We start from the raw sequence: 57,671 nt of genomic DNA, 5'->3' as shown, positions 1-57,671 counted from the left end.
GCCAGCGAGGACCAGCGTCTGGTGATGATCTATTCGCAGAGGCCGCGCGACCAGGGCGAGATCTCCGGACGGGTGCTTTATGTCGGCGTCCAGGGTAAGGACAAGAACCTCGACTGCTTCGTCTTCCAGCAAAGCGATGGCCAGTATGCCTGCGTGACCGGCGATGATCAGGTTCGTTCGCTGACCGTCACTAACGGCATGGTTACGCCGGTGAGCGGCGTGATGACGTCGACCTTCGGCCCACGCAAGCATCCGATCCTCGGCACGGTTCGGATCCACAAAGGTGTCGACTGGGCGGCTCCGGTCGGGACGCCTGTCATGGCCGCTTTCGACGGCGAGATTTCCTTCCAGGGCGATGGCGGCAGCTATGGCAATCTGGTGAAGATCACGCATGCCAACGGCCGCGAGACGCGCTACGCGCATATGCAAAAATTCGCCATCGCCAGCGGCGTCGGCACCAAGGTGAAGGCTGGCGACGTCATCGGCTATATCGGCACTACGGGACTTTCGACCGGCCCGCATCTGCATTTCGAGCTCTACGAGAACGGCGAGGCGATCGACCCGCTGGGGACAGTCACCGCAGTCGCCACCGCCGTTTCCGTCAGTTCGGGCGGGCCCGGCGATTCCGCGGTCGAGACGCTGACCGACCGGATCGTCCACGTCGAAAGCGGCGGCAGCGCCCGCGCCAAGAACCCCAACTCGTCGGCAACGGGCGCCGGCCAGTTCATCACCAAGACCTGGATCCGGATGATGAACACCTATCGTCCCGACCTTGCCCGATCGCTTTCGACCGCCGACCTGCTCGCGCTTCGCTATGACGCGACGCTGTCGCGCGAAATGGTGCGCGACCTGGCGCGCGAAGGGGAGGCCTATCTGCGCGCCCGCGGCCACCAGATCACCGCCGGGCGCCTGTATCTTTGCCATTTCCTCGGCATGGAAGGGGCGCACCAGGTGCTGGCGGCGCCGGGTTCGTCGCAATTGAGCGCCGTTCTGGGTTCAGCGGTGATCGAGGCCAATCCTTTCCTCATCGGCAAGACCGCTGGCTATGTCATTGACTGGGCCGAGCGGAAGATGGGACAGAAAGTGCCGCGCGTGGTGACTGATGCGAGCCAGCCGACGACAACCACGACCGAACTCCGGCAGACATCGCCGGAGTTCGAAAAATACAAGCAGGCAATAGCGGGGCTGCTCAATTCAATCCAAGGTACGCTTGAGCCAGGCTAGTAACTGTCTTGGCTCTAACTGCGCACAGATCGCCCGGTCGATCGGTTTTGACGCCTGCGGCTGGCATATTGGCAAATATTTTCAGAGGCTCAGGGCGCACCCTGTGAACCTAAACCGTGGTCGGGGTCACATAAGCCTGAGAGCCATTTTTGGCAAAAGCGACTTTGTCGCTGACGAACTGGGCATGCACAGGCATCAATAGCGCCCCATGGGGCGGAGGGCTGATCCATGAAACTGTTTGCCATCCTTTTGAGCGGACTTGTCCTTTCCATCCTTGCCGCCTTCGGCGTCCAGGCCGCAACAGCCGAGAGCAAGCGTGTCGCGCTGGTCATCGGCAACAGCAAATATGTCAACGCCGTTGCCTTGCCTAACCCGGCGAACGATGCCCACCTGATTGCGTCGACGCTGCGCAACGCCGGCTTCGAAGTGATCGAAGGCGTCGACCAGGACAATGCCGGCATGCATGGCCTGATCAGCAAATTCACCGAAGAATCCTACAACGCGGACCTCGCGGTCATCTTCTACGCCGGCCACGGCATGCAGGTCGACGGCAAGAACTATCTCATACCGGTCGATGCCGACCTTACCTCACCCGCCTATCTCAAGACCCGCACAGTTCAGATCGACGAGTTGATGGCGGCGCTGCCTGCCGATCCCGCCGCCGGCATCATCATCCTCGATGCCTGCCGCGACAATCCGCTGGCTCGCACGCTGGCCACGGCGCTGCCCAAGAGCCGCTCGCTCGGTGCCGGCCTCGCGCCGGTGGACGCAAAGGCAGACGGCGTCGGCACCGGCGGTGTCTTGATTGCTTATGCGACCGATCCCGGTGCTGTCGCTTTCGACGGCAACGGCGTCGACAGCCCCTACTCGCTGGCCTTGGCCAAGCACCTGACCGAACCCGGGGTCGAGATCCAGAGCGCGCTGACGCGCGTGCGCGGCGACGTGACTGAAGCCACGCAAGGTCGGCAGCGCCCATGGCACAACGCATCACTGGGGCGCGAGGTTTTCCTTGGCAAGCCAGCGGCACAAGCCGCGGCGGCGCCAATCGGCGATGCAGCCAAGACGCCGGCCTCGCCCGCCCCTGAGCCGGTGGCCAGCGATCCGCCGTCCTGGGAGGTCGAGCAACGCCTTTGGGATGAGGCCTCGAAAAACAACGCCATTCCCTATTACGAGGCGTATCTCGACCAGTTCCCGAGCGGCCTCTTCGCCAGGGTGGCAAGGCTCGACATCGACCAGTTGAAGGCGGGCAAGCAGACTGCGGCGCCGCCGAAGAAACAGGTCGTGCAGAAGACCCGCACCCTGAAGCCGGTGCCACACAAGCAACAGAAGGTTGTCCAGCGCAGGCTCAGCAGCGAGACCATTGCGCGCGACGAGCCGCCACCGAGAGAGAATAATGACTTCCTGGCCAAGGCGCTCATTTTCGGCAGCGGTGTTGTGATCGGCAGCGCGCTCAAACATTGATCAGAAGGCATCAAGGTGGACCCGGCGTTTGGACAAGATCCCTTGCCAGTGTCGCTGTTAAGGATCGGCCTGGCGGCGACCGCCTACTCGGTCCTGATGCGCATTTCCACGCGTCGGTTGACCGGATCGTAGGGATTGGCGACACGCGGGTGCGACTTGCCGAGGCCGATCGCTTCGAGCCGCGCCGATTCAACGCCGTTCGCTTCGAGGAACGCGGCCACCGACTTGGCCCGCCGCTGCGACAGGTCTTGGTTGTAGCGATCCGGGCCGGTTGCATCGGTATGACCTTCAACGACAAAGCTGAATGTGCTCAGCCGATTGTCCTTCAGTGCCTTGGCGAACTCATCGAGTTCGGTGCGCGCGATCTGGTCGAGTTGCGCGGAATCAAGGGCGAAATTGATCATCATGTCGAGACCAGCCTTTTGTTGGGCTGAGCCAGTCTTCTCGGCCTTGCTCTTGCACTCTTCCTCCGTGCCAACGCAGATGCCGCGCGCGGCACCCAGATTGCCGGGCTGGCCGGCGAAGAACTTGACGATGTCTTCCGACTTCTGAAGCGGATCGGCGCAGACGTGCGTCCCAAGAAGCATGGCCGCCAATGCCAAGGCTGAACTGCCCCATCGCATGACCGTCACTCCTGTGTAAGTGGATTTCGCTGGCGGCATCATATCAAATCGGGAAGCGATTGTCTGTGAACAAACGCATTCTGCTCGCGTCCACCACCTGCTGAAGACTGACGCTTGACCGGCGCTCGGCCACAGGCTTGAGTGCTGTTCTGGTGGCTCTCGGGGTATGGCAGCCATGGCCAATGAACTCGGATACAGAACGGCACGGGATCTGTTTCTTGCTTGTCCCGCCATCGCCAGGGACATGAAATCGCTGGCCACCGGCCAGCCGCCGCTTGATTTTTGCCGAGCCCTGCTTGCCGGGCGCGTGCCGGAAGAAGCAATCACGTTCTGTGCCTACCTCCTGCCCGAGCGAGCCGCCGTCTGGTGGGGACATGAATGCCTGAGCACTCTCGCCGAGCTCCTCGCGGACCGGGATCTCGAATTGCTGGCGCTTGTCCACGACCGCGTCGGCGAACCTGACAATCCCGACCATCAAGCGGTCTTGAGCAATTCCCTGGACCTGCCGCCAGCGACGCCGGCCGCCTGGATCGCTCTGGCAGCGGTGTGGCGCGACCCGACCCTCAACATGGTGTCGACCGGATTTCCTGCCGCCCATGCCGTCAATGCCGGAATTCTGGCCGCGCTGGCCCGGGCCTCGCTGGCGGACCGGTTTGCCGTGCTTTCGGCCTTTGTCGAAATGGGCATTCAGATGGCGGAGATGGAGGCGTAACGGCATTCGCCGATCCCTACGCGCCGCCCGTCATCGCCGACATCAGTCCGGCATTATTGGCAGCCGCCTTGCGCCCACCTGGCCAGCGCGACCTTGAAGCGGGTACCGAGCGGATGCTGCAGGCGCAGGACCGAGACGTCGTTGGCGGCGAAATTCTTCGCCTGCTCGCAAAGCCGGGCCTCATTCCACTGATGGCAGGTCTCGCAGTGCTTGCCTTCCCAGACCGATTTGTCGAGGCCTTCCACCGGACTGAAAAGCGGTTCGCTCTTGATCAGTTGGGCGATGCTCTTGCCGTCGATCGCCGGGTCGCCGAACTTGATGGGACGATCGAAAAGGATAGGGCCGTCGGTAGCCAGCTTCGGGATTTTCGCGCGCAGGGTATCAAGCGCAAGCTGATCGGCATTCTGGCTTGGCGAAGCGCCGGTGTTGCGTGCGTCAGAGCCGGCTTCAGCTTGCCGGGTGCTCGCCTCGCCGACGATCAGCGGCGCGTTGAGATCGACCTTGTGCAGGACAACCTCGGTGGTCAAAGAGACGTTGATCCAGGGGCGTTGCTTGCCGGCGGTCGCGTTGAAGACGTCACTGGTCACCCTGTTCATCGCTTCGGTGATGGAGACATTGGATTCCCCAATGTGCTGGAGCAATGCCGTCGTGAAGGGCGAGTGGTCGCCAGACCCGTCATAGGCGAGCTGGTTGGGACTGGCGGCAAAGGCGACGAGCGTTCCAGCGCCGCCATTCTCGATCGGAATTTCCGCAAGGCCACTGCTTGCACCCTTGATGCCGGCGGTCTTTGCCAGCACATCGGCCAGAGGATTGTCCCGGCACGCGTCCAGAAACACCAGCCGTATGCTTGTCTCGCGAGACATCTGGCGCAAAATGAAATCGACCGACACGGCCTCAAAGTCGAGCGAGGTCTCGTCCTCGAGTGCGGCATCCACCGGAAGCAAATAGTTCTTGCCTGAAACCTGCAGGCCATGGCCGGCATAGAAGAAAAGCGCCACATCGGCGCCGCGCACCTGCTTGGCGAACCGGGCGACCGTGGTCTGGGTCTGCTGCTTGGTGAGATCGAAGCCAGAGACCACCTCGAAACCAAGGTTCTTCAGGCGCTCGGCCATCGCCTGGGCATCGCGCGCGGGATTGGCCAGCGGCGCGGCGTGCTGATATTGCGAGTTGCCGAGCACCAGCGCGACGCGGCGCTCGGCACTGGCGGCCGTCAAAGTCAAAAGCAGGACAAGCGCGACAAGGCCGGAGCCGCGAAGCAAGACGGTGCAAAATGCGATTGCACGGGAGCCCACCCCGACCTCAGTTCGCGAGCTTCGTGGCGGAGAATTCGATGCGCCGGTTGAGCGCCTTGTTCTTTGGCGTGTCGTTGGCGGCAACCGGGCTCTCCTCGCCATGGCCGGCGGCACTGATCTGCTGACGCGGCACGCCACCGGCGACCAACGCATCGGCAACCGCCTGCGCTCGCCGTTCGGAGAGCGCCTTGTTTGCTTCGGGCGAGCCGTCCGAGTCGGTGTAGCCGGACACCTCCACCTTCAGGGTCGGGCATTTGCCGACGACCCCTTCAACTTCGGTGAGCAGCGGACGGCTCTTGGCATCGAGCCGGGCGCTGGCCGAGCGAAAGTAGATGGCGCCGGTGCGCGACAGCACGGCAAACCGGTTGAGGCACTCCTCGTCGCTGAAATTGGCCTTAGCGGCGTCGGTAGCCACGGGACCGACATCGGTGGTGCCGGCGGCGACTGTCTGCACCGCGGCCGGCTTGCTGCCGTCGGCGACAAAGACGAAGTCGAAGGACACCGAGGCGGTGGGCACGATGTTCGTCACATTGGCGGCCTGCTGTAGCTTGTCTACGTTCGGCAGCAGGCCGAAATCCTCGACATGCACCGCGACGGGAGCCTCCGACGCGACGGAAACCTGAGTGTCGCTGATCATGGTTACCACGACGCTCGCCTCCAGATCCTTGTCGACGCCGTGCAGGCTCAGCCGGAACGGTAATGTTGCCTTGATCCGGCGTTTGGCCGGCAAGTCGGCAAAGGCGGCCGGGTCCACCTTCGCCGTCAGCTCGGCCGTCGGATATTTGAATGTTTCGAAGAACAGGAACCGCATGCGCACATTGCGCAGGTCGACGCCCGTGTCGACGGAATTGAGATCGAAGCTGATCCTGGCGTTACCGGCGGAACTCAGCGTGCCGGTGATATTCCTGATCTTGTTGGTCTCGACGATCGTGTTCTTCTTGACCGACTGATAGGTGAGCACCGAGGCGTCAGGATCGAGCGTCCAGTTCGGCGCGGCACTCGCCATTGGCGGTCCAAGGACCATCAATCCCAATATTGCTGCAATGATCAGGCCAATAGGCCGCGTCACGGCTTTCGCTTGCGAGAATGCAACGACTTCGAACATGGAACGCCCCCGCCAGGACAACCCGATCTCGATACGGCACGTGGCGGGAGCATAGAGCACTTGCCTTCGATTGGCGAGCGGTTCTAGCAAGTTGCGGAGAAGCGAGACGAGTCATCTCGCTTCGGAAGAACGTGTGTCGAGGTTGCGCCGCTATCACCACCCGCCGCCGCCACCGCCGCCGGCCCCGCCGCCGCCGCCCAATGGCTGTATAATAACAGGCTTGGGCCCATCGTTGACCGGTTTGACCAGTTTCTTGGCAGTCACCTTCTTCTGTTTGACCACATTCGGCGCCGTCGTCACGCGAACCTGTTTGGTGCGGTGTTTCGTTGCCGGCGCCGGCTCGATCCTAGGCGTCACGGTCGTGCACCCAACGACCGCAAGAGATAAGATTGCCGCGATGACCGCCTGCTTCAATGCCCTGCCCACCATTGCCTCCTTGTTGATCAGAACAGATCGCGACGCGGATTGGCTTGCTCCCAGACGGCTCTCGCCGTCTTGACCAATTGATCGTCAACCGAGCCGCCCGCGGGGACTTTCGATTTGAGTTCCGAGCGTAGCTGCTTGAGGGCAGCCGTCTTCGGTTTAGCGCCAAACTGCGCCAGCGTGGTCCGGGCGCTCGGCAACTCGTTGCGAAGATCGAGCCCTGCAGCGAAAGCCAGATAACGGACGGCGACGACCTGATCGGATTTGCCTCCTTTCTGCATCTCGATAGCCGCGCGATCATAGGCGGCCGAATAGTCGCCGCGATCGGTCGCCAGTTCGAACAGCTTCTGCGCTTCAGCAAGATTCTGCTCCACGCCGTCACCGTCCCGGTACATGCGCGCGAGACTGCCGGGCGCATAGGGCTGGCCGAGATCCATCGCCTTCTGGAAAAGGGCCTGCGCCTGCTTTGTGTCCTTCTCTACGCCGCGCCCACTGAGATAGTTGCGTCCGAGAATGTTCATGGAATACATGTCCTGGCGCTCGACGCCCGCCTTGAGGAAGGCAACGGCCCGAGCCGGGTCGGCAGGCACGCCATTGCGACCTTCGGTGAAGATCGCGGCGAGGTCGTTCATAGCATAGGTGTGGCCCATGGCCGCCGCCTTGAGCAGCAGGTCCAGGCCCCTGCCCGTATCACGCTTAACGCCGAGACCGTTGAACAAGGCGCGGCCCCAGGCAGTCATTCCATAGGGGTCGCCTTTGTCGGACGCTTTCGCATAGAAACCGTTCGCCTTGCTCGGATCCACGGCTGCCCCGATGCCGGATGAAGCGATATAGCCAAGCTCGAACACTGCGCGGACATGCCCCCTGTCGGCAGCCTCCTGGATCGCCTTCTTCGCGTCATCAACCTTGCCGACCGCAAGCAGTGCGCGACCGAGTTGATAGTGGAAGCGAGCGACGCCCGGATAGGCTTTCACCGCCGCCCTGCAGACGTCCACGGCGTTGCCGCTGATCTCATTCGGCAACAGACCGGGGACGACGCCCTGCAGGTCAAGAGGTTCCCCGGCCTCCCTGTCGCATGGGTCGACGCTGGGCGACAGCTTCATCGTCGCCGGCTTTGGCGAGGTGTTGTCAGCCCGGATTTCGAAGCCGACTATGAGTGGCTTGACGGCGCCGATCTGTGGTTCGTAACGCAACTGATCGACCTCATCGGCCATCACGCTCGAGCCAGGCGACAAGGCCCGATCCGGCAGGGACAACGTTCCCGTTGCCGGATAGCTCGCAAGTTTCAGGCTGACCGCGGGATCCTTGGTCGGGAAATCCAGCTTCAACGGAACCGGGCCGACGCCGACGGGAACCTGGACGTCACGGTTTTCGATCGCTTCGGCGGCGCCGGTAATGTGAATGCCGCGTTCCACCACTTCCTGCTTCTGCTCGGACTCGAGCGAGGCCACAAGCTGCTTGCCCTCGGCGCCCTCTCCATTCTTGACCCGGAAGACCAGGATGCCTTGGGATTCGCCACCCCAATTGTCGCGTGTGGCATAGGCCATCATGTCGACTAGTTCCTGGATGCCGGCGCCCTTAGGGACGTCCATCTGCAATCGCGGGAGATCCTTGCCAGCGATCGGCTCACCCGCCGCAACCGGCTTGCCGTCCAAAATCAGACGCCCGAGCGCCGGCGGTCTCTCGATGCTGACGGTGACCGGGCCGCCATCGACATCCAGCGGCTCCGGCAGGTCGAGCGCGACAGGGCCGACGCCGGATGGCACGACCTTTTCCAACACGGGCGGCAGTGCGGGCCGGCTGGCGCGACGCATGAGGACGACCTCGTCGATAAGCGAGGAGTTTTCCCAAGGCACCTGCTTACCGGCCGTGGCCTCGACCACATCCCGTCGAACGGCCGCCATGACCGAGCGTATCTCCTGGTTCGGCGCCAGTGCGCGACGCGAGAAGGCGGAGGAAAAAGGACTGAGATCGCCACTTCCGTCATAGGCGACGGCACCGGGCTCGGTGGCAAAGGCAATAAGCGTGTTCAGCGAACTTTTCACCTGCGCAAGGCCGGTGTCGCCGGCAGTGATCAGTTGGTCTCGCAACCAATAGTCTTTGCGCGGAAACGGATTATTGCGGCAGGCGTCGAGGATGATCACCTGGATCTTCGATTTCGCTCTCAACTGCTGCAGCACATCGTCGAGCTTGACGGCCTGGACCTCAATGTCGGCCGCGTTCGTGAGCGATGCATCGACCGGGATGAGGAAATTTTCACCGCCGATCTGAAAGCCATGGCCGGAATAGTACACGATCGCCAGATCGGCGCCGTCCGCCGCCGCGAGGTAGTTGCGGAACTGCTTTTCGAATTCGATCTTGGTGAGGTCCTTGGCGACGAACACGTCGAATCCGGCTAGCCGGAAGGTGTTCGACACGTCCGCGGCATCCTTGTCCGGATTCTTGAGAGCCGGAATCTCGCGGTATTCGGAATTGCCTATGACAAGGGCAACCCTTCGATCGGCACAAGCTTGGAATGCCGTGAAGCACGCGAGCATCAGGGCCGCAATGAACGCAAAACATCGCAGCATGGCGCATCCTTAACTGCTCATGACCTGGAGGGCACAAGACACAGCTTGCGACAACCTGATCTGTTAAAGACTTCCAATCTGCCGAAACGGCAAGGTCGCACCCGCGATGGATGGCAGATGCTGTTCCCACAACTGCTAAAATAGCCCAGTGGCGTCGGTACCGCAATAAGCTGGGCGAGTGCGACATGCTGTGCCCGCAGCCAACCTCGTAGCAGTGGCATCGCTCGGCCATCCAGACCCCTCCTAAAAGCGCACGCAATTCGCCGGAGGTGCGAGCCAGAAAGGTCGAAAAGGTTCCAGGAACCCCAGCCAAACTGGACTCCCTGTCGGCACAGCGGTCTGCTGTGCGCCTGTTACTGCTCCAGAATGCGACCGTTTTCGCAAGTAGATCAAACGGTTGCCTGAAGACGGCGCGAACCTCGCCTTGGTCCCATTGGCCGTTCGACAGCACGAGATTCAAGAGCCGCTTTTTCTCGTGCACAGGCTGTTTCGCGAACAGTCGGCTGGCGTTGCGTGCCAGTTCCAGCAGCTGGATACCATCCTCCATGTATGATTCCTCGGCGCTACCATGGCGCTCTATCTCGCGAAGCAGCCGCGTCTGTTCGGTTCGCCACTGCGCTGACATCCGGTCGTAGAAGGCGTTGTCGATGCGGCCATCGAGCTTGTCGAGATACATGGCGTGCAGCCGATCCTCGAGCCGCTTGTACTCGACCTGGCATCGATGGATCGCCTGTTCATGCTCGCGGCGCTCGTCGGCATGGCTGGCCATGAGGGCTGCCTTGACCCATTCCAGTATCTCTTCGTCGAAATGCAACCGGTCGAGCAGGTTGGCGAATGCCTGATCGAGCACTTCCTCGCGGACATATTTGCGGCGGCAATCACCATATCCGCCCCGGCCTTTGTTGGTATGCCCCGTGCAATGATAATAGACGTATTTGCTCTTCTTAATCTCGGCCACGATGGCGCAGGCGCATTCGGTGCAGGTCATCAGGCCGGTGAAGGCGAACTCTTTTCCTATCGGGTGGGTCGGTACCGCATTGCGGCCTGTCAGAACGCCCTGTACGCGCTCCCATAGTTCGATCGATACGAGAGGTTCGTGCTTGCCGTGGTGCAATTTGCCGTTCCACTGGAACAGTCCGGTGTAGAGGCGGTTGCGCAGGATCATATGCACGGTGCTGACCGGAACCGGGTTGCCGCTCTTGGGATAAATCAGCCCCTCGCCATGGGCTGCCTTAGCCAAGGCCTTGAGCGAATACCGGCCGGTTGCGTAACGCTCGAACAGTTGTGTGACGACTGGAGCCAGGTCAGGATGCGGCTCAATAACCTTTCTGCCATCCTTCCCAGTGGTGTTGATATAGCCCAGCGGAGCCTTTGTCGGCCATATACCCTGCTCCGCCTTCTCCATCTGCCCCTTGCGGGCTTCTTCTGACAGGTTGTCGATATAGTTCTTGGCCATCAAGACCTTGATGCCGTGCATGAATTTTTCAGATGAGCGCGAGTCTCGCGATAGAGTCACACCTTCTTTCGCGAGGTGGATTTCCACATCCAGTTCATCAAGCGTCACCCAGTCCTTCAGGTTGCGATAGAGCCGGTCGGTCTTTTCGACCAGGACGCTTCCAATGCCGGGATGCTTTCGTAGGTATTTGACCATTTCGGTGAAGTTGATCCGGCCGGTGGTTTTGGCCGTCTCGACGTCGATAAACTCCTGCACGATGTCGAACCGCTGTTGCAGGGCGTAGTCGCGTAGCAGCTTGCACTGCGCCGGGATGGAGAAGCCTTCCTTCTCCTTCTCCTTCTCCTTCTCCTTCTCCTTCTCCTTCTCCTGCTCCTTGGAGGAGACGCGCGCGTAGAGCAGCGCCTTTACAAGGCCTGCGGGCCTGGCGATCCGGACAAGTCGCTGGTTCATCTGGGGTGCGTCCTTCCCTCGCTGGTCATCGGGTTGCGGACCGACAGAGCCCGCGATCAAGCGGCCATGACGCGCCGGCTATTCGCCCCGGTCAATCCGGTCCCATTCGGCGAGGATGCGAAAGAAGCCACCGAGATTATCGACGATTTGCCGGGCATCGTCCGTTGACAGGGGCTGCTCCATTCGCGCCTCGAACAAGCGGACCGTTCGTTCCAGAAATGCTTCGTCGACGACGCGCGGGCGCGAAAACAGATCGGCCTCTGCATCGCGTCTAACGCCGCGTTTTGCCGCGCGCCGTGCTGCCTTCACTGTTCTGTCCCGACCACATCTGCATCGGGACAAGATTCGCTGAAATTGCCCCAGCGGCGAATGGCCGTTATTTACGCTGTTGTTTCTTTTTTTACTCCGGTTTTATCCCAACGGCGGGTCGCAGCCTCAAGTCGAGATTCTCGGTTTGGGTCTGTAGACCGACCAGGTCGGCAGCCATCGCGCGATATCGCCTGCAATCCGCATCAATGGCCAACCGATCTGGCCGTTCCAGCGGCAGGCTCCCGGTGATTTCCTTCAAGTCATCAAGTATCGAAGCAATATGCGGCCAGGGAAAGTCGGTGGGATCGTCGATGTCGCGATCCGCGCCGGCGATGATTTCGAGCTTAGCGACAACACCAAGAAGCGACCGCGCCGGAGTTTGAGGCAGTTCGTCCTGAAGTTTCAAGGCAGCCGTCATAGCTTCGACCTCCGCTTGATAGGCGATCGAGTAGACGATCTTCTCGTCCACCGCTTCCCGCGGCGCCGCGCCGAGTACGCGTGTTTCCAAACGCTGTTGCAGACGACACAACACCAGCGAGACGCGTTGGGCCTGCTGCCAGCTCGTGAACAACGCAATAGCCGGATCGGAAACAGCGTCCCGGCTCTTGCCGCTCTCCCGACGCTGGGCTGGCGTTCCGCCGTTCCGACGCAAATTGGTATTCGGAGCTCCAGCCATCATTCGATCGACCATCCGTTTGTGGCTCCCGTGTTAGCTGCGAGGATGCTAGCACAACAAATCTTTGTAGAGAATACTCCGTGGTGAAATACTCTTCAAATCGTTGATCTCCCACCCATGGAGATACGTGAGGTATTCGCTCGGAATTTGCGAACGGCCCGACTAGCCAAAGGCCTGTCGCAGGAGGAGCTTGCACACCGTGCCGACATTGATCGTACGTACATCAGTTCCCTGGAGAGAGGTGTCTACAACGCCAGCATTGATGTGGCCGATCGTCTCGCCAAGGCGTTGGAAATCGAAGTGGCGGAGTTGCTCTCCAGAAAAAAGTCGACGTCGATTAACCGACATTAGGCGGGCTAATGCAGTCAACGAGGTCGGATATGGGGATGGATTTGTGCAAGCGGCGTTGGAGCTGAAATAGCACGTGGCCGTTGACCTGCGCTGCTCCTTCGGCAATTGCGACCAGCGAAGTCACATCCATCCGCAGCTAGATGTCGCAATGAGTGGTTCTGGCTAGGGGTGAAAAACGGCCGCTTTGCGCCTTGTCCGCGACATCCATGGAGACCCTTTCTAATGACCAGAAGCGGCGGTTCGGTCAGGTCGGCGGTGCATCCGGCAACCGAAACGGGACGTGGATTCAACTTTGATCAACGTCCTCGAAAATCGAGCGCGCACTCGAATTGCTTGCCTTCGTCGGTGAAGACGGAGGCGTCGCCGAATTCGTCACCAGATGGGGTCCGTGGGTCGGCTTGACGAAGGAGTTAGGTTCGTCGGGAAGGCGCCGAGAAAGTGATCATGAACGCAGCCTACCCACACCAAGGGCGTGGTGTCGGCGGACAGGATGTGGAGCCGCAGGCAAAAGGCACAGCCAACCCTTCTAACACCAATACGTCGCCCACATCTTGGCCGTCGGCAAAGAGTGAGCCACAACTTCGCCCGTAGTTGCACCTGTCGGTGCCCTCCGTCCCTGCCGGGCAAGAACACGGAACCATCTTCAACTCCACCTTCGCGGCGGCAACCAGTTCTTGGAGGCGCGCCTTCGCACGACGCCCAAGGTTTCCCTCCGCTTCGCACCTTGGCTCAATGCTTTCGGGGGGCATTGAAGCCGACCAGCCGGGTACCCTTCGTAGAACCGCTGAGCCGAATGGTATCGCCGTCCGTAATGGTGAACTGTGTTCTGGCAAGTGGCACCCTGTCCCCAGCTACGTCTGATCTGGCAAAGGATGGCATGCTCGGCCAAGTTACGTGCCCGCCCTTGACAACGAACGGTAGATCAGGGGCGCGACGACCAATGCCAGAACGATCCCAAAGGTTCTCACGAACCGGGCTGCCAAGTACCGGGCCTCACGAGCAATCGGTCTTCGCCAGCGGCGCGGTTGCCAGCGTGGCGACGATAGGGGCTTTTTCGCGCGCGGCTGCGATGGTGCGTTGGCAGTTGGCGGTGCGGGGCCGATGGTCTCGTAGAGCTTGGACCATTGCTTCGCGCTCAGCCGCATGCGTGGGCCGTAATTCACCAGACGGTCACGCATGTCGAGGAGGAATTGACGTTACCATTGGCTGAGGTGGCCACCAACAAGCGCAGCCTCGATCCGGGACATCAGATCGTCGTCAGGCCCCATCAGGATAGCCCCACTCGTCCTCACGATATCGGGCAGCCGCTTATGTGTGAATAGGTGAGGCGCAGAACCCCTTCCACTGTGGCACTGATTGTCCTCTTCAGGCCCCCTGGAGTTCTCCCCAGGGTGTGGCCGAGGGGGCCAGGGTAGTCAGGAGATCCCCAGAGAGGAAGCAGAGTTCAGCAAGGTGGCCAGCGCAGTGATAACCTGGGCCATGACGAACGGCTTGGAGATCATGATGCTGTTCGGCACCCCTTCTGACGGCCAATCGTCTGCACCATGGCCGCTCATGTAGACGATGGGAAGGGTGGGCCTAGCGACCCTTGCATGACGGGCGATATCCCAGCCGGTAGCGCCCTCCCCGAGCCTTATGTCCGTCAAAACAGCCGAGATGCGCTCTGGATCAAGATCAAACGTCTCTATCGCAGTGGCAGCGTTAAACGCTGACGCGACTTCGAACCCCGCCTCGACCAAGGATTGTTCAACGTCCCAGAGTAGAATGCCCTCATCCTCAACCAATAGGATGACACCTGATGACATGCGAGTGCCGTTTTTGCTGGAGTTCCCCACGGCTTAATGGGCCGCATGAGCATTTGTTCCCCCGCGTCAATAACATTTGTTACTCAGGTAGCAGCACCCCCTCCTCCTTGGCAGCCAGCCGGAAGCACCTTCGGACCTCCTGAGGTGTCGCCTGATCGGCAAGTGATGCCATGCACACGCGCACCGCTCGGTTCCAGTGAGGGCCACGTTTGGTCCACTTCATGAGTTCTGCAGTGGCAGCCTCGGTGTTGCTGACTTGGAACCTGACGCCGGCCTGGCTGGTCGATACGGTTACCGCTGAGGAGAACCAATGGAGGGAGATGGCGGCTTCCTTTTGGTTGCAAGTTCGTGGGCGACCTCGGCCTTGTTAAGTTACTCCAGTAGAGCCCCGAATGGCGCAGGAATAGACAACTCTACGGTCAAGCCCAAGAGCCTCCGGAGCTGCGTTTGGAAGTCTTTCGAAGTGATGAGCCGAGGCCATACCGTCCGATCAATCAGAAAGATTGCAGTCATGAGGAGGTCCCGATCTGTCCTCGCTCATAACTTAACTTGGTCTAGAGTGTTCCAGAGGCGTCAGTATTTGGTTGAAATTTATCAGTGACCGCACTTGACTCGCGAAGATCGAACACCAGGAACACGTCATCCACGGTTGCGATACTGATCATCAACTCGATCAGCTCACAGTCAGTCTGGGCTAGCTGAGGACACTTCCTACGAACAGCTTCGAGGGTCGCTTTAACGGAGACGACACTGCCCACGGGGGCGTCCTTCAACACTGCATGGATGACGTCCTGAGCGGAGTGTGACCGAAGACCGGATATCTGAGTACCCATGATCGCCTCCTACCCCAGGCGGCGATTCGTGGGGTCATTTTCTGAAAAAATCAAGAGGCGAAATCGTACCAAAACGGGTCAGAATATTTGATGGAAATTTCTGAGCGGGTGATTGGATCACTGGCACGCGCGACTTCCCCCCGTACCCCCTCATCTTACCGCGCATGCTACGCAAATTGGTTCTCTAGCGTTCGTTTCGCCAATCCTGACTTGATCCCTGATTATCCGGGCCGCCTCTCATTCGGCTCAAGATGAACAAGGCGATTACGCCACCTACAATTGCGCCGAAAATGCCGCCAACGGCAAGTTCTCCCAGCGCCTTGCCTAACTCAAAGGTGCCGAATTTGTCTGCCAGAGTGGCAGTTATAACTAGACCCGTCGGAAGTCCTACGACCATTCCGAGGATAAGAACAATGACGGTAGTTGCTATTTCACCGGCAGCTTTCATTGACTTGCCCTTTGTTAGGACCTGCCGGTCTCCTATAGCGTCTGTCGAATGTAGGGCACGTTAATCCCGGCTGAACGTCGGCACGCTCGGAAGCGAAGGAAGCCTGGGCGGCATGCTGGGGGCCTTGAGCGAAGCAGATCAACGAAAATCGTATCGATGTTGCGAAATGAACATCGTTCAGTGCAAGATGGCGCGGGTTGCCCTCGGTTGGGGGACGAGAGACTTGGCTCGCAATGCCGGCGTCTCACCAGATACTGTCGCTCGGTTTGAACGGGGAGAAAAACTCAAGGACGCTACCATTTCCGCCCTCCGGACCACATTTGAAGCCGCTGGGATCGAGTTTATTCCAGAGAATGGCGGTGGCCCTGGTGTTCGTTCGTCTCGCAGTCAGACCTGACGCTCAATTCGCCATGCAGCCGGATTGCCGACCCACCGATTGATATCGGATTCTCTCCAACCCGCCCCGTTTGTGCTGATCTTGATCTGAGCCGGGAACGTGCCTTCGGCGATTTTCCGGTACATCGTTGAGCGGGACAAGCCGGTCCGCGCGAGGACGGTCCGAAGGCGAATGATACGATCCGGTTCAGGCATGGCTGCTTTGCCTTTCCTTGAGAGCATTTGGCACCTGCTGAAACCAGACAGGACGACCAAGTCCGCGCGCAATCCGATTTGTCCTCTCATCGATCTGGAGCGTGGAAACGGCGGCAAATCGGAGGGCTCAGAGTCCAAGGCCACGGCCTCTGCCGATGCCGTGGCTGAATGCGAGTTCCACACCAAGGCGCCGGCCGGATTCGACTTGGATACCAAGCGCTTTTTTATGATTGGCAAGCAGGGATTCAAGCTGAGGATCGCGCTCGAGGCTCTTTGCCATTTCCGACATAGCCGAGCGCGTTGATCTGTAGCCCGACATGTCGCCGGCCTGATATTGGACCTGGCTCGTTCGGTCGAGCTTTTGCCAGCGTTCCACGAAACGGTCTGCGCGGCGACCCGGATCGGTGTCCAGTCCGGTGCGGATTTCCGTTTCAAGCTGGAGAGCCAGCACGACGCGGTTGACGCGGCCGGCTCCCGCTTCACGGACCAGCTCGGGATTCTTGACGTAGGCTGCTTCGGCATCGCGCCAGCCATGAGGCCGAACCTTCTCGAACGCGCTGCGGGCGTCCTTCAGTTCGCGCATCTGCTCCGGACTGCCCTGCCCGTCGGCAGTTCCGCTGCGAAGGATCACGTCGATCGCGCGCGCGTGTCGCACAAGGGCCTTCGTGCGAGCGTTGCGCAACGCCGCTTCCGCGTCCACCGATGCATCCGTATCGCGCTGCGCGCCTCTGGTGGAAGTTTCTATTCCTGGCACGGGGCCGGGATCGCCGTATTGCCTTCCACCGTCTCCCCTTCCCGGTCTTCGGCCACGGTCCTGGCTGGGCTCGGCGTCTCCAGGCGAGCGCAACCCGTCGAGCAGCCCGTCGATCCGGTCGCGTAGCTTTTCCGGAACAATCCGGCGCACGATCTCGACCACACGCTGGCGGAAGGTGATGCCACGCCGCTCGGCATAGCTCTGCGCCGGGTCGATTTGCTCATAGTCGGATGCCATATCCTTCGCGCGGTCGCGTGACAGTGTACGGACCAGCCGGTCCCGCGTGGCGAAGTCATCGCTCGCGTAATGCAGGTCCGTGCCATCTCGATGCCGCGACAGAGCCACATAACTGCCGTGTGCATCCATGCCCGGCGTCGCCAGGACATGGGTCCGGTCGACGGTCATGCCCTGTGCCTTGTGGATGGTCGCGGCATAACCGTGGTCGATGTGGGCATAGTCTTTGAATTCGAAGCGCACCGCCCTGCCGTCGTCAGTGCGCACGGCCATGCTTTGCGCACCGACCTCTTCGATCACTCCAAGCGTTCCGTTCTTGACGCCGAGACCGCGCTCGTTGCGCAGGAACATGATGCGGTCGCCACTGGCAAAGGTCCTTGCACCGCGTTCGACATCCACCTGAACATCGTCGCCGAGATCGCCGGCAGCGCGCATGCGCTCGCGTGCTGCCTGGTTGAGCGCGCGCACCTCGTCGTTTGTGTGCGTGAGAATGATCCGGCTTGCCTCTGGCTCTGCCTGCCTGTCGCGATCCCAGCAGTCGACGAGTTCAGCTCGCGCGTCGTCGCGTGACGCAGCCTGATGCACCATGCCTTGCGCGTCAAAGGCGCTGATCGCAGCGCCGATCCTGCCGGTTGCCAGGTCGCGCGTGGCATCTCGCTGCCAGTCCTCGCGCTGCCGGCGCACCTGGCCGATCTCGACGCCACCATGCCGCTCATGAATCGAACGGAACGCAGCGCCGGCCTCGATCGCCTGCAGCTGCTGCGGATCGCCTACGAGGACAATCTTCGCGCCAACGTTGGCGGCATGGGAAAGCACGCGCTCCAACTGGCGCGTGCCGATCATGCCGGCCTCGTCGATCACCAGGACATCGCGTTTGGTGAGCAGATCGCGACCTTGTCCCCAACTGTGTTCCATGCTGGCGATGGTGCGAGACATGATCCCCGACCCGCTTTCGAGATTCTCGGCCGCAATGCCGGAGAGTGCCGCGCCTCGAACCTCATAGCCCGCTGCTGCCCATGCCTGACGCGCAACGCCCAGCATGGCGCTCTTGCCCGTGCCGGCAAAACCGACGACGACACCAAGACCGCGGCCGTCGGTGATGTGATCCAGAGCATCTGTTTGCTCGCTCGACAGGACGAGCCCGCGTTGCGCAGCCCGCGCCAGAGCTACCTCGCGATGTGCGCCACTCACCGCGTGTCGATCGTCCAAATCGATACGCTCCGCCGCGCGGTGAAGGCGCTGTTCGGTCTCGATCATCTGCCGCGTGGTGAAGCGATCTTCGCCGCGTCCGTCCTTGCCGAGTTCGACCAGATCGGGTGCGCTGCCGATCGCGTCCATCACCTGGTTGAACTGCTCGAGCCCGTCGCTGTGCCGATGCGCGAACTTCGCGATGTCGCGGCGCGTAAAGGTCGACTGCTGATGCGTGATTGCCACCAGCGCCACGGATGGATCCGCAACGATGCGCGCGCCATTGTTGCGCGCGATCTCGCGATGCAGTTCGGCGCGATCTGCTTCAATGTCGCCAACCTCAAGGCCACTGCCCTCGATGCGCTGGGCCGACGCGCCAATCTGCGTCTGCGGCTCCAACGCAATGCCCTGCGCTTCCAGACTGCGATGATCGATGCGGGCGTCGATGTCGAGTTCGGCAAGGCGCTCATTGGCAAGCTCCGCCCAACGCTCGCGCCAGCGCTCGACCATCTCGGTCTGGTTCCAGTCTCGAACCTTCGCCCCGAAACCGTTCTCATCGACCGACCGCATGGTGAGCATGACATGGGCATGCGGTTTAGGACTTCCATCCTCTGCCCTGTCCCAATGCACATTGACATCGGCGACCATGCCTCGGCTGACAAACTCGGCTTGCACGAAGTCGCACGCCAGTTCGATGCCTTGCGCCTGGCTGAGTTCACGTGGGAGGGCAAACTCCACCTCCCGGGCCAGTTGCGCGTCCTTGCGCACTTCGAAGGCTTCGACATCGTTCCACAGCCGTTCGCGGTCGCTCCAGGCTTCGGGTGCAGTCTCCGGCAGCATGACCCCGGAATGCACGACGCCACGCTTGGCCGAGAAATCATGCGTACGTTCGATCCGCTCGTCGCGCAGCCGCGATGCCGAGCGGTACGCGGCGGACGCCACAGCGCTGCTCCCTGCCTTGCGGCCAATGACCTTGACGTGAAGATGATAGATCGCCATCGCGACCAGATCATTTGCACGTCAAAGCGCACGTCGGCACGACGTATAAGCGCGCCCTCCCTCGAAAAAATCTCGGGATGGACCAGCCGGTCCCGGACTGTCCCGGCAACCCTGAAGCCTTCCGGCTGACGCTTCCCTATCATCGCCATATCGACAACCGATGGAGACAGCCATGCGCAAACCACGGGACTTTGACGCCGAACTGAAGGCACTGGAAGAAAAGGCGCGAGAGCTCAGAACGCGAAAGGTGCAGCAACTCGGCGAGCTGGTGATCGCCACCGGCGCCGATCAACTCAGCACCGAGGAACTGGCCGGCGCGCTGGTTGCAATCGCTGAAACGAAAGACGCTGCAAAGCGTGAGGCATGGGCTAAGCGTGGGGTGACGTTTTTTGAGAGCCGGCCCAAGCGAACTGCTCCGGCATCTGAAAGCCACCGACGTAGCGCTCCACTGCAACAAGGCAGCCTACAATCGCCGGCAAGCGGCAATGGCTCGGCATGACATGCGCAGCTGGCAAGTCGAGCGCCGCAAGCGCACCCGTCAGTTGATTGAACTCGGTGGACTCGTCGTCAAGGCACGTATCGTGGAGCTGACCAACGACGATCGCGCCATCATCTATGGAGCGATGGTCTGGATCGCCGCCAAGCTCCAGAGCCATGAAGGTGAGCATGCGCGGGATCTATGGATCGCGAAGGGAGAGCAGGCGTTCAATGCAGAACAGCATGAGAAGCAAAAGGGCCAGCCAACGCAACGATAGTTGGCGAGTGGCGGGCGGCGCGAAACCCCGCGCACCGTAGCCTCGCCAGCGGACGACGTTGCGTTTAGAGATGTGGAATGTCTCAATTGGGGCCGTCTGCGAACACTCCGCTATCAAGGCATTTCTGAAAAAGCTGCCGTTGCGCACGCGACCTGCTCAGAGACGGTTTCCCAAAAAGGAGCGATAGCTCTCCGATGACATTCACTCGGATGGTCATTTGGCGCCGGTGCTCTCGGCCCATTGAGATTGAGCGAACCATCGAACGCCGAGATCGGGTGATGAGGGTGCCGCCGTCCGGAAGCTGCGCGCGAAGCCGTCGACCATGTGTCGAGATCTGCCATCGACAGGCAGAGCGGCGGGCACATTCTGATGACGTAGCGATAGGGGCCCGAGCGGCTGGCGACAAGGCCGTGGCGCCGGGTCTCTTCACAGACCTGCAGCGTTGCCTCAGGCGCCGGTTCCTTGCTTGTGCGGTCCTTCACCAGCTCGATGCCTAGCATCAGGCCTGTCCCCTTATGTCACCGATCAACGGGAATTCCTTCCTGAGGAGCTGCAGCCTTTCCTTCAGCGCGCTGCCGACCGTGGCGGCGTTCTCCTGTAGCCGCTCCTCGCGCATCACCTTGAGCACGGCGCGTCCAGCGGCACAGGCGACCGGATTGGCGCCGTAGGTATGAAACAGGAACTTGTCGGCCACGGACTTCGCGACGGCGCGCTTGGCGATCACCGCCCGGAGTGGGATGCCGTGCCGACGCCCTTGGCGACGGATCTGCGAATGCCTGTTGCCCGGAAGGCGCTCAATATCTGAGCCATTGCGACTGCAAATGTTATCAGTCCAGCGCCGATGTGAATTGTGGATCCTATGCCTATTGCCACTAATTTTAACCGACTGACGGTCCATCTCGGGCTGACATTGAAGAAGCTGAAGACAGCGGGCTGGCTGTCTTCAGCTGGTTGTAGCTGATCCCCATCTTTGACGGGCCGATCGGCGGGACATTGCCGATCGGGGTTATCCGATAGAGAGACACTGACGTTTCGATTCCTGATAGGGCCGTTCAATGTACCACGTGAAGGGGGACAAACAGCTAGCCTTCATTTGTCCGTGTTTGCGCAGGCTGGCCTTAGCCACCCATCTTCTTCGCCATTGCGCAGAAATCGGCGTGCGACTTGTTAAGTGTGGTATCGCCACAGTCTTTCAACACGGCCTTCTTTTCATCGGGCTTCATGGACATCCAAGCGGTCTTGAAATCCTTCTCCGACCTCAACGTTTTCATGCCTGCATCGGTGAAGAACGGGGACATCTTGGCAGGATCGTCGAGAGCGGATGTGTTGCTAGCGGCGAGTGCTGAACCAGTCATCATCACAACCGTCAGCGCGCCCATGGTGAGCATCTTTATGTTCATTTGATCCTCCGTACAGGTCATTGAAAATGACCATCACGGGAAAACGTCATCTCCCAACTCAGTTCCAACGCACACACGTTGGCAACGTGCCGCGTATTCGGCCGTCATCCAAGAAAGGCGCGCATGCGAGAGGACAAACTAAACAAGAGGGCTCCTCCATGATCACGCCGCTTGACGCCCATTCGTCGGACGCTACATTTGCCGCGCGGCGGACCTATCGGAACGCCACCGGCCGGCGCTCGTTTTAGACCCCAAGCCCCCCGCCCAATGAGCGCCGGCCGACCATAACCCTGATCACGAAACTTTCCTGAAGCTTAGCTATAGCTCTAGGGTGCCCTCGCCGCGTCGAAAAGCCCACTGCAAGCAACAGCGGAATGTTCCACGTCCGTCGGGATGTCGTCATTTCTGTAGCCGGATGGTATGCAGGCATCACCACGGAGCGAGAGCCTTGCGCTTCTCACTGTAAAAATGGGAACCCTGCAAACTGCCCGGCTTGGCGGTAGTGTCTCAGTTCGAATTTTGAGGGGGCAAAACCCGTTGTCGCGATCCGGCCCAAACTCCTATATGCTTAGTGCAAGCATGGGATCTTCAATGGCCTACACCGTCATTTGGTATGGGCGAAAAGGCATCATCGACAAGGTGACCTTTGACGCTGAGAAGGTGGCGAAGGATCATGCAATGGCCATGTTCCAAACTCGAAGAGGCGACGATGGGGCTGTATCCGTTGAGGTCCGCAAGGACAACGGACTGTTGTCTTTAGCCATGCCGAGAACTAGTGCTGGCGGAGCGCCGTCGGAATCGAGTTTGACAGCATCGCGACATGGCGGCTGTCGTCGAGAGCCGTGACGGGGAGTTCGGCCGCAACTCCGAGCAACTCGATCCCGACCAGTTCGCGTTGGTTGGAAGACCTCGACACTGATATCGCGCGCATCTAGGAAAGCCGCCGTTCGTATCGTCCGACCAATCAGTATTGTGAGGAACGCGCTTGTTGGACTGATTGCCTGGAGCCTCGAGCCGACCTGATATGATCCGTCACCCATGTTAGCAATCTCTTGACGATGAGGTTCACTGCGCCAGAATCATAATCATGGTGCGGGAAATCAAAATCGATGACACCGTGGGGATCAGCGCCACGGCAGGCAAGCGGATCGAGGATCGCGTCACCTTGATTGTCCGGACGGCCCTGCATCCCTATTCGATCATCAATCCGATCGCCAAGTCGGGCGACAAGCTTAGGTTCGACGGCGAGGTCGTTTACGTCGACGAGGAGTTAGGCCGTGTCACAGTGCAGGCGCTTGGACGCGTCACGGTCGACACCAACACGGTCAAACTGGTGAAGAAATACAGGCGGCCGAAAGGGATGCGGCCGCTGATTGACGCGCCGAGCTACTAGGGAGGGTCACACCATGTATCTGTCGAACCAGAGCATCATTGTCATATTGGTGGTCGGCCTTATCGCCGGATGGTTGGCTGGAAAGATCGTGCGGGGGGCCGGCTTTGGTCTGATCGCTGACATAGCAATCGGGATCATCGGCGCGTTCATCGGTGATTGGCTGCTACCTCGCTTAGGCATCCATCTTGGGACTGGAACGATCAGCTTGATAGTAAACGCCACCGTCGGCGCGATTGTGCTTCTCCTCATCATCCGGTTGGCTGCTGGCGGCGGTCGTTTCGGCAGCGCATGGAGTGGCCGATTTGGCCGTCGGTGGTGGTAGCCCACGGAATCGGCCTTCCATGTCATACCGTCGATATTCCAGCCGAGAAGCTCACGCCAAATCGCGACTGCACCGTATAGCTCCGCATCACTCAGCATCGGTTGTCGAATACCAGCCACCCTGCGGATCAACCTCATCCTTCATCGGGGCCACGGCCACTCTATGCTCTTGATTTTTCAGCATTTTTCGTTTAGCATCAAATTGTTAGAACCTACCGAGTGCACACAAATTTACGCCAGAATACGACCCTTTTCGTCACGTTTCGATCTCTCAGTGCACACGGAGCGCACACGAAAAAATGGCCACCTACACAAAGCTCTCGTCCGGTTCCTGGCGTGTCCAAGTCCGTCGCAAAGGTCGCTACGTCAGCGAGACCTTCCTGCGCCGAGACGACGCACGGCGCTGGGCGACCGAAACCGAGCGCCAAGTCGATCGCGGTGAGACGCCGACCAAGTCCCGTATAGCGCGCCTGAAAACGTTCGGCGATCTCATCGACCTTCATATCGACGACATGTGCGATGTAGGCAAGTCCCCTCGCCGCTCCAAGGCCGCGGCCCCCGATATGCTCCGACGGCATCTGGGGAAGTGCAACATCGCGGCTCTCGATCGCGAACGGCTCATTCGTTTTGGTCGCGACCGGGCCGCCCAGGGTGCCGGACCGATGACCGTCGGTATCGACATCGGCTTTATAAAACTTGTTCTGACTCACGCCGCTGCGGTCCACGGCCTGCCCGTCAAGGTCGAACCGGTTGATTTCGCGCGCGTCGCCCTAACGAGGCCCGGTCTCGTTGGCAAAGGCCAGCAGCGCGATAGGCGCCCGACGCAGGATGAACTCGACAGGCTCATCGGTCACTTCGACGCAAACCCTCGCCAAATTGTACCGATTAGCCAGATCATTCGGTTCGCCGTCGCAACCGCGATGCGCCAGGAAGAAATCTGCAAAGCGCGTTGGTCCGATTTGGAATCTCGCACGCGGATGCTCCTTGTCCGCGACAGGAAGGACCCTCGAAACAAGAACGGTAACAATCAGCGCATACCGCTGTTTGCGGCATCTGGATACGATGCATGGGCCATTGTCGAGGAGCAGCGGGGAAGGCGCAGCAATGACGATGATCGAATTTTCCCATTTAATCATAAGTCAGTAGGCACTGCCTTCCGTCGAGGGTGCGCAGAGCTGAACATCCACGACCTTCATTTTCACGACTTGCGGCACGAAGGAACGAGCCGCCTGTTCGAAGCTGGGTTTACAATTGAACAGGTCGCGCTGGTCACAGGGCACAAAGATTGGAAGATGCTACGGCGCTACACGCATCTAAGACCGGAGATGCTTCATACCATCCAAGCAGCGAGGGCAGCGTAGTTGGCGAAAGTGAGGTTGGTTGCTCAGCAAAGACTGCTATCTCGAGCGGGTAAGAAAGCGCATGCCCATCGATTGCTGCGGTTACGACATGCCGCTTCAAAGACAGCCTCAACGGCTCTTTTTTTCTCAGGCTGGATGTGTAGGGCGGGTCCAGTCTGTTCGCCGGCAAGCCTCATTGCGGGCGACGATCTTCACCACCGGATCATGCCGCCAGCAATACTCTCCTCCCCATAGCGCGGCGCGTGCCGAGACTACCGGGGAGATGCTTTGCGCACACATTGCCGAAGCGCTGGAGCAGCGGTACGGCAAATAGCAACTCTACTGCAGCAGCGCCGAGGCGTCGCTGGACTTCAAGTCGCACCGAGTGCACAGGAACGCACGCGGTAATGCGATGCCTTTCGCCATGACGGCTGAGCGCACGCAGCGCACACGAGTTGCCATCTAAACTTCGGCCGGTGAAAAGCCCAAATCTGTCGCAAGAGCCAGTGCCGGGAAGCCGCAGTCTGGCCCCTTAGTAACCGCTGGGCATCAGACGCGTTCCCGATAACGTAGATTCTGCACATAGACATTGATGATCAGCGCGACGAGCAGAATGATCCCCCGGATGAGGATTTTCAAAAAACTGTCGATCTGGACGTGATCGAGGCCATTGTTGAGGACGCCGAGTATGCACAGGCCGATGATCGTGTTGCCAATCCCGCCACGGCCGCCAAAGAGGCTGGTGCCACCGACCACCACCGCTGCGATGGCGTCGAGCAGATATCCGTCGAACTCGTTCTGCTGGGCGCTGCCGAAATGCGCCACGCCAATCATCCCGGCGACACCGGAACAGACCGCTGAAATGACCATCACCGCGCCTAAGACCAGTTTGACGTTGACACCGGAATATTCCGCCGCTTCGCGGTTGCCACCGACCATGTAGATATATCGGCCGAAGCGCGTGTAGGTCAAAACAATATGACCGACCAGCAAGAATACGCCGAGCACGATGATGATCCAAGGAAATCCGGCTATCGTGCCGGAACCCATCATCGTAACCAGATCGGGAACGGCATAGGCGATCTGGCCGCGCACCAAAAGCGCGCAAATGCCAGCGCCGATCTGCATCATGGCCAGTGTCATGATGAACGAGGGAATTCCAATCAGCGTCGTGCCAAAGGCGTTGACCAGGCCCAGGAAGGCGCAGATGAGCAGCGCCAACCCGATCGCCGCATAGCCTGGCAGGGGAATGTTGGGAATGTTGACGTATGATTCCTGCATTGTGAAATAAGCAACGGCAATGCCGGTGGCATTGGCGATAGCCGCCACCGAAAGATCTATCTCGGCGCAGAGGATGACAAAAGTGAGCCCCACCGCGATGACGCCCGTGACGGAAATCTGCGTCAGTACGTTGACCCCGTTGTCGACGCTGAGGAAAGATGGGCTGGCGATGCTGAAGAACGCGAGCAGGATGATCAGCGTGGCGAACGGCGCAATGTTGCGCATCCGGTTGCGCAGGAAGGCGCCAGCCCGCGACTGCGACCCTTTCAAGGTTTCTTGAACTGGCATGATCATAGGGCGTTCTTCCTCAAGCGGCGTCGAGTAGCCGGTCCTTGCTGATCGTTTCGCCGGCGAACTCGCGCACGATCCGGCCTTTCTTCATGACGATGATACGGTCGGCGAGCGACAGGACGGTTTCGGGCTCGGCCGAGACAACGATGACAGCAAGGCCCTGGTCGCGCAACGCACGCACTATCTTCACGACATCGTCTTTGGCGCCAACATCCATGCCTCGGGTCGGCTCGCTCAAGATCAACACCTTAGGGGTGTATGTCAGCCATTTCGCCAGCGCGACCTTCTGCTGGTTGCCGCCGGAAAGACTGGAGAGCAGCGCCATCACATTCGGCGGACGGATATTCAGCAGTTCGACTTGGCGGCTGGCGATCTCGCGTTCCACTGCCAGGTTCAACCAGAGGCGCGAGATGCGGCCAAGCACGCTGATCGAGACATTCTTATAGACCGGTTCCTGGTAAAACAGCATGGAACGCCGGCTCTCCGGAACGAAGGCTATTCCCGCGCGACGAGCGTGCGCCGTGTTGCGGAAACGTTTCGCCGCGCCCTCGATGGCCAACATCCCGGTGCTCGGCTTGAGCTTGCCGAACAGTGTCCGCGCCAGTTCGACTTGGCCGCACCCCATAAAGCCGTAGATGCCGAGAATCTCGCCGGCCCGCGCATCGAGGGACACATCGGCGACCGCGCCTCCTACCGTAAGATTTCTCGCTGAAAGGACGACGGGCGCCTCGGACTTGCTGTTGAGGGCGATGGCGCCGGTATAGCTTTCCTCCAGCTCCTCGTGACCGCTGCCGATCATACGTTCGATAACCCAGCCTTTGTCGATCGAGGCCGCGGCTTCTGTGACGACACGGCGGCCATTCCGGAAGACGGTCACCGTGTCCGAAACCGAAAGGATGTCGTCGAGAAAATGGGAAATGAAGACGATGCTGCGGCCGCTTGCACGAACACTGCGAAGCACCTCGAACAGGCGATGCACCTCAGGGGGTGACAGCGCCGAAGTAGGCTCGTCTAGTATGATGATCCGCGCCCCCGAGAAGAGCACGCGTGCGAGTTCAACTAGCTGCTGAAGGCCAATCGACAACGACCCCATCGACGCACGGGGATCGACCTCAATGCCTAGGCTGGCGAGTTGTTGCCGGGCTGCGGACACCATGCCGGGCCAATCGATCAGCCCTCCCTTCGTCGGCTGTTTGCCGAGGAACACGTTTTCAGCGACGGTGAGATCGGGAACGACGCTCAGTTCCTGATGCACCATGCCGATGCCGGCCGCAAGCGCGTCTCGGGTCGAGCGGAAATGGACCTGCTCTCCGTCGATGAACATGCGGCCGTTATATTCGGCGTGCACACCGGCGATGATCTTCATCAGGGTCGATTTGCCGGCGCCGTTTTCCCCAACGAGCCCATGGATCTCGCCGGCGCGCAACACGAAATCCACATCGTGAAGCGCGACCACGCCGCCGAAGGATTTCGATATCCCATCCATGCGAAGGCGTGGCGCGACCTCTTGCAAGGCGGCTTCAGTTTGAGCGTTCATGCTGTCCGCGTGGCGATTGTCTAGTGGCTGGGCGAATGGCTGGCGAATGATCCGCCAGCCATTTGGGACGAAGATCAGATCAGGAAATGGTCTTCCATCCATTGCATGCCGGCGGCATTTTCCTTGGTAACCACGGGACCGTCGGCTACAACGCTTTTCGGGATTCCTTCGCCCGACTTCTCGCCACCTGTCACGGCGGCGACGCCGGCGACAATGGCGCCGCCATGAATACGGCAGGATGGATTGCGCACGGTGGCGTGCATGCGACCTTCGGCAACGGCGGCTATTGCAGGGGGCATGGCGTCGCAACCGCCGATCTTGATGTTGGTCCGGTTATGGGCCTTCATGACGTTGTACGCCGCAAGCGCCATGTCGTCATTGTGGAAATAAGCCGCGTCGATCTGCGGATATTTCGTAAGATAGGTCTCCCATAGCCGCGCCACCTTGGTGACGTCCCAGTCGGCCGGCTGGTTTTCCAGAACTTCGATGTCGGGATGCTGCTTGACGACGGATTCGAAGCCCCGGTTTCGCCCTTGAGCACCCGTGTGGCCGAGCGCGCCCTGCGTGGTGATGACCTTGCCCTTGCCGCCAATGGCGGTGATGAGCGCCTGTGTCACCGATGATCCCATGAACTCATTATCCGGCGCGATGAAGCTGTGCACATTGATCTTGTCGAGTGGCGCAATCAGCGTGTCCATGTCGATGACCGGGATCCCGGCGTCGATCATCTTTTGCACCGGCTGCACCAGCGTGCCGATGCCAAACGCCTGGATCGCCACGAAGTCCCATTTCTGGGAAGCCATGTTGTCGATCGCCGCGCGCTGCTTTACCGCATCGAGTTCGCCGTCGAACCAAGTCACCTCAACGTTGAACAGTTTGCCCCAGTATTCCGCCGCCGCCTTGCCCTGGGCGCACCAAGTCGCCTGAAGTCCGGCGTTCGAGAACGCTGCCTTGAGCGACTTTTCGGAACGGCCTGAGGCAGCGGCGGCGGCGCGGGCCTGGCTGATCCCGACGCCGCCCAGAAGAGCAGCGGCGCCGCCAACAGCCGCTGCTGTCAGAAAATTACGTCGATCGTCGTCTATTGTGTTTTTCATAATTCCTCCCAGTACGGGTCATGGAAATGCGACCCGTGGAGGCATTATGGCCCCGCCGATGTTGCGGTCAAGGTTCCGAGACAACGTCGCTCGACTCGTCGCGGAATTCAGAGATTGGCGTTCGACGTCAGAGCCCTGGCGCGTCCCGGAACCGACAACCATAAACAAGTGATGCATCCGGACAGCCCACCGCCGAACCGTGGCATGTGCCTCGGCAGCCTCCAGGACCCGAGGCAACCTGTGTGCTTCGGGGGTGAGATTCATGCGTTTGGAGTGGCTATCACGAAAGCATGGCCGTCCGGGTCGGATCGTGTCCCGGTCGCGGTAGCCGTTGCGCTGGGCGAGCCGCAGCGGGTTCTTCTCGCCATAGCCGGCGCCGGTGGCCGCGCCCACCTCCATTTCCATCAGCCGCTCGGCGGCAAAGCCGATCATCTCGCGCAGCAGATCGGCATCCGGGGTCTTCTCCACGAGCGTGCGCAGGTTCATCATGTCGTCGGTCATCGGTGGTCCTTCCGAAATGGGGTTGGCGTCAACAACCAAACCCTACCGGAAAACGCCGATGACCACCGACACCCCGCTCACTCGCTACAGCGCTACTAACGACGCGCTCGCGAGCGGCTTCGTAACCGCCAGCTACACCACTTGATGGGACACGACCAAATTAGTAGGCGCAGTATTTGGCGATAAATCCCACGAATTCGTCAATGTCGGCTCTAGTTGTTCGGTGATTGACAATAGCGCAACGCACCACTGGCTCGCCGTTGATGGTTGTCCATGAGGGCGAAGCCAAGCCGGATTCTTGCAGGTTCATGACCAAATTGCGGACAAACTCGGCGTTGGCCCCACGAATGCCGAAGCAGACGATGTTAAGGGCCACTGGCGCCTTCAGCTCGAAAGCAGGGCAACTCGTCAGGCGCTCCGCGAGGTAATGTGCGAGCATGCAGGTGTGTGCGATCGACTCTCCTATGCGAACCGTTCCAAGCGCCTCGATTGTCATCCATGTTTTCAACGCGCGGAATCCGCGCGACAAGTCTGGACCTAGATCGCAAGGCCAGGTTTCGCCTGCGGCCAGCCCGCGTTCGCCCCGCTGTAGATAGGCGGTAGGCTGCACGAATGTACGCTTCTGGGCATCGCCATCCCGCACCAGCAGGAATCCGGCATCATAAGGAACCTGACCCCACTTGTGAAAGTCGAGGGCCACCGATGCCGACTTTTCGATGCCTTTGAACAAACCGCGCAGGGAATCTGACAACACGCCGAGTGCGCCAATAGCTCCATCGACATGAAACCAGAGTTTTTCCGCGGACGCGATATTGGCGATTTCCGCAAGTGGGTCGATAGCCCCGGTGTTTACAGTACCCGCGGTCCCTACGACCAAAAATGGCAAAAGTCCCTTCGCCCGGTCCTCCCTGATGCCTGCGCACAGTGCGTCAGGCAGCATCCTTCCGGCGTCGTCAACCGCGACGGTCCTCAGATTTGCCGATCCGATCCCGGACAATTGCATTGCCTGCGCGATGCAGGAATGAGCCTCTCTGGACGCATAAGCGACGAGCTGGCGGTCGCAGTTCCCCAGGCCGGTCTCCCGAACGGACTGACCCAACGCTTCGTTCCTGGCGATCGTCACCGCGACGAAGTTTGCCATCGAAGAGCCGGTGAGAAACAATCCGCTCGCGCCGGTGGGGTAGCCAAGGGCTTCGCTCATCCAGCGCACGATCTGTTGTTCAACCGCCAGGCCAGCATGGTCGCGGCCGCCGCAGTTCATGTTCAGCCCGCCCGCGACGATTTCCGCCAACATTCCGATCGGCGTACCAGCACCATGAACCCATCCCATGAACAACGGATGCAGGTTGCCGGTCGCAAATGGCATGATGTGCTTGCGCACATCGTCCAGGACATCGCCCAATTCGCGAGGACCGTTCGGTAGCGGGCGGTCAAACCTCTCGCGCGTTTCATCGGTCGGTCGCTGCCATACCGGCTTCTGCCTGATCGTTTCGATGTGGGCGATCATGTCGTCCAGCAAGCCGTGCGCTACCTCGCGAAACTGCTCCCAGTTCGATGGATCAAGGCTGGTGGAGGTCTCGGCCACACCTTTTCCTGCTGGGCGTTTCTGCTCAATGGACCGCGACATCAAGCATCCAGCGGATGTCGGAGGACAGCAGATAGTTTCTCGAAGAATGCATCGAGCCTTGATTCGATCGGACCGAACGCCTGATGCAACGACTGGCCCGCCGACATCCTCTTCGAGACGCTGATCACATCGTGGGCGGAGGCCGCGACGCGCAACACCGTGCGCGGACCGACACGCACGGCTTGCCCGACGTGGCAGATCGGGCCCTCGTTGAGACCGCGCATCAGCACCTGAATGGTTTGGCACTCCTCGAACGAAGCGAAGGAGCCCGCGCTATTTGTGACGGTCAGCGGGACCATTGCCCGTGAGCCGAGATGGTCGCCGTCATCATCCTGATGCAGGGAAATACCGCTGAGCGGGCCAGTTCGTGAGCGAACCAGGCGAACAAACTGTTCCTTGACGAGGTGTTGCCGGGGTTCATCGATCTCTGCATAGGGGTCAAGATGAGCCAACGCAGCGACCCACCGTAAACCCAGGCCCAGATTCAATTCCGACTTGAACGCGAAGGTCATCCGTTGGCGAAGGGTCGCCGGCCAGTCTTGAGCCGCGGTATATTCCGCCAGGCCTGCCGGAATATCGGAACCTGCCGCAATATCTCCGGCCAATCCCGCGGGGATGAGAAGTGCGCCGGAAAAAGGGGGCCCGGCGATGAACTTGGATCCCGTCACAGCCACTACGAAACCGTCTTCCAGATCCTGCCTCAGTTGGGAAATTGAGCCACGGAACTGGCAGGCATCGACGATAACCCGCACCCGACCTGGGGCAAGAGCCGCGGCGTGGCGCGCGGCTTGTCGGGTCACGGCCGGCAAGCCGGTTTTCGATGTGTCGAGCACATGGACAAGGACATCTCGATCTAGCTTGAGCTCCAGTTCGACGGTGGCGATGATGTCGGCATCGATTTCATGCTGATGTCGAGGCTTGCCTTTCTCGTCGCGGATGGCAATCGTACGCACTTCAATGCGGCCCGGTGACAGCCCTTCAAGGGGAGCACCAGTCTCGACTGCGCTACCGAGTGCCGTCAAATCCGAGTAATGCCGCCCTGCCGCCGCCCGTGGAACCCCATTTCCTGTTTCGTCAGGTGCAACAAGCAAATTGGTCAAGGGGCGCCTGGAGAGGCCTGCAATCGTGCAGAGCGCGAGAAGCTCCGCATCCGTCCCGGAAGCGGCGAGAATGACTTGCGCTCCCGTACAGCCAAGATCGGAAACAATTCGCTCTCGAATGTCACCGAACCATCGATCGGATGCGACAGGCGAACGTGACTCGATATCAATGAGGCGTCGCAGCTCGACCCCGGCCGCCATCAACCCCTCCCGAGAGGCGTTGCTGGCCGTTGTCGACGAGAATGAGATCTCATCGTCCGCCGAAGTCGTGCGCGTTCCATAACGATTGCGCCGTGTGATTGCATCCGGCCAGATGCGCCTGTCGCCACCTGTCCCGAGCAGGAATGAAAGGGAGGCCGGCGAATGGAGCTCGCGATCCCACCCACCCATTTCCGAGGTCGGATTCGCCGGCACCTGCGGGATACCAAGCTGAATTGCAGGCATGACGTTCTCCGTAGTCGGGGCGATAGCGAACTGGTTTCGGTTAAAGCGGTTCACTGACCGCCACGGCACCGGCCAGGTAAGAGATCTTGGCGTCATGACTGATCAACGGTTCGAGATCGCTCGCCCGCTGAGTGAACTCCAACCCGCATCGGTCGACATAGGATCGATCGACGCGTTCGCAAAAACCCGGGTCGATGATCTTCTCGCCGTCCCAAAAAACCGCATGGCCGGTGTTTGGAACGGTCGGTGAAACCACGCCTATGATCGCGGGTTTGGCCCAGAGCATGTAGATACTGCTCAGAAGAACGAAACCGCACTTGTTGGCCACGCCCCGCATGATGGAATGGCTCATCGGTCCGCCGAGCGGGTATGCGGGATCGCAGCTTCGTGCGATTTCCTCGACTTGTTCGTAGGTTCGGCCCGTGAGCATCGCCAGGACACAGACCAGGCAGTCGTCATCAGTTCTCTGATAGATCGCAGGTTTTCCTGTATGGGCGCATTCGATCGCTGGCGTGGACGTCGTCCGCGCCACGCGCCGTGCCAGTGCGCCTTCGAATGCCGCGAAGAGCTTGCGCATGGCGCTTTTCTTGTAGGGGAAGATGCTCTCCCAATCCATGGAATGAACGATCATCGCGACATCGGCTTCGAACACCAGCAGACGGCCATCTGCGAGTTCGGCGCAATCGATGGCGAAGTAGTCCAGCCCGAGAAGTCGATGAAGAGCATCGAATGCACGAGCGTGACGTACCGCGAAATCGTTGTCGAAGTTTGCCATCCACAACGCTTCCTCGGCGCGCCTGTCTTCGTGCTGAGTCATGCCGGCGTTGAGGTAGTGAACCATCCAATGCTCGGAGACCGCGAGATGGCTGGCATAGGGCCGCCCGTTGATGAACGCGACGCGCTGCTTGCGGAATTTGCGGTCCGTCCCGCTGTAGTCGATGAACGGCGTGATGTAGAATTCGCTCTCGTCCTGCGAATTCAGATAGGCGGAGAGTTCCGGTCGCGTGGAGATCTTCTCCATTCCCTTGCCGGCATGCGTGCCGACCGGGCGGACAATCACAGGAAACGCGGCCGCCGCGAGGATTGCGTCAACCTCGATTTCCCCCGAAGCCAGCCTCTTGATCAGCGCCCGATCAGCGCGCGCTAGGGGCGGGGCAAGGATCGAAGGCTCATGCTTCAACGCCTCCGCGACCCCGTCCCTGGACAGGGCCATGATGAGACGTGGCGCGTTGTTCATTATGGGGCCGGACCAGCCGCGCAGCAGCCGGTGAAGGTTTTCCAGTACTGGAAGATTTACCGCGGACTCTCCGACGGCCACGAAGGCGACATCATGCTCGGGAACATCGTTCAGGTCCGCGGTGTCGGCGTCGACGTAGTGGAGCAGCAGGTTCGCGTCGGAGCCCTCCAGCAGAAATTCAATCGGCGTGTTCGCCATGAAGTCGCCGGCTGTCACGAAAACAAGGACGTTCGGTCCTGTGCCTTGTCCGTTGCGTATCCGGTATTGTCGACTGATCTCGAGCGCGGCCTTCTGGCTGATGACAGCCTTGTCTTCCTCTCCGATTGCGTGGAGAAGGATCGATACGTCCAGGAACGCGGCGGCATCGTTGAGATCAGCAGAAACGCGCGCGAACAGCCCGTCCCATATTGGGGAAATATCCCTTCCTTCAAAGACGGCGCGGACTATGGGGGCCTTACCCAGGATGAGGTTCGAATTTTCCGACATCTGTGCCTTGGCTACCGCGCTTTTCAAAGTCTCAAGCCCTTCCGTCACGCGGTGGTGCGGCCGTCCCGGCCTCGACTCCGTTGCCCAACACGATGGCGGATTGTTGCTCTCAGCGCTTGTGCGAGCCTTGTGCATGCAGGCAAACGGGCCTTACGGATTTGTAATACCCCGGCAACGCTCCCGTATGTTTGATCGGACATAGTCGCCGACGAACCGCAGCGGCTACGTGTCCATAAGCTGGCGAGTTCGAGGGGTGACTTCCAAAGATGCTGGACCGCGGTTACTCCACCCTATCGGGCAAGTGGATCCGGATCGCCACGACCGTGGCTCTTCTCGCCATTGTCTGCCTGTTGATCGTCATGCCCGGCCATGGACCGCTCGCGGACGAACGTTCTTACGTGCTTTGGGTCTGGTAACCCAATGCTGTTGGATCAGTTCTGGGACGATACCGGTGCTGCCAGGCCGCGCGTTGCAAGCCTGGCCAAAGGCACTCCTGCTTCCCCTGTTTTCCAGCTGATTGTCGTGGTCGTCGCATTTCTGGTGCTCCGGATTGGACTTGCCTCGGTCATTCCGCTGTCGATCGACGAGGCCTATGCGGTCGTGGTATCGCGCAGCCATTCGCTGTCATATTTCGACCACCCGCCACTGGGTTTCGCGCTGGCCCGTGTGATGGCGGATGTTTTCGGCTGTGAATGCCGGCTGGCCGTTCGGCTGCCTTATGTGGTGCTAGGCTCGCTCTCGACGTTGCTGCTTTTCGAAGTGACGCGCCATGCCTACGGCAAGGTTGCAGCATTCTGGGCCGCGGCCTGGTTCACCGTTGCGCCGTTCTTTCTTATTTCGGCAGGGCATTTCGTGGTGCCCGACGGGCCACTCGATTTCTTTCTTCTGGCCAGCGCCTGTGCCGCCGTGCCCATGGTTCTGGGCGAACGGCCGCGCTTCGCTTTGCTCCGCTGGATCATCGTCGGCGTCGCTTTCGGTGTGGCGCTGATGTCGAAGTACCAGGCCGGGCTGTTTGGCATCTCGGCCCTGCTTGTCTTGGTGTCGACGCAGTCCGGCCGGGCCGAACTGCGAACGCCAGGCCCCTGGATTGCCGGCGCCATCGCGACGCTTGGCCTGCTGCCCGTCATCATCTGGAATATGGACCATGGCTGGATCTCGTTTGCCTTCCAGTCCGGCCGCGGCCTTGCCGAGGATGGCCATGCCCTGCATCCTGGAAATCTTGCCATCACGTTGCTGGGCCAGGCTGGCTATTTGTGGCCGCCGACCTGGCTTCTGGCCATGGCGTGCATGTGGGGCGCAGCCCGCAGCGGTTCGGTGGCCGATCGGTTCTTCGTGACCATCGCGGCGCTGCCGGTGGTGTTCTTCGACTTGGTCGCCCTGTTCAGCGCCCATTCCCTGCCGCACTGGTCGATGAGCGGCTTCCTGTTCGCCTTTCCGCTTTTCGGTCAGTGGTGCAGCCGTCTTGCCGAACGCCGACCTGGATTGCTGCGGCTGTCCTTCACTATCGCCGCCATCGTCGTTCCGCTGCTGGCGATGGGGTTTGCGGTGCAGGTCCGGACCGGCGCCTTCACGCGGGCGTTTTATGAACGAGCGCCGAAATTCGACGTCAATTGGCAACTCGTCGATTGGTCTGCGTTGACCAGTGAGCCGCAGGGCAGCGATCTCAGCGGCGCCAACGCCTATGTGGTCGCATCGAACTGGATGCAGGCGGCGCGGGCCGCCGACGCCCTTGGACCGGACGTACCGATAGAGGTGCTGCCGGGCGACCCGCGCCATTTCCAGTTCATGGACGACGGGCGCTTGAAGACGCGAAGCGCGGGCTTCTTCGTCGGCGCCCTGGACTTCGGCAAGGAAGCGGCTCGCGAAAAGGAGTATCGCGACAGCCTTGACGGACGATACGTCGTCGATGGCCCGCCCCGGCGCCTGATACAGCGCATCGCCGGGTTTCCCGTCTTCGAAATCCTGATCCTGCCGGTCAACCGCATTGTGGCATCGCAAGCACACTTGCCGGGCGACGGCCAAGCAAACGATGGCGGACCGCGTCCTTGAACCAGGCGACATACCCAGTGCCAGACGTCGAACTGGCGGCGGATACAAGCAGCGGTGCATCGCTGCAACGCCGCGGGGCGGAACTCACGGTCGTCGTCCCAACGCTGAACGAGCGCGCCAACATCGATCTGCTGGTTGCGCGGCTGCACAAGTCGCTGCTCGGGATCAACTGGGAAGTGGTCTTTGTCGATGACGATTCAAAAGACGGGACGATTGCGGCTGTCCGCGACATCGCCAGCCATGATTATCAAGTTCGCGGCATAAGGCGCATCGCCCGCCGCGGCCTCGCCGGGGCATGCCTCGAGGGCGTCCTGTCCAGTTCGGCGCCCATCGTCGCGGTCATGGACGGCGATCTCCAGCACGACGAAACATGCCTTGCCGCGATGTTCGAAACGATGCGAGGCGGCGGCGCCGACCTGGTGGTGGCCAGTCGTTACGGAGACGATGGCGATGCTAACAGTGGACTGAGCCGGCTGCGTTCGGGAGGCAGCCGGCTGGCGACGCATCTCGCGCGGCTGTTGCTGAGGGTTCCGCTCAGTGATCCAATGAGCGGCTTCTTCATGGTGCGGCGTGACATCGTCGATGCGGTGGCGCCGCGCCTGTCGCGGCAAGGCTTCAAGATCCTGCTGGACATTGCCGCATCGTCGCCGACGCCGCTTCGCATCCGGGAAATCCCCTATGTGTTCGGTCCGCGCCTGCATGGACAAAGCAAGCTCGATTCCCTGATTGTGCTTGAATATCTGGGGCTGCTGGTCGCCAAGGCCTCGGGCGATCTGATCTCGACGCGTTTTCTCGCCTTCGGTCTTGTCGGCTCGGCCGGTGTCGTGGTCCACCTCGGCGTGCTGCATACGCTGCTGGCCCATGGCCTGCCTTTCGCGGTAGCCCAGACCGCGGCCATGTTCACGGCCATGGCGTTCAACTACACGCTGAACAACACATTCACCTATCGCGACCAGCGCCGGCACGGCTGGCGCTTCGTCACCGGATTCGCGATGTTCGCGGCGTTGTGCAGTTTTGGTGTGGTGGCGGGCGTCGGCGTGTCGACGCTTCTTTACACCAGTCCGTCGCGGTGGTGGGCGGCCGGGCTTGCCGCCGCCGCCGTCGGCTCGGTTTGGAACTATATCACCAACTCCGCCATCACCTGGCGCGTGCGTTGATCGCCCGAAACGAGCCCGAAAACAGACGGAAATCCCCAAATGTACCAAATCGATGCCGCAGTGACCGCCTGGATCAACAATTGGGCGGGACATGCTCCCGCAGTCGATTTCATCATGGTCTGGATATCGACGCTCGGCGTTCCGCTCATGGTGCTGGCAGTCGCCTTGCAATGGTGGCCGCCCCAGCCGGACCGGACCATGCGCCATGTGGTAGTGGCAGCAGGCCTGTCGTTCTTGCTTGGTCTCGGAATCAATCAGCTGGTGTTGCTGTTCGTACAGCGGGTGCGTCCCTACGACGCTCATGTCACGCATCTGATTATCGGGCGGACCGTAGATTTCTCATTCCCGTCCGACCATGCCACCGCGAGCTTTGCCATCGCGGCGGCGTTTCTGGTGCACGGCTTGCATCGCCGCGGGCTCGCATTTCTGGCGGCCGCATTGCTGGTCGTGCTGTCACGCGTTTATTTGGGAACGCACTATGTCAGCGACATTCTCGGCGGGGCCGTCTCTGCAATCATGGCGGCTACGCTGGTGCGCGCAGCCTACAGGCAGAACACGCGAGCCGACCGTTTGATCACCGGCATATTGTAAAGAGGTATTAGTCGAATGGCGACCGGCTATCTCACCCGATTTTTGGAAAAATGCGCGGGTGGTCCGATACCTGCGCAGAATTTCCCGGAAATACTCTCAGAATTTCAGAAAATGACAGAGCCAAACCAGTTCCGCGCGTCGGGGGTTTTGGAAGCCGTTTGACAGATAAACCGGAGCACCCAGCGAACTTGACTTCTGTGTGAATTCGACGGGAGTTGGGGCGATCGTCAGCGGCACGGCAGGCTCTTAGCGGTCGGTGAGGTACGGAGGCGCCGTCAGTTCCAGATGATACTGGCTGCCGTTGCTGGCCTTGAGGCCACCACGGACGAAATTGCCGCGGATTCGATACCGCCGATGCAATTCCAGACCGGCAATGCCCGATCCGACAACTGGCAGATCATGCGCCGAGATCCGACCGTGCGCCTCGTCCGAGAACAGCACGTATTCGGAATGTCGCGCGAGCGGAAAGCCCATAAGTTCCAGTTCCTGACCAATATAGCGCTTCGGCTGCCATGTGACCGCGCCGATCCGATGCAGCGCACCGGCGGCGTCGGCCGAGGTCGCAGCCGAGGTGAGGATCATCAGTGCGGCAAGCGCCGAGCACGCGAACATTCGCCGGATGGAAAGGTTGTTCATGTCAGTCTGCCTTTGCAAGGTCCTGGTCCGTCTTGATGATGTCGAGGCCGTCAGGGATGTGCAGATAGCCTGGATTGCTTCCCCGGTGCTGCGTGACGCCATATTGCCAGAGCACCGTGTTGGTCGCTTTGTCTATGACGACCACGCGCTGGTTGAGATCATCGGTTGCAAGGACGTTGCCGTTCGGCAGCTCGATAGCCAGCGAGGGACGGTTGAGTTCTTCGTCCGGCTTGGGCTTGTACTGCCAGACGATTTTGCCAGCGCGGCTGATCTCGATGATTTTTCCGGGCTTCGTGTAGCCTGCCACTAGAAAATTTCCGGCCCTAGTCATTTGCGGATCGGAGGGATACCGGATCGGCAGCTTGAGATGCAGGATCTCCTTCCAGTTCTGGTCGAGCTCGATCAGGGAATGATCATGGATCGTGCTGACGAGCACGTGGCCGTTCGGCAGCGGCTTATCGCCGTTAGGAGAGTCGAGTGCTGGGGCTTCTCCCCAGCATCGCCCCGTGATCCCGGCCTGCCGGACGATCTTCTTGTCAGGGGAAATGTCAAGAATTCGGCAGTTGCGGATGTCGGCGACAATGACGTCCCCGTTCGGCAGCTTGTAGGCGTCGTCGGGAAAGTCGAGATAGCCCGGGTTCGAACCGGGCCGTCCGAGGCCGCCATATTCCCAGGTCACCTTGTTCGTCTTCCGGTCGATGATGCGGATCACCTGCTGATGTTCGAGATTGGTGATGACGCTGTTGCCGCCGTCGGCGAAGAACGCGTCGTCCGCGCCCGAGCCAGGCGGAACGTCGGCGAAATGATATTCCCAGAGGATCTTCTTTTGCGGACTGACCAGGAGGAGGCGATTATTGCCGCGGTCGGCGATGAGAACGTCGTAGTCGCCGAGCGCGCTCGCGTCCGCAGGAGTGGCCGCAACTGCCGGATCCACCGGCTGCGGTTTTCTTATGGGTATTGGCGGGGTGTTGATTGGCTGATCCGGGAGAGAGCTTTCGGCTGGCGCACAATATCCGGGCCGGGCGAGCAGAAGAGCTACCGTGATCATCGTCGCGAAGAAGAGGCCCCGCCGGATCGGTTTGGTAGCTCGCATCCGTCGGGTCACGAGTCCTTTCGAGGTCGCGCTGGCTCCCTCGATTCGCCCGTAACCCATGCTTTCAAGGATTCGAAAACGACGCCCGCCTTCCGCTGGAGTATCAGCCGGTCGAGAACGAGAATGACGATCAAGACGAGCGCCCAGGACAGCAGAGTATCGCTGAGGAAGGAGGAGCACCACGCCGAATAGGAAACTCCAACAGGGGGTGGACGGGATCGTATGGGGACTTGACGTTCGGCCCTGCACCTTCCCCTCCGAAAAGCACGGTGCGATGACAGGTTGTGGCTCCAGCACGCGCCGCGCCGCCTGTGAGAGAAGCCGCAGAAGCGCACTTCGCGTACCGCTGACCTTATATATACTAGAGAGTATCCTTGCCGGCAGTTGTCCGGTAACTTACGGTTTCGTAAGGATCGAGCCTGCCAATGCGGACAGGCAGAGCAATCCGGCCGTCCGGACACCTCGTCGTGGTATGGTCCTTCACCGGGGCACCGGACTTCCTGATCGCATCGACTCCTGCGATCCACTCCTCGCGGGAGCGGGCTTTGCAATATTGATCCTCGTCGGCCACGTTAGTGCAGTTGCGGCAGAACTTAGCGCGACGGCTCCGTCGTCGGCGTGTGTTCGTGGTCGTAGATACCACTCCGCCGGAAAACGTCATCGCGTTCGTGATGGACAGAATGGGCTGATTGTTTTCTGACCGGCACGGCATAGAGCCTGTTCCACGATAACCGGCAATGATGGCGGCCGGCGTAGCGTTCTACCTCTCGCCATCCGGCTGATCGGTTTCGCCGTCCGTGCTCGGCCGAGCTACGCCATGTAGCGACTGGCCGCTTCCAAACCATACGGATTTGTGAGTCGCGCAATGGCTATATGTGGACTAGGCTTACATCGGTCCATGCTCCGAATTGCATGATGGCCAAAGCCACTCTGGCGCTTCATGACTTCGCCGATCATTTGCTCGACGGGCCTATTTGTCGCCCCTGATCGTTGACTTGCCAATGACGCATCTTGGTCGGCTTCCAACCGGAAGCAAGAATGAATGTTGGATAAAACAAACCAGGAACCGCCGGTAATGCAATTGGTTCAAAGGGTCGACAGATGCACCGGAGACTATGGGCTTGGCCTTCAAGGCGCGCCTTATCCGTGCACCCCTCCGGTTCCGCAGCGTGAGTCGGTCTTGAAAACCCTTGATGGCACCCTGGGCCTGCATAACTTTATCGCCCAGCAGTTTTCTATGCCGGAGGGTATGTGCGGGCGCGTGACAGGGGCGGTTATGGGGCTGATAAATCATCTGCCCAACAGGCGCGCTATCGAAATATTGGACATCGCCGAACAGGATGATGTGCTCGAAATCGGATTCGGACCGGGTTTCGCGCTCAGGGAGATGTCCAAACGAGTCCGCAGCGGCACCATTACCGGGGTGGATCTATCTCCGGTCATGGTTCGCCAAGCCCAAGCCCGAAATCGAGCCGCAATTCAACATGGAAAGCTGAAACTGATCCAGGGGACCTTCGAGCGACTGCCGCTGGAAAGCGTCTCGGTCAATAAGATTCTGGCCGTAAACGTAATCTATTTTTGTTTGCCGATCGGAACTGCCCTCGCGGAGGCCCGCAGGGTTCTCCGCCCGGGCGGAACAATGTCGATCTATGCGACGGATTGCTCTTCCAGGCGAAGGTTGCAATTCATTGGTCCGGAAACCCGGCAAACATTTGATCGGAAAGGATTGGAAGATTTCTTGAGACAGAGTGCATTTGCAACAGATCAAATCGATATTCAAACGGTTTGGTTGCCCTTGGGTTTTCGGGGCCTGGTGGCACGACTTTGCAAGCGGTGAATGCGGCCATCAAGATCGATGTGCTATCCTAGGCGCGCCCAACAGCCATTGGGATGACTATCGTGGAAGTGTAAATTTGCCCGCGCTGAACAAACGGCTCGGCGCCGCGAGCCGCGGAAAGTTCTTGGACCCTACAACAGATAGCCCTCGCGCAGCGCTACGCCAACGGCTCCGCGCCAGCGCCCGTCGCTCCATCCGCCCAGCAGGGCACACCCAACGTCGGAAACGAACTCAGAACTGGATAGAAACTGGGGGCAACGTCAATCTCGCACCAGCTTTGCGGCGCTACGCCACCAGCATCAAGCACGGCTTCCGTGATTGCCTTGTCACGGCCTCATCGGCCATCTCGTTGATGCCCTTCAGCCGCTCGATGAGCGCATGAAGCCGCTCGGTACGAATCAAGGTATTCGGCTTGGCCAACGGCTCGAACCTTCATGCCCGAGCTTCCATCAACGAGCCCTTTGGTTGTGGGAATGCTTCGCAGGCGATTCGATCCAGGTTGTTCGCGCTGCCGCTCGGCCTTCGGCAGCCACCGTTTTCATCGCATGGAAGGGAACCGTTGCACGGGCTGCCTTGTTAGACTGTCGTTAAATCAAGACCAATGGATCAATGACGTGAAGCACGCTATCGCTCGAGTTGCTGATCATCCTGGCAACGGGCCGCTCCGGGCACTTCTTGGACTGCTGCTTGCTGCTGGAATTTCAGCAGCCACGCCGGCTTGTTCCCAGAGCCGCTCTGACCGTGCCTTCCTGGAGTGGGCGATTCAAATCGAAATTCAACAGCAGGACATGGGAAGGATTGCAGAAAGGCGGGCGCAGCTCCCTGCGGTCCGAGAACTCGGCACCTATCTTCTCGGGCGGCATCGTCAGGCTGAGGCCCGGCTGAGACAGACTGCAAGCCGGTTGGGCGTTGCGCTTTCAAGCAGGCTGTCGGCGACGCATCTCAGGGTCCAAAATCGCTTTGCATCAATTCCGAGCGCAAATTTCGATAGAAGCTTCATTCGCCACGAAATAGGCGATTACCGCTATTTTATAGCCCATTTCAACGCAGCGGCCGCTTCCCGCGACCGCTCAGTTCAACAGTACGCGACCAACGAATTGGCAAGCCTCAGGCAGGATCAGACCAGGATCTTGACCCAAGCGCATCAGGGGTCGTGAATTTTCGCCGACGCCATGCTAACTCCAGAAGGTACTGGTCCAAAGAGTGAGTGCGTCAACAAAAGTTATCCGATAGCTTTTAAATCCCGACCTCCTTCACAAACGCCCGCAATTCACCTGGAGGGGGCGAGGCAAAAAGTTCGAAAAGCTTCCAAGAACCCCAGCCAAACCGGATACTGGGCAGTCAACTTCGCTCCACGAGCCTCTTCCCCAGCCCGCGTTGCCTTTTGCCCACGAAGAGAACCATAGCACATTCCGCGATACGGCTCCAATACGGCCTACCACTTGCGGTCGATCATGCGCTGCGCAATACTACCTGTTGGGGAAATATAGCATTGTTGGGTAGGTCGCATGCCTGTCTATGTTGTTGCGGAAATGCACTATGATCGCGTCATTCGGTCTAAGGAAGTCCAAGCGAATAGTCCTGATTCGGCTGCATCGGAAATGAATGCCTGCAAGACTGTCTTTAAAAGATGGGCGAAGGACTGGTTCCGAGTGACCGACGAGGTTGGCAAGAATTCGCGTACACTATCGCCCGGCGAAAGAATTCTGCTTAAGCGACCGACACGTACTCTCAGAATTTGTAGTTAATTCTGGCGACGACAGTGTTCTCGGTCTCGCGAGCGCTGAGCACGAAGGCCGGATCTAGGCTGCTCGCGCCATCTTTCGAGCCAAAATCGTAATAATTCCATTCGACGCCAGCGGTCCAATGGTCATTGAAAGCGTATTCAACGCCGAGACCAGCCGTCCAACCCACCCGAGACCCACCCCCAAAAGATTGCAACAAAAGCTGCGTCTCGGCAAACTTGTACTTGCTGAATGCAACGCCGCCATCGCCATAGATAAGCACCCGATCGATTGCGTACCCAAGGCGTCCGCGCACCGAACCCAGATAGTCCTGCTTGGTTTGGCAGACCGACCCAGGCGTGGCCGGACATTGACTATCGCCCTTTACGGTTGAGCCTGCGAAGTTGCCCTCAATGCCAATGACGAATTGGTTGATCTGATAGTTGTAGCCGATCTGGCCGCCGTACACGGCTGCGGACCCGTTTGTATTAAAGGGAACGAAGCCCGGAGAGGTTGCCGGCGACCAACGGCTGTCATTCCAGGCGCCACCGACTTGAGCGCCGACATAGAAGCCTGTCCACGAGTACGGCATGGCGGCCACTGGCTCAACCAAGTCGGCCGCCAGGACTGGAGAAGAGGCTGCCAGAAACGCCGCGGAACAGATGAGCCTGAGTTTCATGCCTTCGTCTCCAAATCGTCAACTTCCAATTTGGCGCATTTTCCCATGAAAAGTCTGCGCTACTTTTGCAACAAGGTGAAATATTTACCGCCGGGCCACGCACCGGCCGGGCGTCGCTCCGTCGCCAGGCCTTTGATCTCCTTCAATCGCATGCTTCGCCCATATTAGCAGAGGCGCATAAGAGTTGCAGCCGACGCGACTAGGCAACAGCGCCGGTTAGGCCCGGTATTTGCTGGCCGCCCCCGCTCGCGAGTGCCGGGCCGCTGCAGAGGTGACGCTATGGGAACGTCGACTTCCAGTCGCGGTTGAGCGCCTGCTGCTAGCCTTCGTAGTCAGGAGTGAGTGTGAAGAACACCGGCCGGCGGTCACGGCCCGCAGCCCTGCAATCCGAGCAGCCGAAGAGCCCGACGATCCGCGCTTGGACGAAGCGAGTACCGCGCCTGGAACGCCAGCAATGCTCCCCTTCGCAAACCGGTTTGGCAACGAACTGGTCATGCCGGCTCGCGATCTCTGGCGCGACAGGTTCCGTAGCATACCTTAATGAATAGCCGCTCTCCGCACATGCGGGCGAGGTACCAGCGAGGAACGCCGATGTCGGTCAGGCCTTTTGTCCGGACTTCGCCCTTGTCGATAGCGAGCAAGACGGCGCGGTCGCGATCACGCTTTCGAACCCGCCGGAGGGCTTTGGCTTGGTTTTGAGGGGGATCGGCAGCTCATAGTTCGCAGTTTCGTCCGGCCCGGGGAGCCACTTCGAGTTGAACCCCGAACGCCGTAGGCCGCCTCTTACCCTCTCGTTTCCTCCAGACGTCCAAGAGCCCGCTGGAGCCTAGTTGTTCATCTGTACAGAACCGGCCGGTGGCGAACAGTGGATAGGCTAGCGCAAATGATCGCGCGGCAAGCGCGTATCGCCCTACAATAGGGCACGTTGAGCGGCAACTCGGCTAGCCCGTCGCAAGAACGAAAATGGAAGAGAAGCAGAACTTTCGTGTGCAGTCTTTGCACACGACATCCGATAACTATTTGATTTTGCTTATGTGTCTGCCCTGTCCATCATCGGGGCGATTGCGAGTTTTGCATTCAACATGTTGTTCGGATTGGTTTTCCAGGCGATCCGTCCAGGCGGATCGGGTTCTGCCGCGACATGTAGCGTATTTATTGCCGCAATCAAACTGTCTGCCGTCCTTGGTCATCAGCGTAGGTGCGGACGATTGCTTGCTGAACCAAGGAATCCTCGACTTGCCGGGTATGTCTGAGCCAATTGCGCCGGACCCCGTCTCAACAATGGAGTTACGGCGATGAGCGACCCGAGTCTGAGAAACCCGGTCTACGATCCGCAGGAGCCGTTGCTGATTGCGCGGCAACATGCGGGCGACGTCCATGGTATGACGGCGCTGTTCGAACCGGATGGGGTGATCGACTGTGGCGGTGGATGGTTTCCGCGCGGCCACGAAGCCATTCGCAGCTACTATGCCGATGTCATCGCCTCCGGCCGCAGGTTTGCCGGGGACGGCTTGCCCCGAAGCGCAGCGCAAGCGACATCGCGCCCGCAACGGGCGCGATCCACCAACAGTAAAGGCCGCGGCGGCTACCGCCGCAGCGCGTGTATGCTTGCCTTGCTGTCGCTGCCCATCGGTAGAGCCGTGTCATCGTCGAGAAGCCGCGTGATCCGGGCAAAGCCGGTGAACGCCTTTCTTGCTTCCTCCGCCGACATCTGTCCCGACAAGGCGGCCGAGCAGCAATTCAGCGCGCACTGATACACAGGCCCGCGCCGTCCTGTCGGCCATTTGCGCAAGAAAACCATCGCCTCGGCGACGCTGTCCACTTCTTCTACAGGGTACCCCTGCCCGCGCGATATTCGCACGGGCGAAAAGAAATGCAGGTAGTCCATTGTTTCCTCCGGTCGATCGAGATGCGCTCGACCGAACCCCATGTAACGCGCCGCCCGGCGGTTGGTTCCATGCGAAAAACTGAATTTTTGAAGAATCTGGCGGTCGGATCGATGAGCGATGTCGCCTATACCGTCGGAAAGTGGCACGCCACCTTGCGGCCGGGCCTATACTCCCTCAGCTCCGGCCGCTCTGTGCGGCAGCGCTCAACCGCTATTGGGCATCGGGGATGGAACCGGCAGCCGGATGGCGGCTTGAGCGGGCTCGGTACGTCGCCTGTCAGGATGATCCGCTTGCGCGTCCCGCCGGGCGTAGTCTCGACGACGGGAACAGCCGAGATCAGCGCCTGGCTGTAAGGGTGGGCCGGGGCTGAAAACACCTCTTCCGCGGACCCCTCCTCGACGATCGAGCCGAGATACATGACCGCGATGCGGCTCGAGACCTGACGCACCACGGACAGGTCGTGGGCGATGAAGACATAGGTGAGGTCCAGCTTCTCCTGAAGGTCGGCAAGCAGGTTGACGATCTGCGCCTGTACGGACACGTCGAGCGCGGAGACCGGTTCGTCGAGAACGACGAGATCGGGATTGAGGGCGATGGCGCGCGCTATGCCGACACGCTGGCGCTGCCCGCCCGAGAATTCGTGGGGAAAGCGCATGACATGGTCCGGCAACAGTCCGACGAGGTCGAAGAGTTCCGCGACGCGGTTGGTGATCTCGCGCGATGAGAGCCTGCCATGGATGCGCAACGGTTCGGCCACGAGATCGCCGACGCGCCGGCGCGGATTGAGCGAGGCCGACGGGTCCTGGAATACCATCTGCAGGCGCCGCCGCAGGGGCCTCAGTTCGGACAGCGACTTCGAGGTGATGTCGTTGCCTTCGAACAGAAGCTCACCGTCTGAAATGTCGTAGAGCCTAACCAGACAGCGCGCCAGCGTGGACTTGCCACATCCGGACTCCCCGACCAATCCGACGGTTTCTCCGCGCCGCACCATCAGGGAGACATTGTCGACCGCGTGGACGGTTCGCCTGCCTTCGGCGGAAAAACGGGTGCCGATCGAGAAGCGCTTGCCGAGCGAGCGCGTTTCGAGGATTGGACGGTCGTTGTCGATCATCGGTCCGCTCATGTCTGCGCCACCCGAAAGCAGGCCGCCGCGTGCGTGGCGGCGCCAAGGTCGGGCTTGCCGGTTAGACAGGGTTCGTACCGGACCGGGCAACGCGGGCCGAAGGCACAGCCTTGCGGCAACCGCAGCAGCGATGGCGGTGACCCGGGGATGGCTGGCAGGCGGCGGGGTTTCGCACCAGTCAGCGGCGGGATCGAACCAAGCAATGCACGCGTATAGGGGTGTCGCGGGTCGGAAAACAACTCCGTGCGGCTGCCGCGTTCGACGATGCGGCCGGCATACATGACCATGACTCGATCGGCGAGTTCGGAGACCACGCCCATGTCATGCGTGATGAAGACGACGGCCGATTTGTGCGTGGCGCGCAGCTTGCGCACGAGATCGAGAATGCCGGCCTGCACGGTGACGTCGAGCGCCGTGGTCGGCTCGTCCGCCACCAGCAGCGCCGGGTTGCAGGACAGTGCCATCGCAATCACCGCCCGTTGGCGCATGCCGCCGGAGAGCTGATGCGGATAGCGCGACATCGCTTCGTGGGGGTTGGGGAAGTTCACCTCGGCCAGAAGTTCCTCCACCCGCTCCATTGCCTTCGATTTGCTGATGTTGCGATGCGCGCGGATCTGTTCGGCGATCTGCCAGCCGATGGTGTAGACCGGCGTCAGCGCCGTCATCGGATCCTGGAAGATCATTGCGATCTCGTTGCCCCGCAGGCGCCTGAGTTCGCGCGGCGGCAGTCCGACCAACTCGCGGCCCTTGTAGCGGATCGAGCCTTCGATGATTGCGTTGGGGTCGGTGATCAGGCCCATCACCGCAAGCAGCGACACTGTCTTGCCGGAGCCGGACTCGCCGACGACACCGAGAATTTCGCTTTCCGCGAGATCGAAGGAAACGCCATCGATGGCCCTCACCAGGCCGTCATCGGTCCGGAAGGATACCCGGAGATCACGCACCGACAATATCATGATGTCCTCAGGCGCGGATCGAGAAGGATGTAGACGAAATCGACAACCGCGTTGGCGACCACCACGAACATGGAAGCGTACATCACCGTCGCCATGATCATCGGCAGATCGAGGTTCTGCAGCGCGTCATAGGTGAGCTTGCCGATGCCGTGCAGCCCGAACACCACCTCGGTCAGCAGGGCCGAGCCGCCCACCAACGCTCCGAAGTCGAGGCCGAACAAGGTTACGAAGGCGATGAGCGACGTGCGCAAGGCATGGCGCAGCAGGATGCGGGTCTCCGACAGGCCCTTGGCCCGGGCCGTGCGGATATAGTCTTCCTGCAGGGATTCGATGATGGCCGCTCGCAACACCCGCCCATAGATGCCGATGTAGAGGATGGCCAGCGTGATCCAGGGTATGACCAGCGTCAGGAACCAGCCTTTCGGATCGTCGGAAAAATTCTTGTAGCCGAGCGGCGGCACCCAGGAGAACGCCCAGCTGTCGTGGTAGCGGCTCTGGGTGATCAGGTTCATCACCTCTCCCAGCCAGTAGACCGGCATGGAAATGCCGAGCAGACCCAACGCCATCAGCAACTTGTCCAGCCAGCTGTCGCGGCTGGCGGCGGCGACGATGCCGATCATGATCGAGACAACCACCCACAGGAGAGCCGCTCCGAACACCAGCGAGAGTGTGACGGGGATCGAATCCATCACCGCCGGCACCACCTTCCAGCCACGATTGACGAAGGAGGTCAGATCGCCGGTGACGAAGATCTTCTCCATCATCTTCACATATTGCACGTAGAGCGGCCGGTCGAAGCCGAAGCTGTGGCGTACCGCCTCCAGCACCTCGGGCGACGCATTGCGGCCGGCGATGCGCGCCGCCGGGTCGGCCCCCGGCGTCGCGAAGAAGATCAAAAAGACGATGACCGAGATGCCGAACATCACGAACAGCATCTGACCGAAACGGCGCAGGATGGCGTAGATCATCAGTCGCGCCCCAGCCGAACCTTGGAGCGTGGGTCGAGCGCGTCGCGCAGGCCGTCGCCGCAGACATTGAGCGCCATCACGGAAACCGCGATCGCCAGGCCCGGTACAAGCGCCACCAACGGCCTGGTGTAAAGCAGCGCCTGGCCGTCCTGGATGATGGTGCCCCAACTCGCCGCGGGCGGCTGCACGCCGATCGACAGGAAGGAAAGCGCCGATTCCGTCAGCATGTTCAGTGCCATCATCAACGGCACGAAGACGATCAGCGTGGTGGTGATGTTGGGCAGGATGTCGCGCCACAGGATCCGCGGCCCCGGCACCCCCAGATTGATCGCGGCGAGCACGAACTCGCTGTGGCGCAGCGACAGGACCTGCCCGCGTATCGGACGCGCCACGTAGGGTATGTAGACGATGCCGATGATGATGACCGGCAGCCACAGACTGCCGGACTCGATCTCGATCGGCCCGATCGAGATGCCTTGCGCGATGGTGACGATGGAAAGCGAAATCGCCAGGAGATAGATCGGAAACGCCCACAGCACATCCAACAAGCGCGACAGCACCGTGTCGGTGAAGCCGCCGAAATATCCCGCGATCAATCCCGCCGCCGTGCCTAGAATCAGGGTGAAGATCGTGGCCGCCCCGGAGATCAGCAGCGAGCTCAGCCCGCCATAGAGCATCCGGGCCATGACATCGCGCCCCTGGCTGTCGGCGCCTAGGAAATAATTGCCGAGCCGCCATGTCGGCCCGAGCGGCGTGTAGCCGAGCCCGAGCCCCTCTGTCGATTGTTCCATCACCGGAACGTCGGCGCCGTCGATCTGGATGACGGCGTCGAGCGTCGAGGCGAAGGGGTCCACGCCAGCCCATTTCGCGTAGAGAGGCGCACTAAGGCAGGCGAGGACGATGAGGAGGAACACGGCCAGGGATGCCATGGCAGCCCTGTCCGTTGCCAGCTTCGCAAACGCGACGGCCCAAGGCCCTCGCGTCTTGCGCGGCATGGCGACAGCTTCGTTCGACACGGACGTGCCCTTCCGCGGTTCGTTACTGCACCCAGGCCATTACTGTACCCAGGATTGGGTGATCATCCAGTTGAACTGCCGGTTGAATTTGAAATTGCCAACGCGCTTGCTGACGAAGTCGAGCCGCTTCGGCGTGAAGAGGCCGACGGCCGGTGCCTTGTCCGTGACTTGCCTGTCGATTTCGGCCCACAATTTGTCGGCGGCTTTCTGATCGGTCACGCCAAGGTCTAGTGCCTTTTGCATCTTGGCGTCGATATCCTTGTCGCAGAAGCCTGCGATGTTGATCGAAGCGTCCGAACCTTCGCGGAAGGAGGCGCAGCTGAACAGGATGTTCAGGAAGTCCGAAGCCGCGGGATAGTCCTTATACCATTGGGTGACGGACATCTGCACTTTGTTGTTGGTGTTCTGGATGTAGGTGAACTGGATGTTGGAAGAGATCGGCTTGACGTCGGCGACATAGCCGATGGTGGTCAGCACGCTCTGCAGATAGACGCCGATGGACCGTGAAATGGCCGTGTCCTCGACGATGATGGTCACCTTCTGGCCCTTGGTGCCCGATTCCTCGACGAGCTGCTTTGCCTTGTCGAGGTCAGGCGCCGACCATTTGGCGCCGGGGTTCTTGGTGAAGGGGCAGTAGTCCTCGTGGCCGGGGAAGTCCGGAGGCAGGACCTGGCACACCGGCGAGGCCAGCACCTTGCCGCCGAACAGCTTGACCAGCGTGTTGCGGTCGACCGCGTAGGCAACGGCCTGGCGCGCCTTTTCATTGTCGAACGGTGCCAGCCGATTGTTGAGCGGCGCATACCACCATGCCGAAAGCGGCGAGATGTGCAACTGGTCCATGGCCTTGGTGCCAAGTTCGCCAAGGCGATCGCTGGGCAGTGCGTCGAACATCCAGTCGGCTTCGCCGTTCTGGATCGCGGTGACGGCAGCTTCCTCGGAGAGGCCGAAATCATACTGGACGACATCAGGATAACCGTCCGGCTGGGCTTCCTCGCTCCACTGCTTGAAGTTGGGGTTGCGGGTCACCGTCATGCCTTTGTTGGGATCGAAGGCGGAGATCATGTAGGCACCGGTGCTGGGAATGGGCTTGGAGCCCATGTCTTCCGCGGGCGTGTCCGCCGGCAGCACCACGGCGTGCGGCAAGGCGAGCTTGTAGAGAATCTCGGCGTCCGGCTTGGTGAGGTTCAACGTGACGGTGCCGGCCGCTTCGTCGCCCACAACCCCGCCTTCCAGCGTGCAGCTCTTGGTGTCGGCAAGGCATTTGTCGGCGCCGACGATGCCGGCATAAAATGTACCAGAGGTCGGTCCGGAGACCTTGAAGATGCGCTGGAAGGAAGCAACGACGTCCTTCACGCCGAGATCCTTGCCGTCGGAGAACTTGATGCCCTTGCGCAGCTTGAAGGTGAAGGTTTTGCCGTCATCGCTGACCTGCGGCAGCGCCTCGGCCAGATCGGGAACGATGGTGAAGCCGTCCATGCCCTCGGCCTTGCGGAAGGCGACCAGGCCGTCATAGATCGGCTGATACATTTGCCAGCCCTGATCGGTGTAGTTGATATGCGGATCGAGCGTTCCGGCGGCCGAGCGGGCCAGCAGGCGAATAGTGCCGCCTCGGTGTTCCTTGAGATATTCGGCCTGTGCCGGAGCCAGCCACATGCCGGCCAGCAATGCCGCGGCCGACGCCGCCAAGAGCAATTTCTTCATGTCGTAGTTCCCCTTTTCTCAGTTGTCGTTGTCGTCCAGGAAGTCTCCCACCACCCGCATGCATAGATCCTGCTCTTCGACATGCGGCATATGGCTGGAATGCTCGAATATCTGCCAGCGCGATCCCTTGATGCCGTCCTTGAAGGGCTGCACTGTCGCAGGCGTGGCCTCGTCGTAACGGCCGGAGATGATCAGCGTGGGAGCATCGATGGCTGGCAAGCGGTCGATGATGCTCCAGCTCTTCAGCGTTCCGATGACGTGGAATTCGTTCGGACCGTTCATGACGTTGTAAACGGTCGGATTGCGCACGACCTGGGCGAAAGTCTCGGTCACTTCGGGCGGGAACGGCACGACCCGGCAGACATGGCGCTCGTAGAACACCATCGTCGCTGCCTGGTAGTCCGGATGATCCGTCGTGCCGGCCTGTTCGTGCCGGGTCAGCGTCTCCTGCACGTCCTTGGGCAGGTCGGCGCGTAGCCGGTTGGCCTCCTGTACCCATAGCGTCATGGACGCCGGCGAGTTGGCGATGGTCAGCGACTTCAGGCCCTTCGGCCGCGTCACCCCATATTCAGCGCCCAACATGCCGCCCCAGCTCTGTCCGAGCACGTGGAAGCCGCCTCGGATGCCCAGATGATCGACGAGGTTTTCAAGTTCGTCGATGAACAGCCTGGGCGTCCAGAAATCGGCGCCTCTGTCAGGCAGCAAGGTGGAATTGCCGCAGCCCAATTGGTCGTAGTGGATGACGGCACGGCCTGTTCGGGCAAGAAGCTTGTAGGCATCGACATAATTATGGGCGGCGCCCGGCCCGCCATGCAGGATAACGACCGGAGCCTTGCCGGCATCGAGCTCGCCGCTGACCCGATACCAGGTTTCGTAATCGCCGAAGCCGGCCCGCCCTTCCCTGGTGACGATCTCCGGTAACATCCTCGCTCCTTGCGCGGTTGAAGACATGTTGCTTGTCACTAGTTCGCCTCCCGGCTGGACCGAACCCATTCTTCCAGCATCTGCACGCCGAACGCCGTGGCGCCTTGCCTGCCAAGGGGCCGATCCGTGTCGGCCAGTTCCTTGCCGGCAATGTCGAGATGCACCCAGGGCCGATCCTCGGTGAAGTGACGCAGGAACGCCGCGGCGTAGGGAGCGTCGCCGTCTTCCATGTCCTTGGCGTGATGCCGCAGGTCCGCGAACGGCGATTGCAGCCCCTCGTCATAAGCCCGGTCGAGCGGCAGCTGCCAGAACCGCTCGCCGACCGCTTCTCCGGCCGCGATCATCCGCGAGGCGATGGCATCGTCGGTGCTGAAGAGGCCGGCGAATACCGATCCGAGACCGCGCATCACCGAATAGGTCAAAGTGGCGAGATCGACGATCACCGACGGGTTGAAGCGTGAGGCGGCATAATAGAGGCAGTCGGCCAGGATCAGGCGTCCTTCCGCATCCGTGTCGAACACTTCCACGGTCTGCCCGGATGCTGTCGTGATGATGTCACGCGGCTTGAGCGCGGTGCCTGACGGCATGTTCTCGGCAATGCCGAGCACGCCGACCACGTGCACCGGGCTGCCTTGCCGGGCCAGCGCGATCAGCAGGCCGACCACCGCGGCCGCGCCGCCCATGTCGGCCTTCATGTCGAACATCTGCTCGCCGCGCTTTATGCAGAGACCACCGGAATCAAAACAGACGCCCTTGCCGACGAAGGCCAGCGGCTGTGCGGGGCCACCCTTGCCGCGATAGCGCAGGACCGCGACGCGCGGCGGTCGCACCGAACCTGACCCCACGGCCAGGATCGCGTTCATGCCGAGTTCCTTCAGCCTTGCCGTATCGAGTATCTCGACGTCGATGCCAGCTTCGTGCAACGGCTCCAGATGATCGTGGAAATTGTCGGGATGGAGATGGTTCGGCGGCAGGTTGACCAGCGTGCGCGCATATTCGACGCCATCCGCGATGGCATTGATCCGCGCCAGTGCCGAATTCAGCTCCGAACCGCCGGCCCCGACCAGTTGCACCCGCAGGGTCCGATCCGCCCCCGCCCCTTGGCGCCGGTTGCGCATGTCGAAACGATAGCGCCGCAGCCGCATGCCAAGCGCTATTCTTGCCAGGATTTCCGCTCCCGGCAGACCTATGCCTGCAATAGGGTCCAGGACCAGGGTAGCCGCGCATTCCCCTTTGCCTTCCAGATGCGCAGCCAGCAGGCCGCCGGCGTGCGCCAAGGAGAGCGCGGTGACGGCCTCGGCCTTGCCCAGGGCAAGTACGATCACGCGACGGGCCGATACCGCCTGGGGGGCAATGACATCGATACAGGTGCCAGATTCGGCCAAGACGATCGTATCGGCACATGCCCGGGAGAGGATCCCGCGCATTTCGGTATCCAGTGCCATTGCCCGCGGACCAAAGCCTGTCTGGGCAGTCTGCAAGATCACGACGACGGAGGTTTCCGCGGAAATCTCTTCCGCCGTTTCAAAGACCGGCACTGGCGATTGAGGCATAAGTGGGCGTTCTCCTCATTGTGGGCTTTGGCCGAAGCGCCGCTTGCAGCTTGCGCAATGCTTCACCTGCCACCGGTGGAAGCCGGCCAAGCCGGTCGCCGCCGTTGGTGGAATGGTGCCGAAGTCCCCAAATAGTCGTTTTCGTAAGACGACTTAGTTGCTCTTGCCTCTTGGGTATCCCTGAACCGGCCAAGCGATCAAACGCCAATTTTGTCCATGTCGATTGACAAAAACTCAACTGACAATTCATGATCGGCCAATGGCTCTACCCTCACTCAATGGCATGCGCGCTTTCGAGGCCGCCGCACGTCTCGGCAGCGTCAAGGATGCCGCCGAAGAGCTGCATTTGACGCCTTCGGCGATCAGCCGCCACATCCGTGCACTCGAACGGAATCTTGGTCAGGACCTGTTCGAGCGCGGCTTTCGCCAGATAACGCCGACCATCCGGGGCTCTTACTATGCACGCAGCCTCTCCGAGGCGTTCGAGGCCATCTGGCGCGCCACCGACGACGTCAGCCTCGCAGACGGTCCGAGCCACGGCAGGACCCAGCGTGTCCGGGTCCTGTGCGTGCCGGCGGTTCTGAACCTTTGGCTGGCGGACCGGTTGCCGAGCTTTCGCCGGCAGCATCCGGCCGTGGATCTGGAGATATCGACATCGGGCAAGCGGGCCAATTTCGATTTGGCCATTGTCGACGAGTTCGTCTACAAGGCCGGCCCGGCGCTGACGCTGCTGATCCCGCTGGTTCTGACGCCGGTCTGCGCGCCCTCGCTGCTCGACGGGCCGATGCCGCTGCGATCGCCCGCCGATCTGGTCAGTCACCATCTGATCCACGAATGCGAGACCATGCGATGGAAGCGCTGGCTGGAGCAGGAAGGCGTCTTGGACACGACGCCGAAATCCAGCACGACGCTGGATGATTGCACGCTGATCATGCGCGAGGCGATAAATGGCGCTGGAATAGCGCTTGCCGACACGATGATGGCCCAGGATCTGCTGCAGCAGGGCAAGCTGGTCGCCCCGTTCAGCGCCCGCCACACCTATCCGGCCGGCATCTACCTGCATCAGCGTCGCAGCATAGGCAACAAGCCGGGTACCGGCCTGTTTCAGGATTGGCTGCTTTCCGAAGTCGAGGACCACAAGCGGGTGATGGCCATCGCCTAGGCTGTCTTACGGACGGAGTTGGAAACGCGGGTTCATCCAGCTCGAAGCCGTGGATCGAAGATTCGAATCGACAGACAGACCTGTTTCAAAATCGGCTCACCATCACGGCCGGTCGATAATCGCGGTTCGTATTGAATATCTTTAAGGCCAAAGCCGGCAAATCGATTGCTTGCTGGTTCCCCCGCGTCAGGCGTAACCTTGTTGGTCAACGCGTGAGGGCGCGTGCTGCAAGAAGGGGACACTGCAATGACGATACAAGGCGCATCGCCTGACCTGTATAATGAAGACCTCGCTCCCGCCAAGGTTCGAAACTGGGGACCGTTCTCGATCTTCAACGTCTGGACGTCGGACGTTCATAGCCTGTGGGGCTACTACCTCGCCGCCAGCCTGTTTCTGTTCTGTGGCGGCTTCGTCAATTTCATCATCGCCATCGGCATCGGCTCGCTGATCATCTACGCGCTGATGAACATGGTCGGCTACGCCGGTGTGAAGACCGGTGTGCCCTACCCCGTGCTCGCCCGCGCCTCCTTCGGCATCTGGGGCGCCAACATTCCGGCACTGGTGCGTGCCGTCGTCGCCTGCTTCTGGTATGGTGCGCAGACCGCCGCCGCCTCCGGCGCCATCGTCGCATTGCTCATCCGCTCGCAATGGTTCGCCGATTTCAACGCCAACACCCATTTCCTCGGCCATTCCGGCCTCGAGGTGATCTGCTTCGTGATCATATGGGCCCTGCAACTGCTGATCATCCAGAAAGGCATGGAAACGGTGCGCCGGTTCCAGGATTGGGCAGGCCCCGCCGTCTGGGTGATGATGCTGCTCCTGGCCGTTTATCTCTGCGTCAAATCCGGAACCTTCGCCTTCACCAGCGACATCCCGATGGACGTGCTTCTGGAAAAGACCAAGGATGCCGGCGTGCCTGGAACGCCGGGCTCGTGGACGTCTCTGTTCGCGGTGGCCGCGATCTGGGTGACGTATTTTTCGGCGCTCTATCTCAATTTCTGCGATTTCGCCCGCTATGCGCCCAATCAGGCGGCATTGCGCAAGGGCAACATCTGGGGTCTGCCGGTCAACCTCATCCTGTTCTCGCTGGTCGCCGGCGTCACCACCATCGCCGCCTACGACGTCTACCATGAGGTGCTGCTGCACCCCGACCAGATCTCGGCCAAGTTCGACAGCTTGTTCCTAGCTGCCCTTGCCGCCTTGACGTTCGCGGTGGCGACCTTGGGTATCAATGTGGTGGCCAACTTCGTCTCACCTGCGTTCGACTTCTCCAACGTCTTCCCGCGTCAGATCGACTTCAAGAAGGGTGGCTACATCGCCGCCGTCATCGCGCTCGTTCTCTATCCCTTCGCACCGTGGGAAGGCAGTGCCGCCTCCTTCGTCAACGTCATCGGCGCGACGATGGGACCGATCTTCGGCGTGATGATGGTCGATTACTATCTGATCCGGAAGGGCGAGGTCGACGTCGAGGCGCTCTATCGCGAGGACGGCGAGTTCCGCTTCCAGGGTGGCTGGCACGTCAATGCCTTCATCGCCGCCGGCATCGGCGCCATCTTCTCCTCGATCCTGCCGAACTTCACCAACTGGCTGCCGTCCTGGTGGGGCGTTTATGGCTGGTTCTTCGGCGTGGCGATCGCCGGCGTCATCTATTACGTGCTGCGCACCGCCGCCCTGGGTGCAGGCGCCAAGATAGCAAAAGCCTGACAAGCATCTCTGGGGCGGCCCCGTGCCGCCCCGCTCTACTGCGCGACCATTTCGGCCAGCTTGCGCACCGTGTTCCAGTTGCGCGAGGTTCCGATGCCCATGCGCTTGTGATTTGCGGCCGCAAGCAGCCGCGAGCTAGGCCTCTCCCGTGAAAAGACGATCCAGATGTCGCCGCTGACCAGAAGCACCTTCTCGTCCGCGGCGGCATAGGCCTGAAAGCCAGATATCGCATCCTCGGTCACGGGTTTGCGCATCACGCGCACCACGACCTGGTCGCCGGCTTCCACCGACTCGCTCGGGAATGGATTGCCGCTTGCGAGTTTGCGCCAGTCTCCGGCGGCACGGACGATGATGTCGACATGGCGGCCAAAGGTCTGTTCGAAGGCGGATTCCAGCCGCTCCTCGAGTCCGGCCACCGAGATCTTCTCGCTCTCGAAAACCAGATTGCCGGTCGCCAACAGGGTGCGGACATTCTTCAGGCCAAGGCCTTCCGCCATCGCCTTGAGGTCGGACATGACGACCCGCCGCCCCTCTCCCAGGGTGATGCTGTAGAGGAGCGCCACATAGGTCCGCATGGTAGCGATCAGACCAGCCGGCT

At 60.6% G+C, this 57,671-nt stretch carries 53 protein-coding genes and 2 pseudogenes (2 of these 55 running past the window's edge); 18 read left to right on the top strand and 37 right to left on the bottom strand.

The annotated features are described in order from the left end of the window. A protein-coding gene (locus LB536_RS04945) for a M23 family metallopeptidase (RefSeq protein ID WP_224590309.1) crosses the window boundary here: on the top strand, positions 1-1,224 show its 3' portion. 1,203 nt of this gene lie to the left of the window's left edge; 1,224 of the gene's 2,427 nt are visible here — the last part of the coding sequence; the start codon falls outside the window, past its left edge; it ends in the stop codon at positions 1,222-1,224. 228 nt (positions 1,225-1,452) lie between these two features. After that, positions 1,453-2,685 carry a caspase domain-containing protein gene (locus LB536_RS04940; protein ID WP_224590308.1) on the top strand — a complete coding sequence of 411 codons (1,233 nt, stop codon included), beginning with the start codon at positions 1,453-1,455 and terminating at the stop codon, positions 2,683-2,685. Positions 2,686-2,768: 83 nt separating this feature from the next. Here LB536_RS04940 and LB536_RS04935 read toward each other — a convergent pair whose 3' ends face one another. Continuing rightward, positions 2,769-3,272 (bottom strand): OmpA family protein, encoded by a 504-nt coding sequence (locus tag LB536_RS04935; RefSeq protein ID WP_140763785.1) that lies wholly within the window; start codon positions 3,270-3,272, stop codon positions 2,769-2,771. 211 nt (positions 3,273-3,483) lie between these two features. On the opposite strand from LB536_RS04935, the gene LB536_RS04930 reads away from it, so the two are divergent. After that, positions 3,484-4,020: a DUF6931 family protein gene (locus LB536_RS04930; RefSeq protein ID WP_224590307.1), complete on the top strand. Its 537-nt coding sequence runs from the start codon at positions 3,484-3,486 to the stop codon at positions 4,018-4,020. Positions 4,021-4,073: 53 nt separating this feature from the next. On the opposite strand, the gene LB536_RS04925 is transcribed toward LB536_RS04930, so the two are convergent. The 7 genes and pseudogenes from LB536_RS04925 to LB536_RS04895 all read right to left on the bottom strand — a co-directional run bounded on the left by LB536_RS04925 (position 4,074) and on the right by LB536_RS04895 (position 12,316). Beyond that, positions 4,074-5,312 (bottom strand): caspase domain-containing protein, encoded by a 1,239-nt coding sequence (locus tag LB536_RS04925; RefSeq protein WP_224590306.1) that lies wholly within the window; start codon positions 5,310-5,312, stop codon positions 4,074-4,076. Positions 5,313-5,319: 7 nt separating this feature from the next. Next, positions 5,320-6,417: an OmpA family protein gene (locus LB536_RS04920; RefSeq protein ID WP_140763711.1), complete on the bottom strand. Its 1,098-nt coding sequence runs from the start codon at positions 6,415-6,417 to the stop codon at positions 5,320-5,322. Between the two features lie 153 nt (positions 6,418-6,570). Beyond that, a complete protein-coding gene (locus LB536_RS04915) occupies positions 6,571-6,831 on the bottom strand; it encodes a hypothetical protein (protein WP_224590305.1) in 261 nt (86 codons plus the stop codon). Between the two features lie 29 nt (positions 6,832-6,860). Beyond that, a complete protein-coding gene (locus tag LB536_RS04910; RefSeq protein ID WP_224590363.1) occupies positions 6,861-9,377 on the bottom strand; it encodes a caspase family protein in 2,517 nt (838 codons plus the stop codon). A gap of 868 nt (positions 9,378-10,245) precedes the next feature. Beyond that, positions 10,246-11,316: pseudogene (locus LB536_RS04905) on the bottom strand (recombinase family protein); the annotation flags it as partial. A gap of 78 nt (positions 11,317-11,394) precedes the next feature. Then, a complete protein-coding gene (locus LB536_RS04900) occupies positions 11,395-11,625 on the bottom strand; it encodes a hypothetical protein (RefSeq protein WP_181178849.1) in 231 nt (76 codons plus the stop codon). A 91-nt stretch (positions 11,626-11,716) separates the two neighbouring features. Then, the gene (locus tag LB536_RS04895) at positions 11,717-12,316 is read right to left on the bottom strand and encodes a hypothetical protein (RefSeq protein ID WP_224590304.1); all 600 of its coding nucleotides are present in this window, start codon (positions 12,314-12,316) and stop codon (positions 11,717-11,719) included. Between the two features lie 102 nt (positions 12,317-12,418). Between LB536_RS04895 and LB536_RS04890 the strand changes: the two genes are divergently transcribed. After that, complete coding sequence (locus LB536_RS04890; protein ID WP_140765736.1) at positions 12,419-12,652, top strand: helix-turn-helix domain-containing protein; 234 nt, start codon at positions 12,419-12,421, stop codon at positions 12,650-12,652. Between the two features lie 1,415 nt (positions 12,653-14,067). Here the strand turns inward: LB536_RS04890 and LB536_RS04885 are convergent. The 3 genes from LB536_RS04885 to LB536_RS04875 form a co-directional block, all read right to left on the bottom strand. Then, positions 14,068-14,457 carry a response regulator gene (locus LB536_RS04885; RefSeq protein WP_140765738.1) on the bottom strand — a complete coding sequence of 130 codons (390 nt, stop codon included), beginning with the start codon at positions 14,455-14,457 and terminating at the stop codon, positions 14,068-14,070. Positions 14,458-14,536: 79 nt separating this feature from the next. Beyond that, a complete protein-coding gene (locus tag LB536_RS04880; RefSeq protein ID WP_224590362.1) occupies positions 14,537-14,779 on the bottom strand; it encodes a DUF982 domain-containing protein in 243 nt (80 codons plus the stop codon). Between the two features lie 695 nt (positions 14,780-15,474). Beyond that, entirely contained in the window at positions 15,475-15,738 is a 264-nt protein-coding gene (locus tag LB536_RS04875; protein ID WP_224590303.1) for a hypothetical protein, read from the bottom strand. A 166-nt stretch (positions 15,739-15,904) separates the two neighbouring features. Here LB536_RS04875 and LB536_RS04870 point away from each other — a divergent pair, with 166 nt between their 5' ends. Next, a complete protein-coding gene (locus LB536_RS04870; RefSeq protein WP_224590302.1) occupies positions 15,905-16,135 on the top strand; it encodes a multiprotein-bridging factor 1 family protein in 231 nt (76 codons plus the stop codon). Here the strand turns inward: LB536_RS04870 and LB536_RS04865 are convergent. Together LB536_RS04865 and traA are read right to left on the bottom strand one after the other, a co-directional pair. Then, on the bottom strand, positions 16,126-16,329 hold the full coding sequence (locus LB536_RS04865; RefSeq protein WP_140765742.1) for a helix-turn-helix transcriptional regulator: 204 nt from the start codon (positions 16,327-16,329) through the stop codon (positions 16,126-16,128). The two genes, LB536_RS04870 and LB536_RS04865, sit on opposite strands and share 10 nt — an antisense overlap. A 127-nt stretch (positions 16,330-16,456) precedes the next feature. After that, positions 16,457-19,504, bottom strand: coding sequence for a Ti-type conjugative transfer relaxase TraA (gene traA / locus LB536_RS04860; protein WP_224590301.1), 3,048 nt, complete (start codon positions 19,502-19,504; stop codon positions 16,457-16,459). 172 nt (positions 19,505-19,676) lie between these two features. Between traA and LB536_RS04855 the strand changes: the two genes are divergently transcribed. Together LB536_RS04855 and LB536_RS04850 are read left to right on the top strand one after the other, a co-directional pair. Next, a complete protein-coding gene (locus LB536_RS04855) occupies positions 19,677-20,003 on the top strand; it encodes a conjugal transfer protein TraD (protein ID WP_224590300.1) in 327 nt (108 codons plus the stop codon). After that, positions 19,990-20,259, top strand: a complete 270-nt coding sequence (locus LB536_RS04850) for a conjugal transfer protein TraD (protein ID WP_224590299.1) — start codon at positions 19,990-19,992, stop codon at positions 20,257-20,259. Before LB536_RS04855 ends, LB536_RS04850 begins: the two co-directional genes overlap by 14 nt. A gap of 113 nt (positions 20,260-20,372) precedes the next feature. On the opposite strand, the gene LB536_RS04845 is transcribed toward LB536_RS04850, so the two are convergent. The 3 genes from LB536_RS04845 to LB536_RS04835 all read right to left on the bottom strand — a co-directional run bounded on the left by LB536_RS04845 (position 20,373) and on the right by LB536_RS04835 (position 21,659). After that, the gene (locus tag LB536_RS04845) at positions 20,373-20,759 is read right to left on the bottom strand and encodes a hypothetical protein (protein WP_210243085.1); all 387 of its coding nucleotides are present in this window, start codon (positions 20,757-20,759) and stop codon (positions 20,373-20,375) included. Continuing rightward, positions 20,759-21,157, bottom strand: coding sequence for an aminotransferase class III-fold pyridoxal phosphate-dependent enzyme (locus tag LB536_RS04840; RefSeq protein ID WP_224590298.1), 399 nt, complete (start codon positions 21,155-21,157; stop codon positions 20,759-20,761). The genes LB536_RS04845 and LB536_RS04840 overlap by 1 nt, the downstream gene beginning before the upstream one ends. A 220-nt stretch (positions 21,158-21,377) precedes the next feature. Then, a complete protein-coding gene (locus LB536_RS04835) occupies positions 21,378-21,659 on the bottom strand; it encodes a hypothetical protein (protein WP_140765750.1) in 282 nt (93 codons plus the stop codon). Positions 21,660-22,250: 591 nt separating this feature from the next. On the opposite strand from LB536_RS04835, the gene LB536_RS04830 reads away from it, so the two are divergent. The 4 genes from LB536_RS04830 (at position 22,251) to LB536_RS04815 (ending at position 24,734) form a co-directional block, all read left to right on the top strand. Next, complete coding sequence (locus LB536_RS04830; protein ID WP_224590297.1) at positions 22,251-22,505, top strand: hypothetical protein; 255 nt, start codon at positions 22,251-22,253, stop codon at positions 22,503-22,505. A 241-nt stretch (positions 22,506-22,746) separates the two neighbouring features. Beyond that, positions 22,747-23,052, top strand: a complete 306-nt coding sequence (locus tag LB536_RS04825; RefSeq protein WP_224590296.1) for a hypothetical protein — start codon at positions 22,747-22,749, stop codon at positions 23,050-23,052. Positions 23,053-23,065: 13 nt separating this feature from the next. Beyond that, the gene (locus tag LB536_RS04820) at positions 23,066-23,374 is read left to right on the top strand and encodes a GlsB/YeaQ/YmgE family stress response membrane protein (RefSeq protein WP_224590295.1); all 309 of its coding nucleotides are present in this window, start codon (positions 23,066-23,068) and stop codon (positions 23,372-23,374) included. Between the two features lie 298 nt (positions 23,375-23,672). Then, a complete protein-coding gene (locus tag LB536_RS04815) occupies positions 23,673-24,734 on the top strand; it encodes a tyrosine-type recombinase/integrase (protein ID WP_224590294.1) in 1,062 nt (353 codons plus the stop codon). 528 nt (positions 24,735-25,262) lie between these two features. On the opposite strand, the gene LB536_RS04810 is transcribed toward LB536_RS04815, so the two are convergent. From LB536_RS04810 to LB536_RS04780, 7 genes and pseudogenes are all read right to left on the bottom strand, one after another. Beyond that, entirely contained in the window at positions 25,263-26,282 is a 1,020-nt protein-coding gene (locus LB536_RS04810; protein ID WP_224590293.1) for an ABC transporter permease, read from the bottom strand. 19 nt (positions 26,283-26,301) lie between these two features. Further along, entirely contained in the window at positions 26,302-27,822 is a 1,521-nt protein-coding gene (locus LB536_RS04805; protein ID WP_411966530.1) for a sugar ABC transporter ATP-binding protein, read from the bottom strand. A gap of 74 nt (positions 27,823-27,896) precedes the next feature. After that, on the bottom strand, positions 27,897-28,916 hold the full coding sequence (locus LB536_RS04800) for a sugar ABC transporter substrate-binding protein (RefSeq protein WP_140813246.1): 1,020 nt from the start codon (positions 28,914-28,916) through the stop codon (positions 27,897-27,899). Between the two features lie 312 nt (positions 28,917-29,228). After that, a pseudogene (locus LB536_RS04795) lies at positions 29,229-29,417 on the bottom strand (transposase); the annotation flags it as partial. 160 nt (positions 29,418-29,577) lie between these two features. Beyond that, a complete protein-coding gene (locus LB536_RS04790; protein ID WP_224590292.1) occupies positions 29,578-31,002 on the bottom strand; it encodes a pyridoxal phosphate-dependent decarboxylase family protein in 1,425 nt (474 codons plus the stop codon). 41 nt (positions 31,003-31,043) lie between these two features. Next, positions 31,044-32,588, bottom strand: a complete 1,545-nt coding sequence (locus LB536_RS04785; protein ID WP_224590291.1) for a hypothetical protein — start codon at positions 32,586-32,588, stop codon at positions 31,044-31,046. Between the two features lie 40 nt (positions 32,589-32,628). Beyond that, the gene (locus LB536_RS04780) at positions 32,629-34,359 is read right to left on the bottom strand and encodes a RimK family alpha-L-glutamate ligase (protein WP_224590290.1); all 1,731 of its coding nucleotides are present in this window, start codon (positions 34,357-34,359) and stop codon (positions 32,629-32,631) included. Positions 34,360-34,731: 372 nt separating this feature from the next. Between LB536_RS04780 and LB536_RS04775 the strand changes: the two genes are divergently transcribed. The 3 genes from LB536_RS04775 to LB536_RS04765 are packed head-to-tail and all read left to right on the top strand — an operon-like array spanning position 34,732 to position 38,108. Continuing rightward, positions 34,732-36,360 (top strand): ArnT family glycosyltransferase, encoded by a 1,629-nt coding sequence (locus LB536_RS04775; protein ID WP_224590289.1) that lies wholly within the window; start codon positions 34,732-34,734, stop codon positions 36,358-36,360. Positions 36,361-36,377: 17 nt separating this feature from the next. Then, the gene (locus tag LB536_RS04770; RefSeq protein WP_224590288.1) at positions 36,378-37,517 is read left to right on the top strand and encodes a glycosyltransferase family 2 protein; all 1,140 of its coding nucleotides are present in this window, start codon (positions 36,378-36,380) and stop codon (positions 37,515-37,517) included. 39 nt (positions 37,518-37,556) lie between these two features. Then, positions 37,557-38,108 carry a phosphatase PAP2 family protein gene (locus LB536_RS04765; RefSeq protein ID WP_140765529.1) on the top strand — a complete coding sequence of 184 codons (552 nt, stop codon included), beginning with the start codon at positions 37,557-37,559 and terminating at the stop codon, positions 38,106-38,108. Positions 38,109-38,354: 246 nt separating this feature from the next. On the opposite strand, the gene LB536_RS04760 is transcribed toward LB536_RS04765, so the two are convergent. Continuing rightward, positions 38,355-38,744 (bottom strand): hypothetical protein, encoded by a 390-nt coding sequence (locus tag LB536_RS04760; RefSeq protein ID WP_224590287.1) that lies wholly within the window; start codon positions 38,742-38,744, stop codon positions 38,355-38,357. Between the two features lies 1 nt (position 38,745). Then, complete coding sequence (locus LB536_RS04755) at positions 38,746-39,678, bottom strand: PQQ-binding-like beta-propeller repeat protein (protein WP_224590286.1); 933 nt, start codon at positions 39,676-39,678, stop codon at positions 38,746-38,748. A gap of 1,201 nt (positions 39,679-40,879) precedes the next feature. On the opposite strand from LB536_RS04755, the gene LB536_RS04750 reads away from it, so the two are divergent. After that, positions 40,880-41,674, top strand: a complete 795-nt coding sequence (locus tag LB536_RS04750; protein ID WP_224590285.1) for a class I SAM-dependent methyltransferase — start codon at positions 40,880-40,882, stop codon at positions 41,672-41,674. Between the two features lie 285 nt (positions 41,675-41,959). On the opposite strand, the gene LB536_RS31045 is transcribed toward LB536_RS04750, so the two are convergent. Beyond that, positions 41,960-42,094, bottom strand: coding sequence for a hypothetical protein (locus tag LB536_RS31045; protein WP_263488824.1), 135 nt, complete (start codon positions 42,092-42,094; stop codon positions 41,960-41,962). Between the two features lie 194 nt (positions 42,095-42,288). Between LB536_RS31045 and LB536_RS04745 the strand changes: the two genes are divergently transcribed. Beyond that, complete coding sequence (locus tag LB536_RS04745; protein ID WP_224590284.1) at positions 42,289-42,831, top strand: DUF4142 domain-containing protein; 543 nt, start codon at positions 42,289-42,291, stop codon at positions 42,829-42,831. Between the two features lie 574 nt (positions 42,832-43,405). Here the strand turns inward: LB536_RS04745 and LB536_RS04740 are convergent. The 9 genes from LB536_RS04740 to LB536_RS04700 form a co-directional block, all read right to left on the bottom strand. Next, complete coding sequence (locus tag LB536_RS04740) at positions 43,406-44,077, bottom strand: outer membrane protein (RefSeq protein ID WP_224590283.1); 672 nt, start codon at positions 44,075-44,077, stop codon at positions 43,406-43,408. Positions 44,078-45,662: 1,585 nt separating this feature from the next. Further along, positions 45,663-45,965: a DUF982 domain-containing protein gene (locus tag LB536_RS04735; protein WP_140757616.1), complete on the bottom strand. Its 303-nt coding sequence runs from the start codon at positions 45,963-45,965 to the stop codon at positions 45,663-45,665. A gap of 125 nt (positions 45,966-46,090) precedes the next feature. Next, positions 46,091-47,077: an ABC transporter ATP-binding protein gene (locus LB536_RS04730; protein WP_140757617.1), complete on the bottom strand. Its 987-nt coding sequence runs from the start codon at positions 47,075-47,077 to the stop codon at positions 46,091-46,093. An 8-nt stretch (positions 47,078-47,085) separates the two neighbouring features. Then, on the bottom strand, positions 47,086-48,045 hold the full coding sequence (locus LB536_RS04725; RefSeq protein WP_140757429.1) for an ABC transporter ATP-binding protein: 960 nt from the start codon (positions 48,043-48,045) through the stop codon (positions 47,086-47,088). Beyond that, the gene (locus tag LB536_RS04720; protein ID WP_224590282.1) at positions 48,042-49,013 is read right to left on the bottom strand and encodes an ABC transporter permease; all 972 of its coding nucleotides are present in this window, start codon (positions 49,011-49,013) and stop codon (positions 48,042-48,044) included. The genes LB536_RS04725 and LB536_RS04720 overlap by 4 nt, the downstream gene beginning before the upstream one ends. Next, positions 49,013-50,029 carry an ABC transporter permease gene (locus tag LB536_RS04715; RefSeq protein WP_140757431.1) on the bottom strand — a complete coding sequence of 339 codons (1,017 nt, stop codon included), beginning with the start codon at positions 50,027-50,029 and terminating at the stop codon, positions 49,013-49,015. The genes LB536_RS04720 and LB536_RS04715 overlap by 1 nt, the downstream gene beginning before the upstream one ends. Before the next feature lie 39 nt (positions 50,030-50,068). Continuing rightward, positions 50,069-51,730 (bottom strand): ABC transporter substrate-binding protein, encoded by a 1,662-nt coding sequence (locus tag LB536_RS04710; protein WP_224590281.1) that lies wholly within the window; start codon positions 51,728-51,730, stop codon positions 50,069-50,071. Positions 51,731-51,748: 18 nt separating this feature from the next. Then, a complete protein-coding gene (locus tag LB536_RS04705) occupies positions 51,749-52,654 on the bottom strand; it encodes a proline iminopeptidase-family hydrolase (RefSeq protein WP_140757433.1) in 906 nt (301 codons plus the stop codon). Positions 52,655-52,692: 38 nt separating this feature from the next. After that, entirely contained in the window at positions 52,693-54,207 is a 1,515-nt protein-coding gene (locus tag LB536_RS04700; protein WP_224590280.1) for a leucyl aminopeptidase, read from the bottom strand. 259 nt (positions 54,208-54,466) lie between these two features. Between LB536_RS04700 and LB536_RS04695 the strand changes: the two genes are divergently transcribed. Both LB536_RS04695 and LB536_RS04690 read left to right on the top strand, forming a co-directional pair. Next, positions 54,467-55,369, top strand: a complete 903-nt coding sequence (locus tag LB536_RS04695) for a LysR substrate-binding domain-containing protein (RefSeq protein ID WP_224590279.1) — start codon at positions 54,467-54,469, stop codon at positions 55,367-55,369. 246 nt (positions 55,370-55,615) lie between these two features. Continuing rightward, positions 55,616-57,073, top strand: coding sequence for an NCS1 family nucleobase:cation symporter-1 (locus LB536_RS04690; protein WP_224590278.1), 1,458 nt, complete (start codon positions 55,616-55,618; stop codon positions 57,071-57,073). Positions 57,074-57,108: 35 nt separating this feature from the next. Here LB536_RS04690 and LB536_RS04685 read toward each other — a convergent pair whose 3' ends face one another. Both LB536_RS04685 and LB536_RS04680 read right to left on the bottom strand, forming a co-directional pair. After that, positions 57,109-57,648, bottom strand: a complete 540-nt coding sequence (locus LB536_RS04685; protein WP_224590277.1) for a DUF1697 domain-containing protein — start codon at positions 57,646-57,648, stop codon at positions 57,109-57,111. 8 nt (positions 57,649-57,656) lie between these two features. Further along, positions 57,657-57,671 carry the 3' portion of a CTP synthase gene (locus LB536_RS04680; RefSeq protein WP_318013397.1) on the bottom strand. The gene runs 1,623 nt beyond the window's last position, so only the last 15 of its 1,638 coding nucleotides appear in the window; its start codon lies off the right edge, out of view — the gene reads right to left on this strand; the stop codon is at positions 57,657-57,659.

The sequence above is a fragment of the Mesorhizobium sp. ES1-3 genome (assembly GCF_020164795.1).
GTDB lineage: Bacteria > Pseudomonadota > Alphaproteobacteria > Rhizobiales > Rhizobiaceae > Mesorhizobium.
This window is presented reverse-complemented; position numbering and strand designations above follow the sequence as displayed.

Bases quoted from the DNA above. Each gene is read 5' to 3' on its own strand.
- LB536_RS04940 (WP_224590308.1), top strand. From the start codon at position 1,453: ATGAAACTGTTTGCCATCCTTTTGAGCGGACTTGTCCTTTCCATCCTT.
- LB536_RS04935 (WP_140763785.1), bottom strand. From the start codon at position 3,272: ATGCTTCTTGGGACGCACGTCTGCGCCGATCCGCTTCAGAAGTCGGAA.
- LB536_RS04930 (WP_224590307.1), top strand. From the start codon at position 3,484: ATGGCCAATGAACTCGGATACAGAACGGCACGGGATCTGTTTCTTGCT.
- LB536_RS04920 (WP_140763711.1), bottom strand. From the start codon at position 6,417: ATGTTCGAAGTCGTTGCATTCTCGCAAGCGAAAGCCGTGACGCGGCCT.
- LB536_RS04910 (WP_224590363.1), bottom strand. From the start codon at position 9,377: ATGCTCGCGTGCTTCACGGCATTCCAAGCTTGTGCCGATCGAAGGGTT.
- LB536_RS04895 (WP_224590304.1), bottom strand. From the start codon at position 12,316: ATGGTCGATCGAATGATGGCTGGAGCTCCGAATACCAATTTGCGTCGG.
- LB536_RS04890 (WP_140765736.1), top strand. From the start codon at position 12,419: ATGGAGATACGTGAGGTATTCGCTCGGAATTTGCGAACGGCCCGACTA.
- LB536_RS04885 (WP_140765738.1), bottom strand. From the start codon at position 14,457: ATGTCATCAGGTGTCATCCTATTGGTTGAGGATGAGGGCATTCTACTC.
- LB536_RS04875 (WP_224590303.1), bottom strand. From the start codon at position 15,738: ATGAAAGCTGCCGGTGAAATAGCAACTACCGTCATTGTTCTTATCCTC.
- LB536_RS04870 (WP_224590302.1), top strand. From the start codon at position 15,905: ATGAACATCGTTCAGTGCAAGATGGCGCGGGTTGCCCTCGGTTGGGGG.
- LB536_RS04865 (WP_140765742.1), bottom strand. From the start codon at position 16,329: ATGCCTGAACCGGATCGTATCATTCGCCTTCGGACCGTCCTCGCGCGG.
- traA (WP_224590301.1), bottom strand. From the start codon at position 19,504: ATGGCGATCTATCATCTTCACGTCAAGGTCATTGGCCGCAAGGCAGGG.
- LB536_RS04855 (WP_224590300.1), top strand. From the start codon at position 19,677: ATGCGCAAACCACGGGACTTTGACGCCGAACTGAAGGCACTGGAAGAA.
- LB536_RS04850 (WP_224590299.1), top strand. From the start codon at position 19,990: ATGGCTCGGCATGACATGCGCAGCTGGCAAGTCGAGCGCCGCAAGCGC.
- LB536_RS04845 (WP_210243085.1), bottom strand. From the start codon at position 20,759: ATGCTAGGCATCGAGCTGGTGAAGGACCGCACAAGCAAGGAACCGGCG.
- LB536_RS04840 (WP_224590298.1), bottom strand. From the start codon at position 21,157: ATGGACCGTCAGTCGGTTAAAATTAGTGGCAATAGGCATAGGATCCAC.
- LB536_RS04835 (WP_140765750.1), bottom strand. From the start codon at position 21,659: ATGAACATAAAGATGCTCACCATGGGCGCGCTGACGGTTGTGATGATG.
- LB536_RS04830 (WP_224590297.1), top strand. From the start codon at position 22,251: ATGGCCTACACCGTCATTTGGTATGGGCGAAAAGGCATCATCGACAAG.
- LB536_RS04825 (WP_224590296.1), top strand. From the start codon at position 22,747: ATGGTGCGGGAAATCAAAATCGATGACACCGTGGGGATCAGCGCCACG.
- LB536_RS04820 (WP_224590295.1), top strand. From the start codon at position 23,066: ATGTATCTGTCGAACCAGAGCATCATTGTCATATTGGTGGTCGGCCTT.
- LB536_RS04815 (WP_224590294.1), top strand. From the start codon at position 23,673: ATGGCCACCTACACAAAGCTCTCGTCCGGTTCCTGGCGTGTCCAAGTC.
- LB536_RS04810 (WP_224590293.1), bottom strand. From the start codon at position 26,282: ATGCCAGTTCAAGAAACCTTGAAAGGGTCGCAGTCGCGGGCTGGCGCC.
- LB536_RS04805 (WP_411966530.1), bottom strand. From the start codon at position 27,822: ATGAACGCTCAAACTGAAGCCGCCTTGCAAGAGGTCGCGCCACGCCTT.
- LB536_RS04800 (WP_140813246.1), bottom strand. From the start codon at position 28,916: ATGAAAAACACAATAGACGACGATCGACGTAATTTTCTGACAGCAGCG.
- LB536_RS04785 (WP_224590291.1), bottom strand. From the start codon at position 32,588: ATGCCTGCAATTCAGCTTGGTATCCCGCAGGTGCCGGCGAATCCGACC.
- LB536_RS04775 (WP_224590289.1), top strand. From the start codon at position 34,732: ATGCTGTTGGATCAGTTCTGGGACGATACCGGTGCTGCCAGGCCGCGC.
- LB536_RS04765 (WP_140765529.1), top strand. From the start codon at position 37,557: ATGTACCAAATCGATGCCGCAGTGACCGCCTGGATCAACAATTGGGCG.
- LB536_RS04760 (WP_224590287.1), bottom strand. From the start codon at position 38,744: ATGAACAACCTTTCCATCCGGCGAATGTTCGCGTGCTCGGCGCTTGCC.
- LB536_RS04750 (WP_224590285.1), top strand. From the start codon at position 40,880: ATGTTGGATAAAACAAACCAGGAACCGCCGGTAATGCAATTGGTTCAA.
- LB536_RS04740 (WP_224590283.1), bottom strand. From the start codon at position 44,077: ATGAAACTCAGGCTCATCTGTTCCGCGGCGTTTCTGGCAGCCTCTTCT.
- LB536_RS04735 (WP_140757616.1), bottom strand. From the start codon at position 45,965: ATGGACTACCTGCATTTCTTTTCGCCCGTGCGAATATCGCGCGGGCAG.
- LB536_RS04730 (WP_140757617.1), bottom strand. From the start codon at position 47,077: ATGATCGACAACGACCGTCCAATCCTCGAAACGCGCTCGCTCGGCAAG.
- LB536_RS04725 (WP_140757429.1), bottom strand. From the start codon at position 48,045: ATGATATTGTCGGTGCGTGATCTCCGGGTATCCTTCCGGACCGATGAC.
- LB536_RS04720 (WP_224590282.1), bottom strand. From the start codon at position 49,013: ATGATCTACGCCATCCTGCGCCGTTTCGGTCAGATGCTGTTCGTGATG.
- LB536_RS04710 (WP_224590281.1), bottom strand. From the start codon at position 51,730: ATGAAGAAATTGCTCTTGGCGGCGTCGGCCGCGGCATTGCTGGCCGGC.
- LB536_RS04705 (WP_140757433.1), bottom strand. From the start codon at position 52,654: ATGTTACCGGAGATCGTCACCAGGGAAGGGCGGGCCGGCTTCGGCGAT.
- LB536_RS04700 (WP_224590280.1), bottom strand. From the start codon at position 54,207: ATGCCTCAATCGCCAGTGCCGGTCTTTGAAACGGCGGAAGAGATTTCC.
- LB536_RS04695 (WP_224590279.1), top strand. From the start codon at position 54,467: ATGGCTCTACCCTCACTCAATGGCATGCGCGCTTTCGAGGCCGCCGCA.
- LB536_RS04690 (WP_224590278.1), top strand. From the start codon at position 55,616: ATGACGATACAAGGCGCATCGCCTGACCTGTATAATGAAGACCTCGCT.
- LB536_RS04685 (WP_224590277.1), bottom strand. From the start codon at position 57,648: ATGCGGACCTATGTGGCGCTCCTCTACAGCATCACCCTGGGAGAGGGG.